Source organism: Leisingera sp. ABM4_103, from assembly GCF_056158685.1.
The window spans coordinates 1-57,671 of the sequence record NZ_JBSWTU010000006.1 but is presented as its reverse complement, the minus strand read 5'-3'; the positions used below and the strand labels follow the sequence as shown (position 1 = coordinate 57,671).

The 57,671-nt window shown below is 57.0% G+C and carries 45 protein-coding genes and 2 pseudogenes; 16 read left to right on the top strand and 31 right to left on the bottom strand.

Features of this window, described 5'->3' with window-relative positions; translation table 11 throughout:
- Window positions 1-109: 109 nt before the first annotated feature.
- Window positions 110-556, bottom strand: coding sequence for a pentapeptide repeat-containing protein (locus tag ACXAED_RS21055; protein ID WP_475053250.1), 447 nt, complete (start codon window positions 554-556; stop codon window positions 110-112).
- 274 nt (window positions 557-830) lie between these two features.
- Here ACXAED_RS21055 and ACXAED_RS21050 point away from each other — a divergent pair, with 274 nt between their 5' ends.
- Window positions 831-2,132, top strand: a complete 1,302-nt coding sequence (locus ACXAED_RS21050; protein ID WP_475053249.1) for an MFS transporter — start codon at window positions 831-833, stop codon at window positions 2,130-2,132.
- Between the two features lie 385 nt (window positions 2,133-2,517).
- Here the strand turns inward: ACXAED_RS21050 and ACXAED_RS21045 are convergent, their stop codons facing one another.
- Window positions 2,518-2,841 (bottom strand): H-NS histone family protein, encoded by a 324-nt coding sequence (locus tag ACXAED_RS21045; protein ID WP_174149235.1) that lies wholly within the window; start codon window positions 2,839-2,841, stop codon window positions 2,518-2,520.
- 191 nt (window positions 2,842-3,032) lie between these two features.
- Between ACXAED_RS21045 and ACXAED_RS21040 the strand changes: the two genes are divergently transcribed.
- Window positions 3,033-3,419: a metallopeptidase family protein gene (locus ACXAED_RS21040; RefSeq protein WP_259943551.1), complete on the top strand. Its 387-nt coding sequence runs from the start codon at window positions 3,033-3,035 to the stop codon at window positions 3,417-3,419.
- Window positions 3,420-3,591: 172 nt separating this feature from the next.
- Window positions 3,592-4,275: a UPF0149 family protein gene (locus ACXAED_RS21035; protein WP_264214304.1), complete on the top strand. Its 684-nt coding sequence runs from the start codon at window positions 3,592-3,594 to the stop codon at window positions 4,273-4,275.
- Between the two features lie 49 nt (window positions 4,276-4,324).
- Here ACXAED_RS21035 and ACXAED_RS21030 read toward each other — a convergent pair whose 3' ends face one another.
- From ACXAED_RS21030 to ACXAED_RS21015, 4 genes are all read right to left on the bottom strand, one after another.
- Window positions 4,325-4,456 (bottom strand): hypothetical protein, encoded by a 132-nt coding sequence (locus ACXAED_RS21030; protein ID WP_475053247.1) that lies wholly within the window; start codon window positions 4,454-4,456, stop codon window positions 4,325-4,327.
- A 384-nt stretch (window positions 4,457-4,840) separates the two neighbouring features.
- On the bottom strand, window positions 4,841-5,533 hold the full coding sequence (locus ACXAED_RS21025; protein ID WP_475053245.1) for a hypothetical protein: 693 nt from the start codon (window positions 5,531-5,533) through the stop codon (window positions 4,841-4,843).
- A 58-nt stretch (window positions 5,534-5,591) separates the two neighbouring features.
- Complete coding sequence (locus ACXAED_RS21020) at window positions 5,592-8,813, bottom strand: NACHT domain-containing protein (protein ID WP_475053244.1); 3,222 nt, start codon at window positions 8,811-8,813, stop codon at window positions 5,592-5,594.
- Between the two features lie 265 nt (window positions 8,814-9,078).
- Window positions 9,079-9,711 (bottom strand): tyrosine-type recombinase/integrase, encoded by a 633-nt coding sequence (locus tag ACXAED_RS21015; protein WP_475053243.1) that lies wholly within the window; start codon window positions 9,709-9,711, stop codon window positions 9,079-9,081.
- 583 nt (window positions 9,712-10,294) lie between these two features.
- On the opposite strand from ACXAED_RS21015, the gene ACXAED_RS21010 reads away from it, so the two are divergent.
- The 4 genes from ACXAED_RS21010 (at window position 10,295) to ACXAED_RS20995 (ending at window position 12,212) form a co-directional block, all read left to right on the top strand.
- The gene (locus ACXAED_RS21010; protein ID WP_475053729.1) at window positions 10,295-10,867 is read left to right on the top strand and encodes a tyrosine-type recombinase/integrase; all 573 of its coding nucleotides are present in this window, start codon (window positions 10,295-10,297) and stop codon (window positions 10,865-10,867) included.
- Between the two features lie 434 nt (window positions 10,868-11,301).
- Entirely contained in the window at window positions 11,302-11,508 is a 207-nt protein-coding gene (locus tag ACXAED_RS21005) for a cold-shock protein (RefSeq protein ID WP_475033220.1), read from the top strand.
- Between the two features lie 41 nt (window positions 11,509-11,549).
- Window positions 11,550-11,879 (top strand): DUF982 domain-containing protein, encoded by a 330-nt coding sequence (locus ACXAED_RS21000; RefSeq protein ID WP_475053242.1) that lies wholly within the window; start codon window positions 11,550-11,552, stop codon window positions 11,877-11,879.
- A 156-nt stretch (window positions 11,880-12,035) separates the two neighbouring features.
- Window positions 12,036-12,212, top strand: a complete 177-nt coding sequence (locus ACXAED_RS20995; RefSeq protein WP_475053241.1) for a hypothetical protein — start codon at window positions 12,036-12,038, stop codon at window positions 12,210-12,212.
- Window positions 12,213-12,735: 523 nt separating this feature from the next.
- Here ACXAED_RS20995 and ACXAED_RS20990 read toward each other — a convergent pair.
- The 7 genes from ACXAED_RS20990 to ACXAED_RS20960 all read right to left on the bottom strand — a co-directional run bounded on the left by ACXAED_RS20990 (window position 12,736) and on the right by ACXAED_RS20960 (window position 19,121).
- Window positions 12,736-13,293, bottom strand: a complete 558-nt coding sequence (locus ACXAED_RS20990) for a hypothetical protein (protein WP_475053239.1) — start codon at window positions 13,291-13,293, stop codon at window positions 12,736-12,738.
- A gap of 398 nt (window positions 13,294-13,691) precedes the next feature.
- The gene (locus tag ACXAED_RS20985) at window positions 13,692-14,813 is read right to left on the bottom strand and encodes an alanine/ornithine racemase family PLP-dependent enzyme (protein WP_475053237.1); all 1,122 of its coding nucleotides are present in this window, start codon (window positions 14,811-14,813) and stop codon (window positions 13,692-13,694) included.
- Window positions 14,810-16,009 (bottom strand): N-acetyltransferase DgcN family protein, encoded by a 1,200-nt coding sequence (locus tag ACXAED_RS20980; RefSeq protein ID WP_475053235.1) that lies wholly within the window; start codon window positions 16,007-16,009, stop codon window positions 14,810-14,812. The genes ACXAED_RS20985 and ACXAED_RS20980 overlap by 4 nt, the downstream gene beginning before the upstream one ends.
- Before the next feature lie 93 nt (window positions 16,010-16,102).
- The gene (locus ACXAED_RS20975) at window positions 16,103-16,957 is read right to left on the bottom strand and encodes a hypothetical protein (protein ID WP_475053233.1); all 855 of its coding nucleotides are present in this window, start codon (window positions 16,955-16,957) and stop codon (window positions 16,103-16,105) included.
- Window positions 16,947-17,300: a hypothetical protein gene (locus tag ACXAED_RS20970; protein ID WP_475053232.1), complete on the bottom strand. Its 354-nt coding sequence runs from the start codon at window positions 17,298-17,300 to the stop codon at window positions 16,947-16,949. Before ACXAED_RS20970 ends, ACXAED_RS20975 begins: the two co-directional genes overlap by 11 nt.
- Window positions 17,301-17,333: 33 nt before the next feature.
- On the bottom strand, window positions 17,334-17,612 hold the full coding sequence (locus ACXAED_RS20965) for a hypothetical protein (RefSeq protein WP_475053229.1): 279 nt from the start codon (window positions 17,610-17,612) through the stop codon (window positions 17,334-17,336).
- Between the two features lie 774 nt (window positions 17,613-18,386).
- Complete coding sequence (locus tag ACXAED_RS20960) at window positions 18,387-19,121, bottom strand: Crp/Fnr family transcriptional regulator (RefSeq protein ID WP_475053228.1); 735 nt, start codon at window positions 19,119-19,121, stop codon at window positions 18,387-18,389.
- 153 nt (window positions 19,122-19,274) lie between these two features.
- Between ACXAED_RS20960 and ACXAED_RS20955 the strand changes: the two genes are divergently transcribed.
- Window positions 19,275-19,511 (top strand): hypothetical protein, encoded by a 237-nt coding sequence (locus ACXAED_RS20955; RefSeq protein ID WP_271906689.1) that lies wholly within the window; start codon window positions 19,275-19,277, stop codon window positions 19,509-19,511.
- 583 nt (window positions 19,512-20,094) lie between these two features.
- On the opposite strand, the gene ACXAED_RS20950 is transcribed toward ACXAED_RS20955, so the two are convergent.
- Window positions 20,095-20,529 carry a hypothetical protein gene (locus ACXAED_RS20950; RefSeq protein ID WP_475053227.1) on the bottom strand — a complete coding sequence of 145 codons (435 nt, stop codon included), beginning with the start codon at window positions 20,527-20,529 and terminating at the stop codon, window positions 20,095-20,097.
- A 660-nt stretch (window positions 20,530-21,189) separates the two neighbouring features.
- Between ACXAED_RS20950 and ACXAED_RS20945 the strand changes: the two genes are divergently transcribed.
- The gene (locus tag ACXAED_RS20945; RefSeq protein ID WP_475053225.1) at window positions 21,190-21,759 is read left to right on the top strand and encodes an integrase core domain-containing protein; all 570 of its coding nucleotides are present in this window, start codon (window positions 21,190-21,192) and stop codon (window positions 21,757-21,759) included.
- A gap of 82 nt (window positions 21,760-21,841) precedes the next feature.
- On the opposite strand, the gene ACXAED_RS20940 is transcribed toward ACXAED_RS20945, so the two are convergent.
- Window positions 21,842-34,114, bottom strand: coding sequence for a cadherin-like domain-containing protein (locus ACXAED_RS20940; protein WP_475053223.1), 12,273 nt, complete (start codon window positions 34,112-34,114; stop codon window positions 21,842-21,844).
- 324 nt (window positions 34,115-34,438) lie between these two features.
- On the opposite strand from ACXAED_RS20940, the pseudogene ACXAED_RS20935 reads away from it, so the two are divergent.
- The 3 genes and pseudogenes from ACXAED_RS20935 to ACXAED_RS20925 all read left to right on the top strand — a co-directional run bounded on the left by ACXAED_RS20935 (window position 34,439) and on the right by ACXAED_RS20925 (window position 37,339).
- A pseudogene (locus ACXAED_RS20935) lies at window positions 34,439-35,195 on the top strand (IS5 family transposase).
- An 88-nt stretch (window positions 35,196-35,283) separates the two neighbouring features.
- Window positions 35,284-36,327, top strand: a complete 1,044-nt coding sequence (locus tag ACXAED_RS20930) for an IS110 family RNA-guided transposase (RefSeq protein ID WP_475053222.1) — start codon at window positions 35,284-35,286, stop codon at window positions 36,325-36,327.
- Window positions 36,328-36,406: 79 nt separating this feature from the next.
- The gene (locus ACXAED_RS20925; RefSeq protein WP_475053221.1) at window positions 36,407-37,339 is read left to right on the top strand and encodes an IS5 family transposase; all 933 of its coding nucleotides are present in this window, start codon (window positions 36,407-36,409) and stop codon (window positions 37,337-37,339) included.
- Window positions 37,340-37,715: 376 nt separating this feature from the next.
- Here ACXAED_RS20925 and ACXAED_RS20920 read toward each other — a convergent pair whose 3' ends face one another.
- On the bottom strand, window positions 37,716-38,600 hold the full coding sequence (locus ACXAED_RS20920) for an ankyrin repeat domain-containing protein (protein WP_475053220.1): 885 nt from the start codon (window positions 38,598-38,600) through the stop codon (window positions 37,716-37,718).
- A gap of 240 nt (window positions 38,601-38,840) precedes the next feature.
- Between ACXAED_RS20920 and ACXAED_RS20915 the strand changes: the two genes are divergently transcribed.
- The 3 genes from ACXAED_RS20915 to ACXAED_RS20905 all read left to right on the top strand — a co-directional run bounded on the left by ACXAED_RS20915 (window position 38,841) and on the right by ACXAED_RS20905 (window position 42,959).
- On the top strand, window positions 38,841-39,413 hold the full coding sequence (locus ACXAED_RS20915) for a hypothetical protein (protein WP_475053219.1): 573 nt from the start codon (window positions 38,841-38,843) through the stop codon (window positions 39,411-39,413).
- Window positions 39,414-41,149: 1,736 nt separating this feature from the next.
- Window positions 41,150-41,578 (top strand): hypothetical protein, encoded by a 429-nt coding sequence (locus ACXAED_RS20910; protein ID WP_475053218.1) that lies wholly within the window; start codon window positions 41,150-41,152, stop codon window positions 41,576-41,578.
- Between the two features lie 991 nt (window positions 41,579-42,569).
- Window positions 42,570-42,959: a 2'-5' RNA ligase family protein gene (locus ACXAED_RS20905; protein WP_475053216.1), complete on the top strand. Its 390-nt coding sequence runs from the start codon at window positions 42,570-42,572 to the stop codon at window positions 42,957-42,959.
- Between the two features lie 184 nt (window positions 42,960-43,143).
- Here the strand turns inward: ACXAED_RS20905 and ACXAED_RS20900 are convergent, their stop codons facing one another.
- From ACXAED_RS20900 to tnpA, 5 genes are all read right to left on the bottom strand, one after another.
- Complete coding sequence (locus ACXAED_RS20900; protein WP_475053214.1) at window positions 43,144-44,070, bottom strand: DMT family transporter; 927 nt, start codon at window positions 44,068-44,070, stop codon at window positions 43,144-43,146.
- Between the two features lie 503 nt (window positions 44,071-44,573).
- Entirely contained in the window at window positions 44,574-44,870 is a 297-nt protein-coding gene (locus ACXAED_RS20895) for a hypothetical protein (RefSeq protein ID WP_141889230.1), read from the bottom strand.
- Window positions 44,870-46,498 (bottom strand): IS66 family transposase, encoded by a 1,629-nt coding sequence (gene tnpC / locus ACXAED_RS20890; protein WP_141889295.1) that lies wholly within the window; start codon window positions 46,496-46,498, stop codon window positions 44,870-44,872. The genes ACXAED_RS20895 and tnpC overlap by 1 nt, the downstream gene beginning before the upstream one ends.
- A gap of 62 nt (window positions 46,499-46,560) precedes the next feature.
- Window positions 46,561-46,908 (bottom strand): IS66 family insertion sequence element accessory protein TnpB, encoded by a 348-nt coding sequence (gene tnpB / locus ACXAED_RS20885; RefSeq protein ID WP_141889229.1) that lies wholly within the window; start codon window positions 46,906-46,908, stop codon window positions 46,561-46,563.
- Complete coding sequence (gene tnpA, locus ACXAED_RS20880) at window positions 46,905-47,306, bottom strand: IS66-like element accessory protein TnpA (RefSeq protein WP_167510219.1); 402 nt, start codon at window positions 47,304-47,306, stop codon at window positions 46,905-46,907. Before tnpA ends, tnpB begins: the two co-directional genes overlap by 4 nt.
- Before the next feature lie 205 nt (window positions 47,307-47,511).
- Between tnpA and ACXAED_RS20875 the strand changes: the two are divergent.
- Window positions 47,512-47,994 (top strand): annotated as a pseudogene (locus ACXAED_RS20875) (IS3 family transposase); the annotation flags it as partial.
- Window positions 47,995-48,422: 428 nt separating this feature from the next.
- Here the strand turns inward: ACXAED_RS20875 and ACXAED_RS20870 are convergent.
- The 10 genes from ACXAED_RS20870 to ACXAED_RS20825 form a co-directional block, all read right to left on the bottom strand.
- Window positions 48,423-50,606, bottom strand: coding sequence for an HD domain-containing protein (locus ACXAED_RS20870; RefSeq protein WP_475053213.1), 2,184 nt, complete (start codon window positions 50,604-50,606; stop codon window positions 48,423-48,425).
- Window positions 50,607-51,376: 770 nt separating this feature from the next.
- Window positions 51,377-52,503 (bottom strand): IS3 family transposase gene (locus tag ACXAED_RS20865; protein WP_475053212.1). Its coding sequence is split into 2 segments (ribosomal slippage): window positions 51,377-52,239 and window positions 52,239-52,503, totalling 1,128 coding nucleotides; the frame shifts between segments, so codons are not numbered across the junction.
- Entirely contained in the window at window positions 52,478-53,824 is a 1,347-nt protein-coding gene (locus ACXAED_RS20860; RefSeq protein ID WP_475053210.1) for a TraC family protein, read from the bottom strand. The genes ACXAED_RS20865 and ACXAED_RS20860 overlap by 26 nt, the downstream gene beginning before the upstream one ends.
- Entirely contained in the window at window positions 53,821-54,045 is a 225-nt protein-coding gene (locus ACXAED_RS20855; protein ID WP_475053209.1) for a hypothetical protein, read from the bottom strand. Before ACXAED_RS20855 ends, ACXAED_RS20860 begins: the two co-directional genes overlap by 4 nt.
- A complete protein-coding gene (locus tag ACXAED_RS20850; protein WP_174148918.1) occupies window positions 54,045-54,434 on the bottom strand; it encodes a TraV family lipoprotein in 390 nt (129 codons plus the stop codon). Before ACXAED_RS20850 ends, ACXAED_RS20855 begins: the two co-directional genes overlap by 1 nt.
- Complete coding sequence (locus ACXAED_RS20845) at window positions 54,431-55,711, bottom strand: TraB/VirB10 family protein (RefSeq protein WP_475053207.1); 1,281 nt, start codon at window positions 55,709-55,711, stop codon at window positions 54,431-54,433. Before ACXAED_RS20845 ends, ACXAED_RS20850 begins: the two co-directional genes overlap by 4 nt.
- Entirely contained in the window at window positions 55,711-56,424 is a 714-nt protein-coding gene (locus tag ACXAED_RS20840) for a TraK domain-containing protein (protein ID WP_475053205.1), read from the bottom strand. Before ACXAED_RS20840 ends, ACXAED_RS20845 begins: the two co-directional genes overlap by 1 nt.
- Before the next feature lie 8 nt (window positions 56,425-56,432).
- A complete protein-coding gene (locus ACXAED_RS20835; RefSeq protein ID WP_475053204.1) occupies window positions 56,433-56,987 on the bottom strand; it encodes a TraE/TraK family type IV conjugative transfer system protein in 555 nt (184 codons plus the stop codon).
- Window positions 56,987-57,274, bottom strand: a complete 288-nt coding sequence (traL, locus tag ACXAED_RS20830) for a type IV conjugative transfer system protein TraL (protein WP_035919424.1) — start codon at window positions 57,272-57,274, stop codon at window positions 56,987-56,989. Before traL ends, ACXAED_RS20835 begins: the two co-directional genes overlap by 1 nt.
- Before the next feature lie 56 nt (window positions 57,275-57,330).
- On the bottom strand, window positions 57,331-57,671 hold a 341-nt coding region (locus ACXAED_RS20825; RefSeq protein WP_475053202.1), incomplete at its 5' end, for a hypothetical protein.

Sequence of the window (57,671 nt, the reverse complement as noted above, 5' to 3'; positions counted from 1 at the left end):
TCGCATGGGAGAAATGGATATGGGGCGAGACTCATTCAAGGAGCTCGTGAAATGATTTTCGCATCGGCGCACGCAGTGCAAGCGCGACAGTTTGACTGCTGCGATTTGCTCAATTGCACCCATCATTCGCCATCATGTCGTCGGGCAACTGAGTATTGCACAAGCGGCCTGTTGAAAGGTCCGTCTGGTCAAGGACGGCACCTTCAAAAACGGCCCCCATAAGGTCAGCGCCATCGAAGCTGACATTTACCAGAACCGCGCCCACAAAGCTCGCACCACGAAGATTGGCACCATTAAAGTTCACATTTGTGAGCCGCGCTCCGTCAAAAATGGCAAGTGACAAGGTCGCTTCATTGAAGGAGACCTCGGTGATTTCAGAGCCCTCCAGTTCTACACTCGTAAGACGGGCCTCACGGAAGTCGCCATCTCGGAGGATACATCCCGCGCATTGGCCCATCATGCGTATTTCTGTGGGGGCGTTCTCTTGCGCTGCGCCCGCATGGGCGAAGACAGCCAGCACCATAGAGGCTATGATCGCACGCAAGTTGTGAAACATTTTAGTGAAATTCCAGACAGGTAGGCTTGGTTTCTTAGCCCGCACTTGCTGGCATCGTCCGAGAATTATTTAGGATGTCACGATCAAGCATTCAAGATGTCGGTCGCCGTCCAAGGGATGCATCTAACGATGTATGTGGCCACCTCTCTCGGAACGGATGGCAAACCCTGCTGTTTCTGCCTAATGTCGGGTACCATTTCGGCAAGAAGGTTTGACGTATTTTGAGATCGACGCCTGAAGCCTTTCGGTGCCTTCAGGAGATTGGATCGCTCTCATGCTCAAAAGCCTGCTTTCGCTCACCGCGCTTCTTATGGGGTCTGCCTTCCTGCTGTTTGCAGGCGGCATAAATGCGCTGATCCTGCCTGTGCGTGGTGAGGCAGAAGGTTTTACTGCCGCATCGCTCGGTCTCTTGGGTACCGGATGGGCGATTGGCTATGTGGCAGGCTGTTTGCGCACACCGACGCTGGTCGCTCGGGTCGGCCACATCCGGGCCTTCGGAGCTATGTGCGCCATCGCAGCCATTGCAGTTCTTCTATCACTGGTTTTCATCACGCCCTGGGTGTGGATCCCCGTGCGCGCGCTTTCTGGGTTTTGCTTCGCCGGTGCGGCAATGATTGTGGAAAGCTGGCTGAACGAACGCGCCGACGCGTCGTCGCGCGGGCGCGTCTTCGGTATCTATACGATGGTGAACCTGGCCGCGACGACGGCAGGCCAGATGGTGCTGACGCTTGGCGATGCTACTGGATATTTTTTCTTTGTGCTGGCGGCGATGGTCTATTGCTTGGCGCTCCTACCAACGGCAATCAGTGCGACGACGACGCCCCGACCGCTCACGCAAGTATCGCTCAATCTGCGGGGGCTTTGGAAAAACTCACCAATTGCCTTCTTCGCGGTCCTGATGGTCGGGGTCTCAAACGCGTCCTTCGGAACCTTGGCTGCCGTCTATGGCGCAAGGGTAGGACTGTCCCTCGCTGAAATCGCGCTCTTCGCCAGCATCCCGATCCTGGCTGGTGCGGCCATCCAGATCCCCGTAGGCTTCGCTTCGGATCGCCTGGACCGGCGTAAAGTCCTCATTGGCGTTACAGCCTTTGCCTTGCTGGCCGATGGAATGTTTCTATTCGTTGGAACAAGTAACCCGGCAATCATTCTGAGCCTTGCGGCCCTCTTTGGCGCATCCGTCTTCTCGATGTATCCCGTAATCGTGGCTCATGCGAACGACCATGCGGGACCCGGCACATACATCCAAGTCAGCGGCGGCTTGCTTTTGGTCTTCGGGCTCGGCTCAATCGTCGGGCCGACCTTCGCCGGTTTCGCCATGACATCTTTTGGTGCTGTCAGCCTCTTCGCAGTCACAGGCGCAGCTCATGTTTTACTTTTTCTTTTTGCGATCTGGCGTCTGCGTCATGCCCCTGCAGTTGCAGAGGAAAATAAAGTCGCCTTCAAAGCCAACCCCTTGGCCCGCGCTTCTACGCCAGAAACAGCCGCCCTCGGGGCAGATCAGGCGGAGCTGGACGCCGAACAAGCAGTGCAAACACCACTAGAAGCAAGTACCGCAAACAAATATCCAAGGGAATGAGTGCTATCTGTCGTGCAATCCGTCGAAGGTGTTCGAAAGGAGCTGACGTTAGACGGCAAACCCTATGCGACAGGCCTGATTGCGAAAGGGATCTTGCAATAGCTGCGGCGAAACCGAGCTTTCTCCGAGACCTGTAGGTTGACGGTCCCAAGTTCGCTCCAACATTCGCCAATGGCCAGTTTTCGCGCTGCTATACAGCATGGCATTTGCAGCATTTTTTGTGCTGCGTGCACGTGCAGAGTAAATCTAAGACTTCCGCTGTGGGCTCCGACCGGGCGTTCGCCGCGCCAGGCGTGAATGACGGCAGGCAGCCCATGTTGCCAATTGCGCCCCGCGCAACTGTACGTGGTGCCGCCTGCGATAGCCCAACAAATGAATTGCTGCTTCAGATCTCAAGATCCTCGAGGGGCTTCCCAGCTTCCAAAGCTTCGTGGACCCAAGCAGGTTTACGCCCGCGGCCGCTCCAGGTTTGGGATCGGTCAGCTGGATTGGCGTATTTAGCAGGTGCCTTTGCGCTTGACTTACGCCCTTTTCCGCCATGCAGAGCAATAGCCTCTTCAAAGGCCACGCCATGTTTTTCCGCAATGGCCAGCATTTCGGCATAAGCGCTTTTCTTTGCCTCGTCCTCTACTTCCACTTTGCGGACTTCGATTTCCTTGGCCAGCGCTTCCAATTCAGCGGCACTCAGCCCCTTTAGATCAATTGCCATATTTCACCTGTGTTTTCAGTTGTTCTCGGTCAAAGCAGATATACCCTTCTGAGGCAAGTAGCTGGCCACAGCGGTGCGGTATCCGTCGCAGTCCGATTTGGGGCCGGAGGCTGCTGATCGCACCTGGCGTTTGAACTGCCCCCTCCGGCTTGGCGGTTCACTACACCGCTCCGAGAAACCATATACAACGCATGCACCACGACCTTGACCATTTCGAGAAGATCGCTCGCGCCACTATAGCTTCCCTGCCGAGGGCCTTCAGGCCAGCTGCAGATAACGTCATTCTGCGCATTGCCGAATGGCCTGCGCCGGCCATGCTGGACGAACTTGGTTTTGCAGATCCATATGAACTGACGGGGCTCTACGAGGGAATACCTATGACCGAGAAATCGGTTCTCGATATGGCGCCACCTCCGGATGTTGTCTGGCTCTTCCGACAGCCGATTTTGGCGGAATGGCGTGACCGCGGTGATGTCGAACTGAACCAGTTGATCGCGCATGTTGTTATTCACGAGTTCGCCCATCATTTCGGATGGACTGACGAGGAGATCGCAGCCATCGACCAATGGTGGGTCTGAACCGCTCTTCAATGCCCAGGGGAAGTTGGCATTCGAGCTTACAGGTGATGTTGCCAAGACGATGGGGTGCCGCGAGTGCAGTCGACGGTTCGCAGCCCGCATCCGACATTGCGATAGTTGCGATTTATCAATCCCGCAGCTAAAAATTCCCGACATCGCCGGGAGAAGTCTCATGGGCCAATCACATCAAGAGCTTGATCGCCTCAACGCGCTGCTGCATGCGCTGCCCGTCGAAAACATGCCTATGTCGCTTAGCGAACTTGATGGCTACGTGACCGGCATTCTTTCTTGTAGTGACATGATCCCGCCCTCGGAATGGCTGCCCCATGTCTGGGGCGAGACCGGCGAAGCACATTTTCCTGACCAGAAAGCCGCAGAAGAAACGATCGGTGCTGTCATGGCGCATTACAATTCGGTGGCCGACGCGATGTCCCGCTCGTTTTGGATCGAGCCTGTCTACGAGGTTGATCCCAACAGCGACGAGACGATGTGGGAGCCTTGGGTCGATGGCTTCACCCGCGCCATGGGCTTGCGGCCGGAAGCTTGGGAACGCCTGCTCGATCAGACCGACGAAGAGACGCGGGCCACGATGATCTTTTTGATGGCGTTACAAGACATCTACACTGGCCAAAGCAAGTTCACGGACGACGAAATTGACCAGATCGACCTTGAAGCCCCCGATCTGATCCCGAATTGCGTAGCGACAATTCTGCACCAGTCACGTCCTGAACTTTCCCGCCCTGAGCCTGAAATTCTTTCCGGCATGCCTTTCAAGGCTGGTCCTCGACCAGGTCGAAACGAACCGTGCTCCTGCGGGTCGGGCCGCAAATACAAACAGTGTTGTGGTCGGAACTGACTGATCTCCAAAAATTTCATAGCAACCACCCGCAGAGCGAGGCACCGATCTAATCGGGGAGGATCTCGCAAACCGACCTGTCATCGGATCGGACCGCATGGGGCGGATCGGCTGCACCCAGCCCGGAGCAGACATAGACATGGTGGCGAGTGCCAAAGATGCTGTCGGTGCAAAATTCCATGGTGATTTTCCCGAAAACGGACCTTCGGCAGGGCCCAGCTACCTCATGTGATGCTGCGGGGTGAACCAGGGGCAGCGAAGCCGCAGGAAGCTGCCGGAGCAAAGTTGCGACCTGTGATCGCCCTTCAAGACGTGACCGGCCCTTTGCGGTCACTCATCTCTGAGATCGTTGCTGCAACGCGGCGTGCGCTTAGCTGCCGTTGATGATGGTCAACCTCGATAAGCCTCCGTCTCGACAGACCGGCCACCGGTGCTCGATTTAGCCCAGCTTGAAGGCTGGTCCGGTTACACATGCTAATCTGACTTTGCCAGAGTTTGGGTATTTTGACGTCAATGGAATTTGGGATGAAGGTCGCTGACTGTGAGTTGATCCTACTCGCCTGTTTCAAGCACTCTTTCGTCGTTTGTTGACGGCCTCGATCATCGGCTGAGGCCGAGATACGTCCAGAACCACAACCGAAAGCTTCTCCCTCAAGTGAAGCGGAAGATCATCTGCAAGCATCGCCTCAAGCGCCTCGGCACTCTCGGGACTGTCGGCGCCATCGCTTCGCTTCGGGGCCTTGAACTCGGTGCCGAACCAAAAGACGAGATAGATCCCGAAGCCGCAGGCGTCTGGATCCGCAGCATAACCCGCGAGCTGGGTCGAAGCGGCCGCCCAGAGTTCGACGTTGTAGTGCCGTTTGGCCTCAATTGGCAGATTCTTGCCGGCATGGCTCAGCATTAGGACGTCGACCCTAGTGTTTTCGCCGCGGCGGGCCTCGGGAAGGCCCGCTGCAATGCCGTATCCTTCGAATTGCGGACGAAGCAGTTCCAGGAGGCGGTCCCTGTCCTCGTTCTCGATCTGTGGTTCGGTTGCCGCTCCGTACTCATCGGTATTCCAGTACCGCTTCCAGGGCGTCTCGCTTCCGGTCCTGAGCGTGCTCTTGTACCTGTCGACCTCTTCTAGAACGATGGCCGCAAGGTCCGACGGAGTTGCCGGAGAGCCGTTTGCGAGCGCGCTAATCAGATGGCTCACTGAAGTAGCAGCGAATTGCTCATCGCGCAGCTTGCGGGCGTGCTCCGCTGCTGCATGAGCCATATGGGGCGCCCAGCTCAATTCGACCTCGGTAGCGAGTTTCTTCAGGTGTTCGCCTGCTTCAACCGAATCTGAAGTCTCCAAGACGCCGGATCGCGGCCCTGACAATCCCGCTGACTCCACCTGAGTGCCGCCAATCATCGTCGCGTGCCGGGTGTTTTTTTCCAAGAACGCCAATCCTGATTTTGTCCAGCAGGTCGATGTCCGAACATAACTCGTTGAATGTCTTGGCGAGGTCTCCGTTTGGAGCCAACAGAGCCGCTTCAAGGTCTTCCTCCGAAAGCCGATCGGCAAATTCCTCTGGCATCAGTGCTAGGCCGACGAATGACCAGATACTTCGTTGCGTCTGCTCGAGGTCATCACGTTCCAACGTGCGGCGTGCGAGTTCGACCAATTCATCGATACTCGAACTGCCTGCGCATGCCCCGATCGCCTGCCTTAGGGCGGGATCCGGCAGCCCCGGCCTCTCGCCAAGCAGGCCGAGCATGCACAGGGAGACCAGCGCCGGTTGACCTGCATTCGTAAGATGATGGATTGCATCAAGGTCATCATCGCCGGCATCGAGAGCGGCATTCCAGTACCGCAACATTATGTCAGCGCCTTGCTCAGGATCGCTGGCCAGGCGGTCGACTGCCCAAACGGCAATCGAGGGATCGTCGCCGGCGCTGAAATAAGCTTCCCGAAGCCCGACCAAGGCGATGATCAACGGAGATGCTTCGATGTCGTTTTCACGGCCATGCAATAGCGCCTGGTGCAACCCCGCCGCTACGACATACTCTTGCGGGTAGGTCCCAAGCTTAGCTTGGGCCTTGCCGAGATCTTCGACACCAACCTTGATGTCGGTATGGATCGCAAATTGGACGAAGCCTTCTGCGATCGCCGCGGCGATCTCCTCATTTGTGTATTTGACGATGTCTTCGAACGGCGATTTGTCTTTGCTGACCCGGGCATAGCGGTAGTGCCCGGCAGCCCAATTCAAGACGCCATATTGATCCGGGGCGCCACTCGATATTATGTCAATGACCGGAGTTAGCTCGGCGATGTTCGCTTTCCGCGAGTTTGCCGTTTTCTTTTCCAAGTTAGCCTTTCGCTTAGCCTCCTTCCTTTTCCAACTTGCGTTCGGGTCGGAGAGGAGAGACTTGATGAACCCCTTGAAACCCCGTTCCTGCTCCAGCAGCGACACGATCGGCTCTTGCCATTTCGGCCAGTGTGTTTCGCTGCGGGCCGCATACGCGGCGATCTGAAGTATTCGTTTTCTGGCTTTGCGCTCATTCGTCGCTTGAGCGATGTCCAACAACCCCCGGATCAATGCGTCGGAGGGTAGCCTTCTTGCGGTCGAGATATATTCGTTGCACACCACCCAGGGGCCTTCGTCGGAGGAGCTTTGGTCCTCGACGGCGAGGAACAACTCCAATTGCCGACGATCCGAATCGTGGTCAATCCACCTTCCAATGGCCTCAGCAACGTCGCTGTCGAGCATATCCCATCGATGTTCTCGGAGATTGCCGAGCCACGATAGAAGTCGGACGGCGGTTATATCCGGGTTGGCATCAACTGTGGCGACAAACGCGCGATTGAGGACCGACTGGACCTGCGATTTGTGCCGGCGCGCAACATCGCTTCTTCCAATACCCTTATCAAAGAAATCTGGCCGCGGAGAGCGCGCAATCGCTATGCTCAGAGAGACCAGCGAACCAGTGTCGTCGTTGTCCTCCCCATCACGGGTTTTCGCAGGCAAGCTGTCGAAATCCTCGAGCAGCGCGTGGAGATCGGAAAACTGAACATCCTGCGTTGATCTGTTCGACAGGACACGCGCACGGATCGCCAATTGGCCTCTGTCCACCGACATGCTGGCTAGATCGTCCAGCAGGCCACGTTGCAGTGTATCCGTGTCGGTGGCTTTCGAAACGAGTATTTCCGCCGCTCTCTCCCGCATCCAAAGAGGGCGGGTAGCGTTGAGGACGATCTCCCGCAGCTTCTCTGACATACGCTCAACAGGCGGACCGTCGGCAAGTGCCTGAAGGACGGTGACCTGCAGATGACTGCGGACCTCGCCGTCGAGAACCGCTTTGAAATCGTCAACGAGATCATCGCCAGCGAGCCCTCCAACGACAGTCGCGTCATCCTGCGAGGAGAGAAAAAACGGGTCATCACGATCCAGGTGATAGAGGATATGTCGCCGTCCGGCCGTGTCGAACGCCGCCGCGTCGCCATATGCCAGCACCGTCGCTGCATCATGCTGAATGAGCCGCCTTGCGCCGACGGGATCTCCCGCCGATTGCAGGTGGGCGGCAAACCACGCATAAAGTCCTCTGAGCTCGCTCGGGGCCTTCTGGTCGTTTCCGGTGATGAGAGCGATTGCCCGCCGCAACGGAAAAGCGGGCGTTTCTCCAGCGCCGATCACCCTTCTTGCCAAAAAACGTCCTGCCAAGAACTCAGCGACGGTTCGGTGAAACGGCGCGAAGGCATGTCCTTCGCCCCTGAACAGAGCGGTATCCAGTGCTCCTTCGAGGACTCGCGCCTCGAGTCCCAGGGCATGCGTGGCGACATACTCGTTGTCTTTTGCTCCGGGCGGCAACGCATTTGAGCGCCAGAGCGCTTTCGCCCCGGCGGCAAGAAGGTAGAAGCTCATGGCGGAAGCAGCGGCGAGGATTTCTTCCGCCCCCGGTCGTGGATCTGTTTCGCGCTCCGGGTCATGTTCATGGGCAAGCGCCAATGTGGCCCTCGCGAACAAATCAAAGCGAGAGGTTGGCCACACGCCGTTCGAAACGACAACCGAATGAAGCAATCTCAGACTGAGCGGATTTTCCAGAAATGCACCGGCACCTCGGTTCCGCGCTTCACCGACAAACCGCTCTGGATCGGGTTCTCCCAGAGAGACCAAGACCAATTGCGCCTCTTCGTCACTCAGCGGTAGGAGATGCACCACAACGATGGGCTCGTTGTTTGCCGCACGCCGCATCGCGTTAATGTCGGCGGTCGCGCGCCAGTCCTCAGCGCGGCAGGTGAGTCGCCATCTGCGAATGTTCCTCCTCGATATCGCGTTGGCGAGGCGCAGAAGTTTGTCTTTGCCGCCGTCACCTGAACGATATTCATCGAGGGCATCAAGATAGGCGGTTCCAGACACGCCAATCGGAGAGCCGTTCATCACTTCCCTGCAAGTTGCGACCTCTCCACCCTCGGCACGAGCCTCCAGTTCCAGAGCCGTCGATTTTCCCACGCCGGGCTCGCCGAGCAAAACAACATATGGCTGGCCGCGCAAATGGCTCAGCGGTTGAACCACACTCTCACCTTGAACTTGGACGGCGACTCGCCTGTCTAAGGATGCATTTTCCATTTCGGGAAGATACTGACCCGGGAGTGCTTTGAAAACATGAAGCAGAGCTAATTCACAGAGCGAGGCCAATGTCGGCTTTTTCTCAGAACAGCATGCAATTTGAGGACGCAGCGAATGATCGGTTTCCGCCCGACCTGCATGCGAACCCGTCGCGGCTATGCGACAGGCCGGAGGTCCGCTTCGGGCCGCCTTTGCAAGCGGCCCAAATTCTTCAAATTTCCACGCTTTCGGAGATCGCAAGAGCATCCTCCAGCTCGACGCCGAGATAGCGGACGGTGCTGTCCATCTTGGTATGTCCTAGCAGGAGCTGAACGGCCCGCAGGTTGCCAGTCTTTCTGTAGATATGCGCCACCTTTGTCCGGCGCATGGAATGCGTTCCATAGGATGTGGAATCCAGCCCGATGGACCTCACCCAGTCCCGCACGAGACGGGCGTACTGCCGCGTTGAGATGTGCAGACGATCGTGAAACCGGCCGGGCCAGAGGTATTCTGAGCCGACCATCATCGGTTCCTCCATCCATCGCGAGAGCGACTTGCGCGTGCCCTCCGTTATCTCGAAGCGCACTGGCCGCTGTGTCTTACTCTGGACAATTGAGGCGCGTTCCTTGACCTGGCCTGAAGCATAGACATCCGCGACCTTCAGTTTCACCAGGTCACAGCCACGCAGCTTGCTGTCGATAGCCAGATTGAACAGGGCGAGATCCCTGTGGTTCCCGGCGATTTTCAGGCGGACGCGAATGGCCCAGACGTGTTTTGGCAGGAGCGGCCGCTTCTGACCGACAACGCGCCCCTTATTCCAGGCCGGGCGGCACGCGCGAATGGCGGGTAAATTGGCAATAGGCATGATAAGCCCTCCAATCCGCCACGCCCTGCCACGACACCAACCCGACGTTGGTGAATAATTCTAACATGCTGATCCAGCAGCGCGGCTAGTTGCGGTTAGATCAACCGAGCGATGAGCTGGGGAATTCTCGGACCGAGAGCGAAGCTTCGAAGGTAATACCCTAGCCTGTGTCAGGATGAACGTCCGCAATTGATGGATTGGCTGGCAAGCCTCGCACTTGCAACATCCATCACCGCGTGTCTCATTCGCATGTCCGGTTCGGGCTGCCTGGCGTCGTCTGGCAGAAGCGTCCTGGTGAAGTTTCGCTGCAACGCTGCCGCCGCATCGCCGCAAGTCGGCAGCGAGCCCAACCTGTGAGTTCGAGTTTTTCGCTGCATGCGCACGCAGCACGCCTCCCTGCTGCACTGCCGAATTTCACTCGCTGCATAGCAGAGAAGAATGCAGGCATTCAGACCGCCTGTAAAATTCAGGTGTCAGCACGGTGCTGATGTCTGGGCTTGGCGGGAGGATTGGAGAGCTTACTATGCCAAGAGTCCAACTTCCCGCTGTCACCCCGAAACGAAGAGCCTGAAACAAGGGCCGGATCATCGGCCAGAAACGACCATTGTTGCCGAAACAGGTCTGGGCGATCCGCGTGCGGTTGGAACTGGCGGGCAACCTGCGCGATCTTTCGCTGTTCAACGTGGCAATTGATAGCAAGCTTCGCGGATGCGATTTGGTCAAACTGGCCGTCACTGACCTGGTGAGGGATGATCGCGTTCGTGAAAGAGTGTCCGTGACCCAGAGCAAAACCAAGCGGCCCGTTCAGTTCCAACTCTCTGAAAACACGCGGGACACTATTGCCGCGTGGATCAAGTCGCCGGAAATGAACGGCTGCCGTTTCATGTTCCCCAGCCGGTTTCATGACCGCCCACATATCTCAACTCGCCAATATGGCCGGCTTGTGCGCGATTGGGTGACGGCAATTGGGCTGAAACCCAGCGGATACGGCACCCATTCACTGCGCCGGACCAAGGCACCGGAGATATACCGCAAAACCGGGAACTTGCGTGCGGTGCAACTGCTTCTTGGCCATGCAAAAGTCGACAGCACTGTCAGATATCTTGGTGTCGAACTTAAAGATGCGCTGAGCATCGCCGAGCAAATCGACATTTGAACCACGTTGGCGGGCGGCGCGTGCCGTTCGCCAATTACGACCGGACCGGCCTTCGCGGCGAAGCAGAGGTTCGGGTCGAACCTGAAGCGGCCGTCGCCAATAAAGTTGGTCGCTGAGTGAGCACAAGGCGGGTCACAGCCATTAGTGGATTTGAGCTGGAGCTGAAAAAACCAGCGATCTCGAAAATTGCCCTTCAGAACAATATGTTGAGAAAAGCGTACTCGGCAGGTCCAGCCGGCACGCTAAGCAAGTTTGCAAAAATTTCACGTGGTCTCGAAGCTAGCCTCTTGTAATTACGGATCGCATACCCCATCTCGGTTGGGCAAAGCTTCTTCCTACGACCTTCTGTTTCCTAACGGCCCCAGTTGTTCCTATGTTGACACTGGGCCGGGCTATCGCATGTTGCGGATGGCAACTTTCAAGGAGACGACACGATGGCCAATGGCACCGTGAAATGGTTCAACTCTCAAAAAGGTTTTGGTTTCATCGCTCCCGAGCAGGGATCAAAGGACATCTTTGTCCATATTTCCGCTCTGGAACGCGCTGGCATCCAGCAGCTTAACGATGGCCAAGCCGTGACTTTCGACATCGAAAGCGGGCGCGACGGGCGCGAGTTTGCCAGCAATCTCGCACTTGCCTAAGCCTCTGCAGGCTTGAAACATTCAGCGGGAGCATACTTGCAATGCTCTCGCTTTCCGCATTTGCTGTGACCAACAGTCTGATGCGGCTTTCAAAAACCACCGAAAGAACAATCTTGATAGAAATCTCCTGGGGAACCCCCATGACCATTTTTCTGCCCTTCGAGGGGCGGACACGAAAAATCTCGACAATCGAACAAGCCCAATTCTGGCTGCAGAGAGCCTGGCCTGTTTCTGATCACAATAGAGATGTTGCGCTTGAGAAAATCGATGCAGCGATGGACTGTCTCGCACCTGTTGGTGCCGCCCGCGCAGCTTTCCTCTCGGCAGTCGGCTCTGCTGGATTTCACGCGGACGTCCCCGCCGCTGCGTAGAACACTGCAACGAATTGGTGATGCCACGGTGTTGCCCCGTCCTTCCGCCCCATAACGGACCAGGCAGAAGGCCCAAAACGGACCAGGCAGAAGGCCCAATCAGAACTTTCACGCAAAAATAGCCCTGCCCACAATCAGCCTCGTAGGAGTTGGACGATGACCAAGTTTAATATTGAAGAATTGAAACTAGCCGGCCTGTCCCGCAAGGAAACCACGATGGAAAGGACCGCTCGGGCCGCGCGTGAAATCCTGGAAGACGAAAATGAAATCCGGCGCAGTAAAATCGAGCGCCTACGGCGCTCCCGGCTTCAGTACAAGCGCAGCGGCCAGTGAATTGTAAGCCGCCTGGCGCCTAAGCCATACGAGCTGCAGTTCATTTGGACTGGCCCTCAGAGGCAATTGGTCTCAGGGTGAGGCGGCTGGCAGAGCGGCCAAGGACCGCCTCCAGGTTCAACGCAGACGTAGCGTTCCGTTCGGGGAGAGATTCCGGGTGCATGACAACTGGCAATCCCTCCTTTACCTAACTCATTTCTTTTCTAATCTGTTGCGCCAGATCCGGCTCAGTCCTGCCAGCCTTTGTAGCCCAATGGGCTGCCAAAGAGTAGAAGCCAGCTGGGGTTTAGCGAAGTACAGATCCAGCAAAACGAAAGTTTCTCTGCCCGGAGGGATTCAACGGCGGCCGGGCGAGCCGGATCTTACTGGAACAGCGTTTCGCCAAGCATTTGAAGACTTGCAGCGCCGACAGACCCGTTCACCGAACCCTTCGCTCCAGAAAACAGAATTGCACCGCAAGCAACGGCGCTCTCGCGGCACGTCTCCGCGGGCAGGAGTCACAAAGGCATCTTGTTCGTTTCTATCAGTCATCATGTGGTTCCTTACCGCCCGGTACGTCCGGTGCAGGGCTGACAACATTATTGGCGCGATTGTCGGCCGGAGGTGCCAAGCCTTCGTTCTCTGCTGCTTGGATTGCAAATGCGCTTGAGGGGCTTGCTTCTTCAGCACTCTGGGCAGCCTGTTCGCGATCCTGGTCTGAAACGCACTCGCCAAGGTATAAATGGCAAATCTGGGCCTCAGACACGCCGTCTGCCTGCATGACCAAGCGCACCATTGGGTCGGCGAGCATTTCTTCGAGGAAAAACTGCGACAAGTCCTTGCCCGACAACTTGTCCTTAGCCTGGGCGCTCTCGAGGTCCGCCAGTGAAACCGTCAGGCTGCGAGCCAGCCCTGGATGTGACACGCGCGGGTGCAACTGTATCACAACAGAAGCTTTCCAGGCCTGGGGTTTCAGGTGGCCGGGAGGTGCGGACAGTTCGGTTTCGATGTCATATTCCCCAGATGGAAGCATCTCGTCGAATCCAGGCAAGGTGAAAGGGTGGGAGAATACTGCGACAGCCTTGCTTGTCAGCTGATCCATTTTCTAATTCTCCTTTGCTGCGGTGCTGTTCTTGCCGCTCTGGCAAAGCGGAGTTGCCGCGGATTAACGGCGTCAAGAGTCTTTAGAGGGCAATCGGGGCTGGTCTTGCACATGAAAGCAGAACTGAACCCCGCTCTTTCTTTCTCGCATTCGCACCAGCCGAATTGTTCGAAAAAGCCGCGTCACCGGTGCCCAGACCAATGCCGGCGCTCAGGCCATTGAAAGAGATGCTGCGGTCGAGCGATTGCGAGCCTCAGTTTTCAGCCTCTTTGTGAGGCGAAGAAAGCACCAGCAGTCATATCCGATATAGGTATTCCCGGCTCAAATTACTACGGCACGCCGCAGACTTGAGGCCGCTGGAAGAGGCTTGGAGCTGCATTGCCAAGAGACCGCCGGTCTCACAAGAGTACCGGGTGCCGTCCATTGCGGCTGGCTGCACCACCTTCCGCAGCAGGTCTGCCGTTGCAAAAAACTTTTGCAACATCTGGCGCGGCCATGGCGTGGAAAAGGGCGCTGTAGTTCAAACGCAGTGTTATCTCGCTCCCGATGCGCAGCGGGCAATTGGTCGTTTCGACGACGATATGATCGCTGGTTGCTCCGATGTAGGAAACCGCTGCCGGAAAGGTCAGCCCGGCCGGATCTGTGTCTTGCAGCCCAACAGCCAGGATTGACCGTGTTTTCCAATGATTGCCTGGCACCAGGCTTAGCGCTGACAATGCGGGGTCGGACAGCTTCAAAGGTGCCAGCTTTGACTTTACCTTTGTCTCGATCACCTCTGCCTGCAAGACGAAAGCATCCGTATGAAGCCCGCTTATCGGGTTTCCGGATACCGGATCGGTGCCGAGCAGGATGGCCTCCCCCAGGCGCATACTGTTCACCCTTCCCGCCGGTCCCGTATCAAGCGCCCACCGCAGATTTGCAGAACTGCCTCCGGACACCACGTCAACAAAGGGACCGCATTCCGCTTCCGTGGCGTCCGCGAGTGATGAGAGTGACGCCATATCCTCAGCAGTGGGAGCCGGGCCTGCCAGGCAAGCAAAGTTTGCACCGATACCTCTGAGGAGCACGCCCGGCGTTCTGGTGACCTGAAGCGCGATGTCGGTCAGATCCTCAGGCATTATGCCTTCGCGAAGATCCCCCATTTCCACCATCAGGATGATCTCGTGATTGGTGCCTTGGCGCAGGGCAGCGGCGGCGAGGCTGGCGATGATCCCGGTTTCGGTGTTGCAGCTGGCGTCGCAGGACGAAACGATTTGCTCCACCTGGCTCAGCATGGGGCTTCGGATCATCAAGACCGGGCATGTTATCCCTGCCTGGCGCAATCGCTCAACATTTGCCATCCGCGCATCAGCCAGCCCCATAGCACCGCCTGCAAGCATCGCTTTTGCAATACCCGGATGGCCGCACACAGCTTTGGTTACACCCGTTACCGTGATCCCGCGTGGCTTCAGGCGGTCGACAAGAACCCGCGTATTCTGACGGATTTTGCTCAGATCAATTTCCAAGCGCGGGGCAGTCATAACGCGGCCTTCCCCGGCACCGGCCGCAACTGAGGATAGGCAGACAGAACCAGTTCAGCCAGATGTGCAGGAGGGCAGCTAAGGGCATCGCTGACCGGCAAGTCCAGTTTCCGTGCATGGTCCCTGATAGCGGCATTGATCCCCGCATCAGTCAGCCCTTCATGGTTGAGGGTTACGCCGATTACCTTTGTGTCCGAAAACGCTTCGATCAGGGCAATCTCGTCACCGGGGTCCGGCATTGCCATCTCTGGAAAGTCGCAGCGGTGCGCCCGCGCTGGCGCATGCTGAAGGATTACCGCGTCGGGCTGGCAGCCGCGCAGAATGAAGGCAGATGTGCAGAACGCCGGATGGCTGAGTGCGCCCTGACCTTCGACCAGAATAACATCCGGCCGTTCGTTCTCGTATGCCGCAATCACAGCCCCTTCCAGTTCCCCGCAGCAGAATTGGGGCGGCATCGCGTCCATTGCGACGCCATATCTGGTGCCCTGCATCAACCCTGTTTGGCCTGTGCCGACCAGTACCGTTTTGATGCCTAGCGCATTCAGTGCCCTGGCGAGGAGGGTTGCCGTGGTTCGTTTTCCAATTGCGCAGTCGGTTCCCAAAATGGCGATGCGGATCGCCTTTACACGCGCAATACTGCCGTCGAACAGGCGCATGTCCTTGCTGAGCCGGGGCTTGCGGATATCCCGGACAGTAACGTTCCAGGATTTTGCAGCAGCAATGATCTCCAGGTCTTCACTTAGGTATTCATGCAAGCCGGCTACGATGTTCATTCCTCGCGAAATCGCCTCCAGAACAACCTTCCGGTCCTCGCAAGAGAGTTTCCCGTTAGACGGTGCCATCCCGTAAATCAGTGTATCGGGAACTGTGCTTTGGTCGGCAACGGCTGCTTCAAGGCTGCCGAAAACCGGAATCCGGTTGAATTTGCCATCCAGAACTTGCCCGCTGTCACACCCATGGTGCCCGCTATCAATCACTGAGAGTATCCGGTAGGCCTTTGAATGGCGCACCAGTCCGTTCGCAGTTTTTCCATCATTTTTGGCGAAGTTTCCTTCGCAGTACACTATTGCACTGGGAACGGGGAGGTTGGGCAGCTCGCCTGTGTTCCCTGGTTCCTCAGAGTGGAACGGCGAAAGCAAACACCCATTGCTTGCTTTTTGCCGTGCTGAGAGGTCGGCTTTGGCTGCGGGGTCCATTTTTTGTCCTTTGGATTGAAACAAGCGCTTGGCATTGATGTGCCCGCCGCAAGTTTATGACGCCGCCAAGCAAGGCAGCAGAAGTTGCAAAGCCTAATTATTCAGAACGCAGCGGCCTCTCGTCCGCTGAAAATACCTGTCGCACTCCCATCGGTTGCCAGACCTGTCGAGATGAGCATTTTCGGGGATTTCTATGAGAATGCAGCGGTCGCCAGATACCGCGAAACCGCGTTCGCACTTCCAACCTATTCCGTATGATGCATCGTCAAAGTAGGCATTTTCAGGGACGAACACGGCTTTGCATGACCCATCCTGTTCAAAGAACCCGCGCTCGCATGTCCAAGGCCGCCCATAGCTTGAGCCGTTCAGGTAGGCGTGTTTCGGCACATCAATGGCAATGCACTTCTCACCCTTGGCTTCATACCCTCGATTGCAACGCCAAGCTGGCCCGCTGGAGTTGTTCGTCAGATAGGAATTATCCGGCAGTTCAATTTTCTGGCAGATATCGTCGATCTTCCTGAAACCGCGCAGACAATTCCATCGCTTGCCCGAAGGATCGAGATACCCGCCTTCTGGTACAAAGACTTTATCACAAGATGTGCCTTCGACCTCAATAAACCCATGCACGCACTCCCATCCGGTACCATAAGGTTTGTTCGTCGGGTACGCGTTTTGCGGCACGACAATTTTTACACATGTATCACCGGCTGGGCGGTAGGACAGGTTGCATTCCCACCCGTCGCTGTAACTTTTGGCATGGGCGTTTTCAGGTATTGAGGAGGTGCTCGACTGCGAAAAGACAGGCGCTGCAAATACCAGCAAAAACCCGAACAAAGCCGTAAAACGTCTGATCAAGGTTCTCAGGAAAGCCCAGAAGACCATTTTTTTGTCTAGCAACGCTGTGCTGGATTTGGAAGAAAGCGATAGTTCTGCAAAATCACGAGGCATCAAGATCCAGCCCGGAAAGGCATGCCTGTGCAAGATCACGGTTTGGCTGCTCTGAGCCAGGAACCGTTGCCCAGCCTGCCGCCATAACTGCATCCCGGCGCTTGTAAGACATTGCTTCCTGGATCGATGCCAGCTTGGCAGTCCGGTCGGAATCTGTTTGTGCCAGGTTGATGCAAACCGGCACCAAAGCAGCGATCAACTCGGAATGGGATCTGGAATTGGCCATTGCATCTGCTTGGCTTCCAGTCACCCAACCGCCCCAGGAAAAACCTGCGATGGTTATGGCGACCGCGCCAACCAAAGCGCCGTAGACACCGGGCCTGAGCCATTTGGGATAAGTCATATCTGGTCCTCCTGCGGAAAAAGCGCCGCGTCGCTATGGTTTCTGTTTCGTGTCAAATCCGCTGGCGCGGCTTTGCGCAGTTTCTAAGTCATTCTGGGTGATCAGGCGCAACTCGGTCCGGCCTGCACGGCCGCCCCTGCCATGGACCAGCAGATAGGTTGCTGCGGTCCGGTAGGCCACGAAGTTGAGCCCTTGAATCAGCTCCTCTTCCACGATGACTTCGTAGGCTCCGGCAGGAAGTTCGTCTGCATAGCCTGCCAAGACAAACGGATGGGAAAACGTCACCGTCAATCTGGACGACCGCGTGTTCATCCTGTTTCTCATTGAATTCCTGTTTGGCTTTTTTTGGCTGCCTCTGCCGCAAAGAGGGTTCCTGGGATCTTCAGGGCGTGATCCCGGCAAAGCTGAGTGTCATCAAAGACCTTAAGGTGAGCGCGAAATTCACGCACTGATCGATGTTAGCGCCTTACAGGTTTTTAAATTTTGCCGGTACCAAGCGGGAATGCGGTCGCCTGCAGCGGCTGGTGCCACCCCGCTGCCGATCCGCGTCGGCTCAATGCAGTCACTGACGCGCACGCGGGTAGGCATATCCCTTATCGACATTTTTTCCTTAGGTGAGTGCAACTAGCCTTTGCAGAGCGCCCGACCGGGAAGCCGCTAGCTAACCTGTATCAGTACCTGCAGATCCAATCCCGGATAGGGGTACTAAACCGGCGCAGCATTTTGCCGGTGTGTGATTGTTTACGAGTGCCAAAGAAGCGCGGGGTATGTGCCGGTCCAAATCGATTCGGCACATAGTTCGCGCTTCTTATTCTCGAAACCCACTGAAAGGACAAAGGAATGACCCCCGAAACAAGAAGACTATCCGTGAAATTGGCGTCCATAAGAGCTGCCTGCGAAAGAGCTCCAGCCGGACCGAAGAAAGAAGCGGCTTGGAAGCATTACAGGCTTGCGGAGAAGGCGCACAGCGATGAAAACCATACCGAAATGTACAGAGAGCTCGAGGCGGCAAAACAAGTCCTCGCGTAACCTCCTCGTTCTGGACCCGTAGCCTGGCTGTCCGGGCTTTTCATATGGGTGGCCGTTTCATTTCAGAAGCGGTCCAGTTTGGTCTAAGTACGACGGATCGAAATCCGCCAGCGTCATTAGCCGGTCAATATCTCCGAACTTCACGAAGCCCTCCCGGAAGGTGACCAGTTCCCGTTCCCGAAGTTGACGCAGAACACGATTTACATGGACAGCGGTCAATCCCAGAGCGTCGGCAAGATGGTACTGGGTCAAAGGGCATGCATAGCCCTCCTTGCTTCCCAGTCCGACGAACGCCAGCCTCGCACCCAGTTCCAGCAGAAAATGTGCCATTCGCGCATCTGCATCGCGGCGGCCTAGCCCGACAAGATGCTCGACAACCATCGCTTCATCCCGGGACGCGGCCCAAAGTATGGCTGCCGCCAGCCTTGGGGTATCGGCAAATGCTCCCAGCAGGTCGCTTGCAATTACCTCAGCTGCTTCGATCTCCCCAACAGGCTCGATGCTATGGTCCGAAGTGCGCAGTAAAACGCTGCGCAATCCCAGGAAATCACCCGGTATTTGAAAGTCGACAATCTGACGCGATCCCTCCGGCTGGATTTTGTAAGAGCAGGCCCAGCCTGAAGCCAGAATGTAGGCAGCTTGCCCGGGCTGCCCCTGATGCACGAGGTCACAACCTGCCGCAAAGGTTTTCCGCCGCTGAAGCAGCTGAGTCAGCACGGCCAGCTCATCTTTTGAAAGAACGGCAAATGCCGATAACTTCCTTGCAAGCGGGCTGTGTTCGATGGAGTTCATATCCCCTCCTGAGTTGGCACGACTGTATTGAACACCGCCGGTCCACGGGACTGCTTTGGATCAGTTTAGCCTGCTTCGTTTCCTGCGAAGGTACTGAATATAACTTCTCTGTCAGCCTATCATGGCACGCAATGCAAGAAAGGAAGGCCTAAAATGTCCGAGCGGACCGAATGTGCAGGAATGGCCGCGTTATCGATCTGCGAGGCGTTGCTGCTGGCTATGAAAGATCTTCAGGTGCTGCCTGAACATGAAGTCATTGGCGTTCTTCGTGATGCAGCGGCATTTCATGAGAATGCGGATGGAACGGGAACTGATACCGAAAGGCACCACGCTGCTGCCGCTCTGATCCATCAGATTATTGCCAACGGAAACCCTGTTCGGCAGCCTTGATGGAAGCTGACGAAGCCAAATCCAAACTGGGTTCCTTCATCATCAGGAAGACAGCTCAAAAAACGCTTGAGCATCAGAAGCCTAGCGGAGCCAAACACCCTATCCGCGTGAAGAAAGCCTAGTCCTGCTCCCTGCTTCTCGGTCCTGGTTGCAGCAAAGGGGCGGTTCGAATTTCGCGCTTCCAACTGACTTTGAATGACCGGTCTGGCGACATCGGCTGCAGCGCAGCGATGAGCGTGCCGCGCCTGCGAGCGGATGCTCCGTCAGCAAACGCCGGGAAGGGCAATGGCAGCGAAGTCCGGCACTGTGTAATTTCACCGGTTCCAGAACCTCGCGGCCGCAGCGAACGGCAGAAACGGCGGGCTGCGCCGCAGCAGAAACCCTCGGCTGGTTGCGTCAAACGGCCGAGTTTGCAAGGGGCGCTTCCTGCGCGAAGCGGCCTCAGGTTGATGTGCAGGGTGCTCCTGCAGCGAATGTCTGGGAGCCGCGGCCCGGATGCCTCCTGGGCCGCGCTGTGAGCGCTATTAGACTATAATCATGCTTATGTTAAATAAGTCAGCCTATCTGACCTGAATTGAGCCTGCTAAGCGTGCGGCTGACTGATGCAGTATTGCCGGTACGCATCGTGCTCCACGCCTTTGACCAGCGCCGGTTCCCAGCCTTTTGCAGGGTCATAGACGCGCATGGTCATCAGGGCGTTTTGCGGCGGCTCGTATGTGCCGAAACGGTTTTTGGCGGTGAACCGGGCGCAGACGAAGAAATCCTTTTCCGGGAACGGCCACAGGACGGCCGCATAGCGGACCGGTCCCACGCTCACATCTTTGGCGGTGTCGCCTTCCGGGATATTTGCAACCAGCCACTGCCGCAAGGCTGCCATGCTCTGGGACTTGGACGGGCCGCCAGCCGGAACAGGTTTCTCGAAGGTGATTGCGTGCTTGTCCGGCACGGAGCCGTCATTCAGGCAGCCGGAAAGTGCCGTTGCGGCGGAGATAGCGGGGATAAAGTACTTGAGTTTCATGCTCGTGGTTTCCTCTTTTCCGGGAGGTTTTTGCGGGTACTTCAGCAGCCATTGGCAAGTTGCACGCGCTCGAGTCCTGCCGTTTTTTCCGGATGCACAGGCGATTTCCCTGCGGGCAGAAAGTTCTGGTCTCCGGCTCAAGGAGACCAGAGCTCGGACCGGGAAAAATGAAACCGTGGAGATGCGGCTGGGCGCTGTCTTGCCCTGCCCCCCTACCCCGGCATTTGGGCGAGCGATTGTCTTCAGAGCGAAGCCGGAGTGATCCAAGATACGGCTTTGAGATCCCATTGCCTGTACAATTATCGCGGCAGTTAGCAGTTGGTGAGTTCTGGTTTGAACTGCTTAGATTATTCGGAAGCTCTGCGAAATCTGCCAATCTGACCCCGGTCAAAACGGCAGTGAAATGATCTGAGTTCAATGGATTTAGAGGGTTGAATAGTTCGCCCTCGCCATTTTTGTCCAGGCCGGATCGGTAGCTTCAAATCTTGCTACGTGAGCATTGACCAGAGGCGGTACCTTCCATCTGTTCTCGGAGCTCTATTGCGTCATCTCCTCTTCAGTCCTCCCGCTGCTGTTATCGGGCGTTTTCCTTGTGATCGTTCGACTGAATGGTGGCCGTTACCAGCAGCGGACCTTCAGACATCGTGCGGCGAACGAGCCGTGAGAGCCCTTCGCGACTATGGCCAGGAAGAACAACTTCGCGAGTGCAGCGGGACACGCATCGCCTCGACCGGCCCTTTGCAGCCATTCGTCACAACCCGCCGCCGCACTGCAGCGGTCTCCAGAGCGGCCATTGGCAACCGGGTGCAGCATTCCGAAATGTCTGACATCAGAACCTGTTCGTCGGCCACGGTCGAGTACAAGCCCAGGCTGCTGAGCGATAACGGCTCCGGTTACATCTCCAACGACCTGGGCAAATGGCTCGATAACCAAAGCATCGAACACATCGGTGGCGCTCCGAACCTTCCCCAGATACAGGGCAAGATTGAACGTTGGCATCAGACACTCGAGAAACGCATCTTGCTGGAAAACTCCTATTTGCATTGTGCGCTTGAAGAAGCCGTTGAAACCCTTGTCGAGCACTACAACGACTGCCACGAGAGCCTCGGCAATTTTACACCGGTCAATGTCTATTTCGTTCGAGATCACGCCATTCTCAGTGAAAGGAGAAAAACCAAGGGCATAACACTGAAACAGCCCCGCTTGCTCAATCTCGGGAGGGCCGCTTAGGATCAAGCCCATGAGCCAGATCTTCCTGATCGCGTTCAGATCAACTGGCCCACTTCACTTGATGACGGACATCCCGGGCAGGTTAGAGGTCAAACGAGGATTGTTCAGCGAGCGACAGGATTTGCGCGTCATCGAGCCTGTCCGAATAAATTTCCATATCGGCGATGCGGCCGTCGAAGGGATTGGAGAAAGCTCCTCCACCTGTTTCACTTCCCCAGCCAAGACCACCGATTTGCAGGTATTCCTGATTTTGGTTCCAGTCCGTAGCGAAGCCGGCATTTTCACCAATCTTGCTGCCGTTGATCCATAGCTCCACACCGGTCCCGAAGACCGCCGCGACCTCATATTCCTCGCCGGCCTCAAGGTTCCGGAAAACAAAGCTGTCGCTGTCAGTGCCATCCTGGAACCGGGCAATCAGGTCACCTCCACTGATGTAGATCGCCAGATGATTGCCGCCTCCGGCAAAGCCCGATGCGTCTTTGACAAAAATCCCCTGACGCCCGCTGGTCGCATCGGCAATGAATGAAAAGGTGACAGTACCTTCTCCGATTTCGAACTGCCTGTCGTGCGCAATGTTCTCAACAGACCTTCGCGTTCCATCGAATTCGGTGATGCCTGCGCGACTGAAGAAGGGAATTGGCGCAGGCGGATCAACTGTAACCTCCACCGCAACAGTGGCAGTTGACGTGGTTCCGCTGCCGTCAGAAAGAATGTATTCAAAGTCGTCAACGCCGAGGAAATCCGGGTCCGGCGTGTAGGTGATGGTGCCGTCCGGATTGACGGCAGCGCTGCCTTGCGAAGGTCCGTTCGCGCCGTCAAGCGACACCTGCAACGTGTCCCCGTCGGCGTCTGCGTCATTGCTCAGCACATCAATGGTGACCGGCGCCGCTTGCTGGGTTGCAGAGAAGTCATCCACGGCGACAGGATCATCATTGACCGGCAGAACAGTCACATCGACGGTTGACTGTTCAAAGCTTCCGTTTCCATCCGTCACGATGACTTCGAAGGTGTCGGAACCAAAGAAATCCGGATCAGGCGTGTAGGTAACGGACCCATCAGGATTTAGAACCGCGGCGCCATGGGCGGCTGCGCTGGCAATTGCAACCGCGGTGACAATATCACCGTCGATGTCAATGTCATTTGCTCCCGGGAACACAGTGCCGCTGCTGTCTTCGTCAATAACGATTGAATCAGGCAACGGGGAAGGGCTGCTGTTGTTTGTTTCAGTTCTGCGCAACTCGGCAACCTGATCCGGCGACAGTACAAGATCGAACAGCTTCACCTGGGAAATCACCCCCTCGAGAGGCGCATCAAATCCTGGTTCCCCGCTTTGGCTGGCCCAGCCCCGGCCGCCCCACTGGGTGTATTCAGCACTGTTTGACCAGTCCATCGCAACCGAAGTGCCTGCCACGGCTTCCGCGTCCAAAAACAGTGTGGCACCCTGCGGTCCGAAGGCAATCGCAAAGGAATAGTCTGTTCCTGAACTGATGCCGGGAATTGAAATTATCTCCTGGTCGCTCTCGCCCTGAATCCGAACGACCAGCTCGGTCCCGTCCAGATACACGGCCAGGTGGTTTCCGCCGCCTGAGAACCCGGTTGCATCCTTTGCGAAGAGACCTTGCTGGCCGTTGGTATTGCTGGCGTTAAAGGTAAAGGAGAGCGTGGCGTCCGAGAGAGCGTAGACAGCCGAATGAGGAGTTTCGACAACGGAGCCCCTAGTGCCGTCAAAGAACAGCTCTTGCGGTTCGTCCACCACAGGCACAGGCAGATTTATCACGGAAACCGTTACTGTTGCTTCCGCGGTTTCGGTCCCGTCAGACACTGTGTAGCGGAAGCTTTCTTCTCCAAAGAAACCGTTGTCCGGGGAATAGGTCACGGTGCCGTTCTGATTGTTCACCACGGTACCGTTTGCAGGGTCTTCCGCAAACAGAATGCTAAGGGTATCGCCGTCAACATCGGTATCGTTGCCAAGCAGATCTATGACCAGCGGTTTGGAAGCTGAAGTAAGCGCGCGGTCGTCCGCGGCGACTGGCGTGTCGTTCACTGGGGACACTGTGACATTGACGGTTGAAACACTCACATTGACACCATCCGTGATACCGACGTCGAAACTGTCGGATCCGTTGAAATCCGGGTCAGGCGTATAAGTTACGGATCCATCGGCGTTGACAACTGCCGCACCGTCGTTTGGTGCTCTGGTTATTCCCGCCACCGACAAAGCAGCATTTTCAGGATCGGTGTCATTGCCAACCGGATCGATATCACCAGAGCTGTCTTCTCTGACCGTCAGGTCATCATCAGATACGACCGGGGCATTGTTGGAGCTGCTTGAATTCGCTGCCAGCACTGCAATTTCAGCCTCCGAAAGAACCCTGTTGTAAATCTGCCGGTCGGAAATCGTGCCATTGAACGGCGCGTCAAATCCGGGGGCACCGCTGGCGCTGGCCCACCCTCGACCTCCCCATTGGCTGACTTCGACGTTCTGTGTCCAGTCCATGTAAAGCGGGCTGCCAGCCGTCAAGGAGCCGTTGACCCAAAGACCGCTTCCGTCCGGACCGAATGTGACTGCAATTTCGTACTCCCGGTCCGGCTGAATACCAGGTGAAGTGAGGATCACCTGGTTGCTGCCTTCCTGCAGGCGCGCGGTAAGCGTGCTTCCGACGAGATAGACGGCAACATGATTTCCGCCGCCTGCAAACCCTGCCGCATCTTTGGTGAACAGCCCTTGCGAGCCGGAAACATCGGCCGGTTCAAACGAAAAGGCGATCGTGCCTTGGGGGATTTCGAAATCCGGGTCGTGCGGAACTTCTATGACATCACCGTCCGTTCCCCTGAAAACCGATACCCCCACTTCATCGTAGACCAAAGAGGTTTGGGAATCCGGCGTCACAGAAATTGCAAAGCTCTGGCCGGAAACTGCCGCAAGACCATCTGAGACGCTGAAGCCGAAACTGTCGGGAACATTCCCAGACCCATCGTGATCATAACGGATTAACCCGGCGTCTATATCGGACTGTGTGAAACCGTCTCCATCTGCAAGCGCTGAGCCATCCCTGAACAGCGTGCCGTTCACTGGCGCGGAATTGATTGTGTAGTTCAGCTCCGCTGCAGTGTTGTCTGCATCGCTTGCTGCCAGCAAGCCCTGCCCGATGATATTGTCGGCAGAGCCTTGAGCTACCGACAGCCCCGCGTTCGCCGCAACCTCAGGCGCATCGTTGGCGCCCTCGACACGAAATGTCAGCGTCGCCCGGTTGGAACGGGCACCAGCGGCATCTATGGCCTCCACGCCGAAGGCGACATCTTCGGTTTCGCCTTCACCGAGGTACTGAAAATCCGCGCCTGGCGTGAACATCAGGCTGGCGGGTGTTTCCACAACCGTGCCTACCGACGGCAAGTCGACGAACTCATACGTAAGAGTACCCGCATCCTCGTTACTGTCAGGGTCGGAAGCACGCCCGTTCAGCTGGAAGTATACCGGGACCCCGATACCGGCATTGCCGTCTTCTCCTACTTCGGTCACGAATATCTCATCCAGAAGGACCGGCGCGTCGTTTGTGCCTTGCAGCTGGATTGCGACCGTCTGGATGCCAATGCCCCCAAAAGGATCATCAATGAAGACATCAAAGTTCTGGGTTAGCTCCTCTCCCTCGGCGAGCATTTCCAGCTCTGCGTCGTTAACTGAGAATAACCAGGATTGAGCGCCTGCTGTAGTCGAATCCGTGCTGGACGGCCCGCCAACCAAAGTGAAGCTTCCGATGTAGCCGACCGATTGGGGCGTGAACCTAGTCGTGTGGGTGTCCGTCAAATCGGCGTCATTGAACAGCAAATCTCCGGACACGGAGTGTACCGCGGAGTTTTCACTTGCGTCAGTGTCGCTGAACTCGGTGATCAAGGCGCTGGTCTGACTGCCTGTTTCATCAATCTTCGGCGCGTCATTGGCACCGGTCAGCAGGAACTGACTGGGAACGTTTGTGTCAATACCGACGCCATCGCCGACGCTGTTTCCGTAACTTACAAAAACTTCTTCGCCTTCAGCCAGGAAATCCAGGCTGCTGTCGCGAATGCGGAATTCATACGAAACCACCCCCCCGGAACCCGTTCCGGTCGTGTCCGTCGTAACCGAAGACACATAGGTGCTGCCAAACACAGGTGTCAAAGCAGGGGAAGAGACGCTGTGAACATCAAGAATGTCGGGATCCCTGAAGGACAAGGTTCCGTTCAGGATTGTTTCCGCATCGCTGGCCTCTTCTGCGGAATTGTCCGGGGCTTCCAGCACCCTGACTATTCCAACACCGCCTGAGACGCTGATATTATCGTTGCTGCCGGTCAGCATTACGACAACCTGCTCAGTGTCTGTTCCGCCATTTCCGTCGTTCACGGTCACGTCGTAAAATTGCTCAACTTCTTGCCCTTCTGACAGGAAATCAAGCGCGCTGTCGTCGGCGCTGAAGGACCACTGAATCACGCCCTCTGCAGTTCCCGGGGTGGTTGTTGGCTGTGCAATGCTGAACGTGCCCACGTAGCCGCTGGCGGCCGGCAGAACAGTGGCGGTGTGCGTATCTGCCAGATCAAAGTCGCGTACCGTTATGCTGCCGTCCACAGTCAGCGTTATCCGGCCTTCGTCAGGGTCTGTTTCGTCGAGTTCGGCAACCATTCCCGCAAGGTCCGAACCACCTGCAAAGTCGAGGACCGGATCGTCGTTTGCAGGCAGAACGGTTATTGCAAATCCAGCGGCAAGAGTTGTGGTTCCATCCGTAAGTTCGAATGACAGTGTGTCATTGACCGTTTCAGAGCCGTCATGGCTGTAGGTCAGCCTGCCGCTGTCGATGTCGGATTGCGTGAAACTGCCGCCGGCCGCGAGTGCGCTGCCGTCCAAGGCCAGAAAGCCGAATGAGGGAGCGGTCTGCAAAGTAAAAGTCAGCGCATCAGCTAAAGTGTCCGGGTCAGTGGCCGCCAGCTGTGCAGCACCGATGGCTGCGCCTTCGCCCTCGATTACGACCAGCCCTGTGTTCGCCGTGAGACTTGGTGCATCGTCAACGGGAATGATATTGAAGCTCAGTGTTGCAGCGGGCAGGGCGGTTGTTCCGTCAGTTACGGAGAATTCCACGCTGTCACTGGATGTTTCGCCGCCATCATGGCGGTAGACCACAAGATTGGTATCAATATCAGTCTGGGTGAACATGCCCCCTGTAACAAGCTGGATGTTGTCCAGCAGTAGAATACCGTTGGCGGGAAGCGATTGAAGGGTATAGGCGATCTGCCCGGCTGGCGTATCGGGGTCTGTTGTTTCAAGAAACGCTGGCGTAACAAAGGATCCCAGCCCCTCAACCACCGCAACCGGCGAGTTCTGTGTCAGTATGGGGGGAGCATCGTCGACCGCGACGGTAATTTCAAATGTCAGGCCGGTGATTTCCTCAGTCCCGTCGGAGATATCAAATCCAAAGCTGTCAGCCCCGGTAGGCGAACCGTCATGGCTATAGCTGAACTGCCGGGAGTCAACATTTGCTTGCGTAAAGCTGTCGCCGGACCCAAGTGCCAGAGCGCCAAGGAACAGTGTGCCATTCACTGGCGCGGAAGTGAGCGTGTAAGACAGTTCAGAAGCCGTGTTGTCGGTATCTGCAGCCTCAAGAAGACTCTGGCCGATCACTGCGCCGGTTTGCCCTGCGCTTACGGCGAGGCCAGTATTGACCACGAGTTCCGGCGCATCGTTGACCGGAGTAATTGTGAGTGCGAAATCAATCACGGGCAGAACGGCGTCACCATCGCTCAGGGTGAAGCCAAAGCTGTCGGTGCCTGTTTCGCTACCGTCGTGAATGTAAACCACCTGGTTTGCAGTCAGGTCGGATTGCAAGAAGCTCTCTCCTGCAAGCAAATCCGCCCCATTGAGCTGCAAAACGCCGTTAACAGGCAGCCGTATAACCGTAAAGACAAGCGTTTCGTCGGCACCGTCGGGGTCGGTCGCTGACAGCAGCGGAGCGCCAATTGTCAGGCTTGCCCCTTCGTTCAGCCCGCCTCCGGAATTCACTGTAATCGCCGGTGGCACGTTGCCAGCTGGAAGAGTAACGGTCAGCGCCGCAGCCGGACCGGTGTTAACCCCGTCAGAGAGAGACACCGTGATATGACGGTCGCCAAGCGTGGCGGCAGCTGAGCTGTTTTCATAGGTCAGACTACGGAGTACCTGCTCAAACTCCTCGATGCTGGCTGGGCCTGTCAGGCGCAAGATTGTGTCGGCGCCGTCAGTTTCAATCGCCGAGGATACAGGCGTTCCGCTGGTTTCCACGGCCAGCAGTTCCATGGCTCCGTCCGGAGGGGTGAAGCGGATCACAGCTTCACTGAGCGGTCCGGTGCCGCCTAGATCGGGATCGCTTATTACAGCTTCGCTCAGCAGCGGCAGCACCCCTCCCTGGTATGTTGCCGAGGCATCGGTTCCGGCCTCGCCGCCGTTCAGATCCGCCTGCGGGGCAGTATCGTTCAGGTCATTCAGATCAATGCTGATGGTTGCCGTATCGGACAGCGAAGGGGTGCCGAGGTCAAAGGCTTCGACGTTTAAAGAGAACGCCTGCCTTGCCTCGAAATCAAGGAATGACGGATCCGCAACGGAAATACTGCCTGTCTGCGCATCTATGGCGAATGCGTTGTCTTCGTTGCCGGCCAGTATCCGGTAGTTGAGAATATTGTTCGGTGCCTGGGTGTCAGGATCTGCGGCGGCGGCTACTGACAACGGCGTTCCCGCTGCGCTGTTCTCGTCAAGAGCGAAGGATTGATCAGCGAACACAGGGCTTTCGTTAACATCGGAAACCCGCACTGTAACAACTGCTGTATCGGTCTCGCCAAGGCCATTCTGGTCGCGGACCTCAATATCCAGAAAGAAAAGCGGATTGGCCTCAAAATCCAGGAGAGACGGGTTTTGAACAAGTATCTCACCGCTGGTGCTCACGATGTCAAAAGCGTTGCCGGTGTTTCCGCCAATGATGGAATAGCGCAGATCGGTTCCGCCGTTTGCATCGGTGGCCTCTGCAATGCCGACCACTGTGTTGGCGGCCGCATTCTCGTCGACGGCAAATTCGGTATCGCGGAATACCGGTGTAATGTTCTGCTCACTGCTGCGGATTACAAAGGTGGCGGCAGCTGTGGCGTTCTTCGGATCTTCGATGTCATCGTCTGTGATCCGGTACCAGACAGTCGCGGTTGCGCTTTCACCAATCCCCAGGCTGTCATAGGCGCCGTCTGGATCAAATGTGAAAAACCCGTCAGGACCCACTGTCAGCTTACCCTTCGGATCTGAAACGCTCCCGAGTTCAATGGTCATTGCCCCGTTTATTGCTATTCCGGTATCGCCGGGGCTGTCTGTCAGAAATACACGGTCGATGCGGGGCTGATTGCCTTCCGGGTCAAAGTCTATTCCGCTGCCCCAGTCACGCCGAAGGTTTTCGGAATACGCATTCGATGCTGCAATCTGAATGGTGTCGTCCCGGGCAAAGGGCGCAACATTGGTCAGCCCGTCGAAGTCCTGCCGCCTCAAAGGCTCTTCAAGACCGCCAGTGAACAGAATGGCAAAGTCGTCCGCGTCGGCGGAATGGTTGTTGTTGATGTCGCCGATCAGCCAGGTTTTGGTCAGGCTTTCCGTCCAGGTGAACAATTCAATGATGTTGTCACCCAGATCAGGCTGCCCGAACCCGCTGCCCAATCCTTCAAACCCCTGCCCGACCTCGCCACGGAACTGGATGCTCCACAGCGGGTTGCTGATCGCGCTGAAAAGGGCCAGTTCATCACCCTGGCTGCGGCTGAAATCCGTAATGATGTCCGGGTTGCCAAAGGTGGAGCTCTGACTGGGAGCGCCGAAACCAAGAATGCCGACTGAGTAGGTATCAGCACCGGTGCCGAGAGTTACTATGTCGGTTCCCGGCCCGCCGTGAACCGTATCGGTCCCGGCTCCGCCAAGCACAGCGTCGTCGCCGCCTTCGCCAAACAAGCGGTCGGCTCCGTCCTCCCCCTCCAGGCTGTCGTTTCCGGCACCGCCGCGCAGATCATCGTCATCACTGCCGCCGTTCAGGACATCATTGCCTTCACCGCCAAACATCTGGTCGACGCCGAACCCGCCGATCAGCGTGTCGTTGCCACCAAGCCCGCTGATGACATCCGCATCAAGACCGCCGTCGATGCTGTCGTTGCCCTCCCCTCCGGTGATGCTGTCATTGCCAGAGGCTCCCAGCAGGGTATCGTCGCCGGCGTCGCCCTCTATGCGGTCGCCGCTGCCCCCCCCATCGATTGAATCATTGCCTTCGCCGCCGATCAGAGAGTTTGTGCCGCCAAGACCCTCCAGCGTGTCATCGCCTCCCACGCCGTAGATCGTGTCATTTGCACTGCCGCCGGCAATCAGCTCCCCATCGGGGGTCCCAACCATCACCGCAAAGTCTCCCGGCCCGAAGTCGGTCGCATTCAGGTCCTGGAAATTCCCAGAAAGCTTGATCGTGAAGTCGGTTGCATCAAGAATCCGGTTGTCGTTGGTGTCGCCGATCAGCCAAGTGCCCGTGCCGTCGAAATGCTTGAAGAACTGGGTGAACCCGGCCCCAAGGTCGCTGCCGCCCAAAGTGTCGCCAACCGTGTTGGTGAAACCAGCCGCCAGGGCTTCGCGCAGCACAAATGGCGGCCTTAGAACGCCCACCGAATTTGTGAGGTCTATAATGTCGCCGTCACTGCGGGAGTAATCGGTAATCAGCGTCGGTGCTTCATGGGTAGGCTGGAAGCCGACGACGCTGCTGAACTGCACAGTGAAAGCAAAACTGTCGATGCCGCTGCCGCCCGTTATCGTGTCGATGCCCTTGGAACCGTTCAGCGTGTCATCCCCGCCGCCGCCGTCCAGGCTGTCATTCTCTGTGCCTCCTGACAGCCGGTCGTTTCCCAGCCCCCCCAGCAGGGTGTCATCACCACTGCCTCCGTCAATAAAATCGTTACCGTCTCGCCCTTCCAGGCGATCCATGCCGTTGTCGCCCCTGATATCGTCGGCCAAAGTGCCGCCGATGATCAGGTCATCATCGTTGCCGCCGTATAATCCATTGTTCGCACCACCGACGCCCAGGATGGTGTCGTTGCCATCGCCTCCAAATAAGATTTCAAAATCGTCACTGCCGATCAGTGAGTCATCTCCGGCGTCACCGTTTACGGAATCAAACCCAGGACCAGCATGGATCGTGTCGTTACCCGCGCCCCCGAACAGCCGGTCGGAACCAGCTAGGCCGTCAATGGAATCGTCCCCGCCAACGCCGTAAATCGTGTCGCTTCCGCTGCTGCCGGTCAGAGTATCAGCATTTGGGCTGCCGACTTCGACTGTGAATGTTCCGGCAACAAACGCTTCCTTGGCGATGCTTGGGGTCGCCTCAAACAGCATCGTGAAATCGGTGCTGTCGAGCACCAGGTTATCGTTCGTATCCGCAAAGAGCCAAGTGTCGCCGTTGGAAGCCCAGGTAAAGAACTGGGTGAACCCCGTTCCCAGCCCTGCATCCGGCAGCGCTTCGCCGGCAGTGCCCGTGAAGCCTGCGTCAGAAATCGGTCCGGTGAAAACAAAGGGCCTTGTCGGGTTCCCAACTGAATTAAAAAATTCGAGAACGTCGCCTTCTGCAACGTTGAAGTCCGTTACTCTGGTGAAGGCTGCAAGCTGCGGTTGTGTGGCAAACTCTGAACTGGATTGAAGTCCGCCGGATATTGAATCGGCACCGGCACCCCCGGTGATTGTGTCGGAACCGCTGCCGAAGTTCACGCGGTCATTGCCTTCGCCACCGTCGGCAGAATCATTTCCGGCGCCCAGTGTCAGCGAGTCATTCCCGCCACCGCCAAAGATGCTATCGTCGCCGCTGGCGCCATTGAGAAAATCGTTGCCGCCGTTCCCTTGCAGCGTGTCGTTTCCACCACCGCCGAAGAAATTGTCTGACAACAACCCGCCGATCATCAGATCATTGCCTTCACCGCCGTCGCCGGAGCCCGAACCGCCCGTCACGTCGATTGAGTTGTCTCCGGAACCGCCGTTGACAAAGTCAATTCCACCGTTGCCGATCAGCGTATCGTTGCCCGCATTGCCGTTCAGCCAATCATTTTCCGCACCGCCGGAAACAGAGTCATTGCCGTCGCCGCCGTTCAGGCTGTCCGCTCCGCCGTTGCCGATGATTGTGTCATTGCCGCCAACACCAAAAATGGTGTCGGACACGCTGCTGCCGGCAATCACTTCACCCGCAGGGCTGCCAACCCGGACTGTGAAGTCGTCGGCGGCGAAATAGCTTTCGTTGATGCTGCTGGCCGTTATGCCCTCGAGCAGAAAGGCCGGATCTGTGCCGTCGAGCTGACGGTTGTCATTGTTGTCGACATAAACCCAAGTATCTGGGCCTGACTGCCAGGTGAACACCTGCCAGAAACCTGTGCCAAGGTCGCTACCGCCCAGCGTGTCTCCGACAGTGCCGGAAAACGCCGAATCTGTAATCGGGCCGCGAAGCACAAGCGGTATGACACTGAACAGACCGGTGAAATCGATCCGGTCCCCTTCACTCTGCGAAAAGTCAGTGATCACACTGGATACGCTGGCCGTGGAGGTGAAAAAACCGCTGGCGCTGACGGAAAAGAAATCCGCCCCTGTGCCGCCCGTCAAAGTGTTCTGACCTGATTCCACGACGAGCGTGTCGTTGCCGGCATTCCCAAAGAGTGAATCGTCTCCTGCGCCGCCATACAGCCAGTCGGACGCATCGCCGCCATCCAGCGTGTCATCGCCATCGCCGCCGCGCAAGGTATCGTTCGCACCGCCGCCGAATAAGCTGTCGTTATCGGCTCCGCCGGAAATATCCTCAGTTCCGGTGCCTCCGACTATGCTGTCATCCCCCGCATCACCTTGAAGAATCTTGAAGCTTCCCGGTCCGCCAAGGATCGTGTCGTTACCGTTGCCGCCTGAAACAAAATCGGAATCTCCCGCCCCGGAACTGAGGCCGTCGGCACCGTCATCGCCGTAAACCGTATCCCTGCCGTCGCCTCCATCCACGGTATCCATCCCGCCGCCGGCCCGCACCTCGTCGTTGGAGGCACCTGCTGCAATGCTGTCGTTTCCCCCCAAAGCAAAGACCGTGTCCGGTCCGGCATTCCCGCCGGCCACCGCAGGAAACACATCTGGCCCCTGGGTGAGGCGCACAACCGGAAACAAATTTGCGAAATCGCTGACGGAAATGGGGGCTGCGCCTTCTCCGTTCGCATCCAAGTGGATCAGGATGTCTGCTTCGGAAAACTGCCCGTCGTCATCCGCGTCAACCCAAATCTGATGGCCCGACGGGACTCTGCGCCAACTTACATCGGCGAAACCGTCGCCAATCAATTCAGGCGGCAGCTGTTCGCCGGACGGAGCACCCGGCACAAAAGTGAACAATAACTCCTGACCATTGAATACAAGCGGTATTGAATTGGAAAACTGCGGCAGTTCAATCAGATCCCCCCCGGCCGCACCGCGCCCCGTGAAGTCCGTTATTTTGTCTGCGACGTTGGGTGAGCTTTCACTCCTGGGGGTGGCAAAACTGAAGGTAAACAGGTCGTCGCCTGCTCCGCCGGTCAGTGTGTCCTCTCCAAGTCCCCCCCTGAGCGTATCCGCACCTGCGCCCCCTGCCAGGCTGTCGGCACCGTCATTGCCGGAAAGAGAGTCATCCTGCCCGCCGCCGATCAGCGTGTCGTCACCTGCGCCGCCTGTCAGCGTCAAGCTTTTTGAAAGCACCGCGCTGCCATCAACATGGCTGAGATCGCCTTGGGTCTGACTTGCAGCGGTGTAGGTAAAGAACGTGCTGGCCAGGCTGCTCACCGTTGCATCAGCCAGCCCAATTCTGACCTGGCTGCCAACGGCTGCCTCGAAGGTTTCGACATTGGTGACTGTCGTCGCACCTAAGGCGACGAACTCTCCCATAACGCCCTCAAACACCAACCGGTCACTGCCGCCCCCCCCGTCAATGGCATCATCCGCCGTAAGCCCGCTTCCGGCAAAGATTATGTCCGCCCCGAAATCGGCTAGAACAGAATCCGCCCCTCCAGCCTTCAGATTATCGAACACATCACTTGAAACTCCGCCCGTGAAATTGTCATCGTCCGGGCTGCCCACAAAGTAAAAGGTTCCATTGCTGAAGCGCAGCTTCGGTTCGGCACCGGGAGTATGGATGAAGTCCTCAAGAGTGGCGCCTAGAAAAGTTGTAATGACACTTCCACGCCGCAATTCGACGCCTGTCTGAGTTTCCGACAACCGAAACTCAAACGCTGAAAAACTGAAGTCGAAAGTGATGAAATCTGCCTGCCTGAAACCATCCACGGTTTGTCCGGCAATAGCCGAATAGACCAGTGTCACAACTGCCCCCACTCACCATTTAAACCACTAACACCTGCCCGCAGTATTGCAAAGATTGTAAAAAAGTCAAATTTATTACGCTTTGCAGTAAGGTGATTAGGTCATAGACTGCGCAGCGATTGAAAATTCGAAGAGAGGTTTCCTTCTGCCCGCAAAGTGTTTAGTTGCATTTCTAGTTGAACTTATTCACTATTTAGGCGGTATTGACAGCAGGGTTTCAGACGGTACGCTGATCGTGTTTCAAGCTGTTTTCTGCTATAGGCTCAGGACCCATTGATTTCCTTCTGTCAGCGTGATTCACGGTTCGAAAAACGAGCGGTGAGCATGTCTGATCTCTTCTGGCTTACGGACGCGCAGATGGCGCGCTTAGAGCCCTATTTCCCGAAATCCCACGGCAAGCCGCGTGCCGATGACCGTCGCGTGTTGAGCGGGATTATCTTCATCAATCGTAATGGGTTGCGATGGCGCGACGCTCCTGCTGAATACGCCCCCCACAAGACGTTCTATAATCGGTGGAAGCGGTGGAGCGACAAAGGCATCTTCGCACAGATGATGGCTGGATTGGCTGCCGGGCATGGCGAAGAGAAGACCGTGATGATCGACGCGACCTACCTCAAGGCGCACCGGACAGCGACCAGCATGGGCGTGAAAAAGGGGGGCGCGGTCGCCTGATTGGCCGGACTAAGGGTGGCATGAACACGAAGCTGCACGCGATCTGCGACGCCATGGCCGACCACTCAGCTTGTTCGTCACTGCCGGGCAGGTCAGCGACTACATAGGCGCGCGGGCTCTGCTCAGCAGCCTTCCGGATGTCGAGTGGCTTCTCGGGGACCGCGGCTACGACGCTGACTGGTTCAGAGAGGCGTTGAAAGACAAAGGGATACGCGCCTATATCCCTGGCCGGAAGCAGCGCAAGATAACCGTGCGATATGACAAGCGGCGCTACAAACGCCGAAACCGCATCGAGATCATGTTTGGCAGGCTGAAGGATTGGCGACGTGTCGCCACTCGATACGACCGGTGTCCAAAGATCTTCCTCTCAGCCATAGCTCTCGCCGCTCTTGTCATCTACTGGCTATGAGATGCTGTAACGGGGCCTGCGTTGCACACAGCCCGTTACCGCTTGCATGCTGACAGGTCAGCTGCCGACGCTCCCGTATTGGATCCACATGGAGGACTACGGGACGAGACTGTTTGTCGGACTGGACGTGTCATTGGCCAAGACCGCAATCTGCGTGATCAGCGAGCATGGCAAGATCATCAAAGAGGCAGAAGCTGAGAGCGAACCCGAGATTCTGACGCGCTGGCTGGGCGATCTGGACGGCAGCATTGCCGCGATTGGCCTGGAGGCTGGGCCACTGTCGCAATGGCTGCACCGAGGGCTTACCGACGCTGGCCTCGACGCTGTGCTCATGGAAACGCGCCAGGTGAAAGGCGCGCTGAAGGCCATGCCGATCAAGACGGACCGCCGGGATGCCGAGGGGATTGCGCGCCTGCTTCACCTCGGCTGGTTTCGTCCGGTCCACTGCAAATCAGTTTCGGCACAGGAGGTCCGCGCTGTTCTCGGTGCCCGGAAAGCCATTCAACATGGCATGATCGCCTTGGAAATGTCGCTGCGCGGGCTGCTGAGGAACTTTGGCCTTAAGGTCGGCGCAATTTCTCGCGGCAGGTTTGAAAGCCGCGTTCGGGAACTGGCAGACGGCAACCCCATGCTGGAAACCGCGGCAGGGCCGATGCTGCGCGCCAGAGCGTCCCTGCGCAAGGAGCTCGCCACCCTCGAAAAGCAAGTTCGCCAGCTCGCCCAGGATGATCCTGTCTGCTACCGCTTGATGACGATGCCTGGGATCGGGGCTGTCGTGGCGCTCACTTTCTGCTCCGCAGTGGACGATCCGGCGCGCTTCTCCTCTTCGAAGAGAGTTGGTCCATGGGCCGGTCTGACGCCTTCGCGCAACCAATCCGGCGAACGTGATGTATCGGGTGGCATCACCAAGGCGGGGGATGCCAATCTCAGGCGGGCGCTGTGCCAGGCCGCAACGGTCATGATGAACCGTGGCAAATCGACGTGGCTGAGAAAATGGGGAGCCCAGCTCGCACAACGCCGTGGACGCAAGTGCGCGATGGTTGCCTTGGCTCGCCGTATTGCGGTGATACTCCATCGGATCTGGGTCGATGGCACAGTATTCCAGCCGGATACCGCGCCGAACATGGGCTGACCGAATGCTCCTCCACGGCTCTGTTGCACAAATCGAGTGAGGGATTCATCTCGTGAATCCAGCGTGGTAGCTGGGATGCATGAGCAGACCGACGCCCCCGACCTACAGGACCAGGAACTGGCCAGCCTACAATGAAGCGCTCAAGCGCCGTGGCTCGCTGACGATCTGGTTCGATCCCGAGATGTGCTGGGATGCCGCGCCGACAGGCAGGCGTGGTCGACAGCAAACCTACAGCGATGCCGCCATCCAGACATGCCTTTCCATGAAAGTGCTGTTCGGCATGGCCTTGCGGCAGACGACGGGCTTCGTCGAGAGCCTGTTGCGCCTGGTCGGCCTCGACTGGACGGTGCCCGACTTCAGCACGCTGAGCCGCCGCCAGAAGACGCTGGCCGTGAACATCCCGTATCGTGGCTCGAAGGGGCCGCTGCACCTGTTGATCGACAGCACAGGGATGAAGGTCGAGGGTGAAGGCGAGTGGCACGCCCGCAAGCACGGGGGGCCGAAACGGCGCGTCTGGCGCAAGATCCATCTCGGGATTGATGAGGAAACACTGGAGGTCCGCGCTGTCGAGATCACCGGAAGCCACATCGGCGACGCACCTGTTCTGCCCGACCTGCTCAGCCAGATCCCGATGAACGAAGAGATCGGGAGCATCACCGCCGACGGCGCCTACGACACTCGAAAATGCCATGACGCCATCGCCGACCGCGGCGCTCATGCCGTCATCCCGCCCCGCAAGAACGCCAAGCCATGGAAGACCGTCACCGCTGGAGCCGTGGCTCGCAACGAGGCCCTGCGAGCATCGAAGTATCTGGGCCGCGCTCTGTGGCGACGTTGGAGTGGATACCACCGCCGGAGCCGCGTCGAGACAAAGATGCATTGCGTGAAACTGCTGGGCCAGCGGCTAATGGCACGGGACTTCGACCGCCAGGTCGCAGAACTCCAGGTCCGGATCGCCGTTCTGAACGGCTACACCGCGCTCGGCATTCCAATCACAGAACCTGCGGGATAAGTCTGTCCGGGGAAAGGGGAACCTTGGCAATCACCTGTTTTGTGCAACAGACCCCTTCACCGGCGTCCCCCTCAGCATCACAAGTTGTGACAACGAATTTCCGAGCGTCCGCTTTCAGTAGGGTGGTCACGCAAATTCGTACCTTCAGAGGAGCGGGCGCTGCGCCAGGTTCGCAGGTCCGAGAAGGGCTGTGACTGGCTTGGTGCGCCAGCGAGGAACGCACCCTGAGCAATGACGGCTGAGGGCTCGTTGCTACCCTTCGCTGACTTCCGCAGGCAGGAGTCCAGAAACCGCCTGGTACGAGCGACCGCAAAGCGGGACGAAGTTTCCGTTGACTGGTGAGCACGCCCCTTGCAACTTGGCGAAGAAAAAAGCGTCACTTGAGGGTTGTGAGATAGGCAATTAAAGACCAGCGGATTTCCTGATCCGCGATTTCGACACGATCATTGCTGGTTGCCATCATGTTACCTGGCAAAGCCATCTTTGGATCTGCAAGGAATGCATCAAGCTTTGCGATATCCCAAACTCCGCCGTCCTGGCGCAGGGCGTTGGAATACCGGTAGTTTTCAGAACCGGCAACAGGCCTTCCAACAATGTTCCACAAGGTCGGCCCTTTGGAGACTTCACCCGCTTCAAGCGGGTGGCATATCTTGCACATATCAACGGCGACCCGGCCTTTTTCCTCGCCTGCCGCCTGAAGGTCGCCTTCGGTTGGCGGTTGGGGCGGCTCCCAAATTGTTACTTCGCGCAGAATTTCAGCAACTGCCGTGTGGTTCTTCTGAGCGGCCAGATGCAACGGCGGGTCGCCGAACTTTGCGCGCGCCAGCGGGTTGGCACCGGACTTGAGGAGTACCCGGACTGCTTCCACCGCACCTGAAGCGGCAGCTGTGTGAAGCGGCGTGCGCTCTTCACGCCCTCCGGTGGCTTCAAGGTCGGCACCGTAGTCAAGCAGCAGCTCAATAAGCTCCGTCCGATCCCGCCCTGCTGCCACCATCAGCGGGGTGCCAAGCGCGGTATCGGCGTTGGGATCGGCACCGTATTCCAGCAAAATGCGCGCCGCTTCTACGTGGCCCGCCATGAGCGCGAAGTGAAGCGGGTTGGCTACCCCCGGCTCGTCTGACGGCGCGCCGTTCGCAAGAAGACCGGTCAACGCGGCGACATCCCCCGAACGCGCTGCATTTGCTACTTCCCCGGCATGGGATCCGAGCGCAGGCAGAACACAAAGTGCCGTCGCAGAAAGGCTTGCGAAAAGAGGTTTCATTGGTCTCTCTCCTTTCTTGGCGAACATATGTACCGGGATATTAGCACGTTTCCTGTGCCAAATCTCCGGTCCGCAAAGGCCTGCTCCGGGCTCGAAGCTGCCCTGCGCCAACCTCCGCAGCCAAGAGTCCAGAAACCGCCCGAGCCAAGAGATGCACTCAACCTTAAGACATAAACTGCCGTATTCGCCGTGAGCCATTTGTGATATAATCCGGTTGTAGTGATGACTGGAGGACTTGAGATGATTGGAGCCAACAGTTTAGAACAACTCAAGCAATTCGAAGAGGATCATGTCCTCTACGCGATCTACCTGGATGCGGGTTTTCAGCCAGATATGTTCGATGCTGTTGCAAGGCTAAGGGACGGTTTCAACAGGCTTGCAGGCAGCAAATTCCACATGCTGTTTCCAAGCGACGAGATTTCTTTGAACGGTGAGTTCGACCCATACCATCATAACTACAGAATAGATATCGCTGAGAAAGTTATCGACGAGTTTTCGATTGCTGAAGATCAGCTCCCAATTCTTCTCTTTCCTTCCGTAAGAAACCAGGAAGCACTCCTTGCATTGAATTTAAGCCATGGTGACACGCAAAAAGCGGCCAAGGAAATTCATCGAATTACCCAGATCGCTGTAAAGCAAGAGCCGCTTGAGGATATGACGCCTGAGGAATTCCGCAAGAACACTCTGAAATTGTTTGCTGACGAACAACTTGCCATGAAGGCAAAGGGAGTTGGGCTTGCTGGAGGGGCAATAATTTTTGTGGCGTATGCGCCTGAGTACTTCGAGAAGGCAATGCAGATTATTTTTGGGTGAAAAGGTTTCTTTCACACTGACCTGCTGGCCCAAGCCAATGCTCTGTTGGGTTGGGCCATATTTCTCCGCCAACCGCTTAACCTCCCGGACGCGCGGGACGTATTTACGTCTCTGAGCGTCTGCGGGCGCCGCAAGTGCAAGAGCCAAAACCGTGAGCATAGCAAGCCATCTCATAGAATAAGCTCCGGCAAATCCGGCGCGGTTCATTTTGGTAACAATCCTTAACTGAAGTAATCCAACAAAGCCCGCGAGACGAGGCTGACGCACGGAAATCGCGTAAGGCGCAATACTATCTCTGGATGTTTGCGGCGGGCGTAATATCTCCCTAAGAATGCCCGCCAGGAACTTGGCGGGAGCAGCGGCCCACTAGAGCAGTTCTGGATCAAGCCTGCTTGCGTGGGCCGCGCCGAATCCATTAACCGTCCGGAGGAACCTGTGGGAAACCCCACGCTAGAGCTGCGCTGACGATACTCGCGGCAGAACGGCAAGCCGGTCACCATCATCGCCATTGGCCCATTCAACGCCGTTGGCAAGACCGACTGCGGGAAGTTCCTGCTGTTCGGTCTCGATGGCCACGGCGCCGGGGCCACGGGGGACCTTGATACCAAACTCGCCGAAACCGAGTCCTAAAACCGCCGCCCGGAGTAACCATGAAGAAAGGTCATCCTACCTGGCCGACGATGGCCGAGTTTATCCCGACCGCGCCAGTGCTGCGATGGCCTCAATTATCCACCTCAGCATAATTTCCAAGAAGGAGCGCGGCGCTTATGGAATTGGCCCGGCGGCAGTGGCACTCAAAATCGAGCACCGGGGGAAAATCATGGAGATCCTTTCCGAGGTCGACGAGCCGGAAGCCAAAACCCTATAATCCAACAATCCCCGGGAACGAACGACTGCAATGCGGGACAAAGCCGCCGCTTCCGTCGCTGGGGGCAATGGCTGCAGGCCGCCGTATTGCGAACCTTCGTCCTTATAGCAGATCACCGGGGTCGCTCATGCTCGCCGGGCGGAAAGTAAAAGTTCTGTGCAGCCAACCAGCCACAAACTTGCGTGTCTGACATCAGCACCTTTATCCACAGACCGTCAGAAACTACCAACTCATGCTTCAAGCGGAAGCCCCATCGACATTGGGATCGGAGCAGCCGTTGCGCCGTGCGCCAGATTGTAAACGTCAATCAGTGTAGGGGCAGAGCAAGCCGCAATACTTAACAAAAGACACTGATTAACCGCGGGTTGCTCTTCCCTGCATGAGGAAACCAACAGGGTTCCCCAGGGCAAGCTGGCAGGGTGTCACTGTTGACGGCGGTATTCATGACTTGGATTTTGCGGTGACTTGACTAGCATTCGCTCTTGCCTGATTGGCGGAGCAAGCCGGTGGGCGCTCGTTAAAAGCGCCCACAGGAGTCATCTGCCTAGATGGTGAGGGAGAACGAAATCTCTCTTGCTCCCTTTTTGCGCGAGTCTAGTAAATGAAGCGTTAAGGTCTCGCTTGCTATCAACCTAGTAGCGGTTGGATGCAGCCTGTTCACAGTGGCTAAGATTTTAGACACGCAATATTTGTGACGCTGTTTCGCGACAGATACCCTTCTGGGAGAGCTCGAGCCGAATCTCTCACCTGCACTTCAATGGCCTTGATCAGCCAGCCTTATGAGTGCTGCGCTATCCAGGGCCAATTGACATTCAAAAGCAGCTTTGCGTGCTCCATCACGCGGAGCGAATGGGTGTAGGAGATTTGGATGCAGGCAAAACTTTTACTGGCCGCTGTGGCCGCGTTCCTTTCCACTTCCGGGATCCCAGGCAATGCGGCTGCGGTTGAGACTCTTTCCTGCGACGTGATGCCGATTTCAAACAAAGGCCATCTGCCATCCGAGATTTCAATCCAGATGCTTGCGGATCAGAGACTGGCTGCGGTCAACAACAGCTGGATCGAGACGGCCTACGGGCAGCCGGTTCTGGCTAGTCTGAAGCGGAAAAGCCAGGCTTCTTTCGTCCTGCGCTGGGAGGTTGAGCATCCGGGCGACCTCGGCGGACCTGCGCCGACCACGGTACATTTCCGCGCTATTTTGAATATACAGAACCTGAAAATCACCGTGCTGGCCTCTGAGGCGGGCGGGAGCCGGGCGCAACAGCGCGGAACAGGCAGCTGTGCCTCTGCTGACAACTAGCGGCCTTGCGCGGGCTAGCAGCCACGCAAAGTCGTCTCGCTGTAGACTTGGATTTTCGGAAAGGCTGGCGTGTTTGCCGTGAAGCCCAGCGGGTTCGCTCCATCACCGCATGCGTGACCCAGGTTTGTCCTTTGGATAAAATGCCATACTTACACCTTTATTGAAATTTCAATCTGAAAGTGTTATGAGCTGCAATCACACGCTTTTTGGGTTTATCGGTGTTTTGGGGTGGGTAATGCTGGAGCTTTATGTCATGTGTGCAGGACTCGGGTACTTTGCAGGATTTGGTGCTTGCTTCTGGAACTTGAGCCCAGAGTAGGTCACGGCAAGTGTTCCGGTTTCATGAAGCTGATGGTGCCTGCTCGGCAAATTTCGAGTGCCCGGTGTGCCAGATCAAAATGGACATAGCTTTTGACGCAGTGCCTGCGAAAGGGGACGAATTCGATTGCCCGAATTGTCAGGCCCAGTTGATCGCGCACTATGCGCAGGACGAGCACAGTTAGGGGCTGCGGGATGGATAGCGGCAGACTACCGGTCAGATTGGCAAAGGCGGATGAGATCGCCGAGGTCCGGCGAAATGAGCGACGCGTCATCGGCTCCTACGAAGGGTTGACAGTTGTCGTCTACCACGATGAGGAGCGGAACCTGGTTGCGGTTTCCCACGTTCTGCAAGTAGTCGCTTCTGACTAGAGTGCTAAGCGCTCATAAAGGGAAGCCCCAAGGTCACAGGAGCTACAGCTTGCTAGGGAAGAATAAGAAATTGTTAGGCGTCTGCACCACATAGCGCTCTACATTCCAGGGCCGGGAGCCGGAACTCCTGCAATTGAAGTGTTCGCCCCAACGTTCCAATGTTGTCCGAAGACTTATGTATTGGCATACTCTGAATTTGAACCGCGCTCGGCCTGCCAAATTGATCGCTTTCGTTCTTCTCACGAACCGGAAAGAGCAAAGCTGGTTCCTCCGCACATAACGCTGGTGTTTGGATTGAGACATGCGGACCCAAAGGGCGTTCTCACGCACTGCGAAAGCGTGTCCGGCAAGATACCCGAGCTTGCAGTTGAGTTTTCGAACAGAAAAGTCGTGTATGACCCCTTTGAAGAGACACACAAACTTTTTTCTGCTTTGTGGCAAAGGCAAAGACCTGCTGACAGAACTGCACAATCAGCTGTATGAGGGGCTGCACCGCGCTGAATTGAAATCTGAATTTCCTTATCAACCCCACATGAGGGTCGCCACGCATGCTGATCGGCGGGTCATTGAGCAACTGGACGTAGCTGACATTGGGACACTTCCGATAACCGGAACGATAAGTGCGTTGGAGTTGGTCGAGCTGGTCGCTGGCAAGCTAAATTCCCTTAAAACTGTACCGCTTAGGAAGTAGGTTTGGCTCAGAGCCGCCCAATGCCATTGCGGCGTGATCGAGGTTGAGGGCAGGATTGGAACCTGCCGTTGGCCTCGAAGGCTATGTACCTGAGACTCTGCGACTTCATCCGATGCGCCGACATTGGCGCTTCCATAGCTAGCGTTCGGGTAAAACACTGCGAAAGCGGGCGCAGAGCCCGAACTTACTTTTTGGGCTTTCTCGCAATAACTGTTGTTACAGTACGCGTCTTCCGGCTTCTGGTAATCGCTATCGCACCCAAAACCAGGGCGCAGGCTACGGCTTGGTGCATTGTGATGACTTCATCAAATGCAATAACTCCAACCGCAAACATCGTCGGTAATTCGATGCTTCCGACGACCGCAGTTTGGGAAGCGCCTATCAGGGGCGAACAGATCGTGTATACGAGCTGCGGCACAAGTGCCGTGATCAAACCAATTCCGACAATTAATACCCAGTCGGACTGCCCCGCCGGGAGCAACTCTGCGATGTTCGCACCCGCCATCAGCGGCAAAAGCCCAAGAACCGATCCCAAGGAAACGGAGGCAATGCGTGCAAGCGGCGGGATCCGGGACAGCCTGTGGACCAAAACACAAATACCGAAGCCAAAGCCGAAGGGGGCTGCCAACGACAACAAAAGCATTGGAATGTGCTGCAGGGGCACCGATGCAGGCGAGCCTGCTATAATGGCCGCTACCGTAATGAGGCCTGAGGCGAGCAAAGCGCGCTTCGTAGGTGCGTCGGAGAAGAAAGCCCAGGCAATGACCAGCGTGAAAACCGGGTAGGTCATGTAAAGCACGCCCACTGTCGATGCGGGCAGTGTCTCCAGAGCCATCACATAGCCAATCCACCCCAGCCCCATCACCGCCCCAGCTGAAAGACCCCAACTAATTTCGCGCCACGCTTGACGATGCTTAAAGAGAACAGGCAGCAGCAGAATTGCAGCTACGATGTAGCGATAGAATGCGACGGCATATGGTGCGACGCCCTGCTCGGTCAGCCCCCGGCTGAAGTAGGGAACCAATCCAAAACAAACTGATGCGAACAGAACACCGGCAATCGCTAGCGCGTACGGTATTGCTGGTCTGCTTTGTGTTGATGCCGTTGCCATGCGCAAGAGTTAACACGGGTTTGCGTTTCTTGCAGCGGAGATTCATTGATCGGTCGTTTTGTCCCGCTCCTCGTTAGCAGGTCCTGGCTGCAGCGAAAGGGCGGTTTGAATTCCGCGCCTCAGAGTGGATTTGAATGGCCGGTTTCGCGACATCGGCTACAACGCAGCGATGAGCGTGCCGCAACTGCAAGCGAATGCTGCGTCAGCAATCACCTGGAAGGGCAGCGGCGGCAAAGTCCGGCCTCACTGCTGGTCCAAGCCCGACCAGGCGAACGGCCGCTGTCTCGGAGACCAGCCATTCACGCAAGGCGCGGCGAACTAGCGGCATGAGCCCAAAGTCACTCATGCTGCAAAGTACACGAACTGACGCGAACCACGGAAAGCCGATCTTGGATTGGGCGATGGCGGACCAATCCGACCACTCACGGACGTCTTAGGAAGCCGCATCCCGAAATCCATGAAGAACCTTGTTTGGTCAGCCATTCTTCGTAAGCGCCCGATTTTTACCGCAGCGGTTGATTGTTGACGCGGGCGATGATGCCGGGCTCAGCGACGAAGTCTTCGAGGAAGCTGTGCCAAGCCTCAACGGACACTCGTGCTGATGCCAGCATGTCGCGCAATTCGTCGATGCCCTCGTCGGTCAGCGCCGTAATGTAGTCGTCCCGTCCGATGTGGACGCTGACGATGTTGCCGTAGGAGAGGTTGTCGTCGTTGCTGACGATGGCCTCGAGAAGTCCAGGATCCTCGCCCAGCAGGCTGGCGACATGGGCGATGGAGCAGACGTAGGTCGTCGCTGCCATCACGCAGCCTCGCTGCGGCTCTGATCTGCCGGCTTCCAGTTCCAAGGGAGCAATTCGGCCAGCCGGTTGACCATGTGATCGTGGATACGGTCCAAGACATCTGCGAGGTAGGCCTGCGGATCGAGGCCGTTCATCTTTGCCGTCTCGATGACGGTCATGGCGCGGGCGAGCGTTTCACCGCCGGTATCCGAACCCGCGAATAGCCAGTTCCGCCTGCCAACGCCAATGGGCCGCAGCGCGCGCTCGGCGGGATTGTTGTCGATGGCCACGCGCCCGTCCTCCAGAAACAGCGTGAATGAAGCCCAACGGCTCAGCCCGTAGCGGAACGCCTTGGCCAGATCACTCTTACCGGGAATACGGGTGAGCTGCCTTTCGGCCCAGTCCCGGAACGCATCAACCTTGGGCTTGCTTTCCTTTTGGCGCACGGCCAGCCGCAGTTCGGCAGGCTTGCCGCTGATTTCTCGTTCGATGTCGTAGAGCTTGCCGATACGGTCGAGCGCCTCGCGCGCGATTGCGGATTTCGTCGCGGTCCAGACATCGTGAAAGTCGCGGCGAAGATGCGCCCAGCACGCGGCCTCCCGGAACTGGCTCTTGCCGTCCAGGTCCGCGGCATAGAGCTTGGCATACCCCTTGTAGCCATCAGCCTGGAGAATGCCGCTGGTCTCGCCAAGATGGGCGAGGACATGCTCTTCCTTCCAGTCCGGGGCAAAGTGATAGACCGCACCGGGCGGGGCCGTGCCCGCCCATGGGCGCTGATCCCGGACATAGGCCCAGATCCGGCCTTTCTTGACGCCCTTTCCGAGCCCCTTGTCGCGGCGGCCGCGATCGAGAACCCGGATGGGCGTGTCATCTGCGTGCAGAAGATTGCTGGCCATGATCTCGGCCTCGATCTTCTCGATCAGCGGCGCCAGCGCCTTCATTGCCCCGCCGCACCAGTCGACCAGGGTCGTGTCCGGGATGTCTGCCCCCATGCGGGCGAAGATCTCGTTCTGACGATACAACGGCACGTGGTCGTCGAACTTCGAGGTCAGCACATAAGCCAGAAGGTTCGGGCCCGCCATGCTCCGTGGGATCGGACGGCTGGGTGCCGGGCTTTGAACCATACGCTCGCAGCGCCGGCAGGATTTCTTGATACGCGCGATCTCGATGACCTTCAGCTGGGCTGCAATCATGTCGATCAGCTCGCTGACATCCTCCCCGACCACACGCAGATCGCCCCCGCAATCCGGGCAACTGTCGCCGGGGTCAAGCTCGCGGCGTTCGCGCGGCGTGTCCTGCGACACCTTCGGACGGCGGCGCCTCGACTCCCGCGGTTCGGCTGGTTCCGGGGTCTGGTTGTCCGTCTCCGGCTCATCGTCGCCCTCCGGCGGCAGTTCATCCGCCTCGGCGAGCGCAACCTGCAGGTCCTCCAGCGCCAGTTCCAGTTGCTCGATCTCCCGCTCGATCTTTTCCGAACTGGAGCCGAATTTCTGCTTCTGCAATCTGGCAATCCGGACGCGCAGCGCCTGAACCAGCAGATCATGCGCCCGCAAACTGGCGGACATCTTCTGGTTTTCCGCCTGCAACGCGGCGATCATCGCCTTCAGAACGGCGGGATCATTGGGGAGAGGCGTGGCTTCTACGGACATGGTGGTGGATACCATTCTCCAAGGTCGGACGCCATAAAAACAAACGATTCCAGGGAGATAAATCAGCCCGTCCGGGCTGGTGGCGCGCCCCAATCCGGCCTGCGCCAGTCGATCCCCTCCCAGAGCATGGCCAATTGAGCGGCGGTCAGACGCACGCTGCCATCCGTCGCCGCAGGCCATGGGAAACGACCCTTCTCCAGGACTTTGTAATACAGGCAAAAGCCCTGGCCATCCCAATACAGAAGCTTCACCCTGTCGCCGCGGCGCCCTCGAAACGCGAACACGGCACCGTTCGATGGCCGCTGCCTCAAGACATCCTGCGCGATCGCTGAAAGCCCCGCGATACCTTTGCGCATATCAGTGTGACCGCAGGCCAGGTAAACGCGAATGCCGGTTCCCGGGCCGATCATGCCGCCTCCACCGCCTGGATCAAACGGGTCAGCACCGCCGCATCCACATGGGCATCGACCCGCAAGCTGCGACCATTGCGTAGAACCACCTCAATCAACGCCAAGCTCGCTTCAGGGGCGCACGCTTCCTGCGGTTCCGGCGGCGACGTAATATCGACGGGCAGGAATAGCGTCGCGTCGTCTGGCGTCAGAAGCCCCTTCCTCCTCAGCTCGTATCGCCAGGCATAGATCTGCTGCCGCCTGATCTCGTGGCGCTGTGCGACCTGCGACACGGTCGCGCCGTTCACCCCGACCGAAAGCACAATCGCCAACTTCTCGTCGTCACTCCAGCGGCGCCGACGCTCCAAGCCAAGAATTTCGCCCCGCACAGCTGCCTCCCTCCCTGTAGGAGACGTCATTAAAGACGTCTTTATGGACGTTTCTTACCAATCTCCAGGACACACGAGCAGGCGGTTCAAATCGGGCGGTTACCATTCTTCGACGAGAAGGAGATCAGAGATGTCGAAACGGAAGAACAATTCGCCTGAGTTCAAGGCCAAGGTCGCGCTTGAGGCTTTGAAGGGCGAGCGGACTGTTGCTGAGCTGGCAAGCCAATTTGGCGTTTACCTGCCCATGCGGCGCGGGTTCTTCTACCTGGTAGCGATCATGGACTGGCATACCCGCAAGGTTCTGGCCTGGCGCATCCCGAACACCCTAGAAGCCGACTTCTGTGTCGAGGCTCTGAATGAGGCCATCCACCGCTTCGGCCCGCCGGAGATCATGAACACCGACCAGGGGAGCCAATTCACGTCCTTTGCCTGGACAGATCGTCTGCGCCGCTCCGGCGTGCGCATCTCGATGGATGGCAAGGGCCGGTGCCTCGATAACATCTTCGTCGAGCGGCTCTGGCGGAGCCTGAAATACGAATGCGTCTACCTGCACGCCTGGGAGACTGGATCAGAGGCAAAGGCGGGCGTCGGAAAATGGATCGACTTCTACAACCGCAAACGCCCTCATTCCGCACTTTGCGGCAGACCGCCAGCCGTGGTCAATTGGCCGCGAAAAGAAGAAATCCAACCCGATCAGCAGGAGCAGAGAGTAGCTTAAATTACGCCAAAACCTGTCCAAACAGAGGGGAGTAGCTCATTAGCGGAGAATGTTCCGTTTCAAGCTGGACAAGCTGCTCTTCGCAGTTTGCTGTTGATGTCTTCTGAAATGTAACGGGTGGAGATTTTCTCAACGTACGCCAGAGCTTCGCTGCTGGCAACCCATCTGGCGGGCGCAACTCTGCGAACGCGCCCAAATTGCTCTTGCAGCCTGCACAACTCTTTTATTGGTTTAGGGGTGTTGTGGAGATAGCTACCCCATTGGGCCACGTCAGCAAGTCGCCTCATTTCTCTCGCCAAGTCGGACTCAGATAGATCAATTTCAGTTCCGGACAAAGCCCTGAGAAACAAAATTTCCTGCTTGGTCGAATCTGTGCACATTGCGAACTCCCCTTCACCCATTCTAAACATAGCCCTCTCCGTCCCTTCTCAATTTTTTTTTGCCGCAGCGGGCGCTCTATACTTACTCAATTCAGCTTCCAAAGCTTTAAGAACGAGGTTTTCAAGGTGAAAAACTACATCGCTTTTTAGCTTTAAGTTGTACGAGGTGGCGTAGAGGCGAATCTGCCCCCCATTGGTTCTGGATGTTGCCATCCTAGCGAGCTGCGGTGAAACATCTAAGCTATCCAATCGTATCGGTCCCTTTGATGGATCGGATACCCAGACCAACTCTTCCACGTAACTTGCCTCCTCCTTTCTGCTGACGAAGCACTTGGGGCGCACGACTTCATAAAACAAGGAGACAGGCGGAATCTCGCCATCGCAAGCCATCACAGTCACTTTCTCACGAAGCCCCGACATGAACTCAACCATATCTCCTTCTCGGTCGGAAAGAAACGCAGCTCTCTCTTCGGCATCATCCATTCCTAAGCGATCACGTAGGATGCTATCACCGGTCTCATCTTTGAAGAGGGTGACTGTATGTTGCAACTCTCGATACAACACGACTTTGCAAAGTGTGCTGATTTCCGCCTCAAGGATGGTCGTACGGCTATGTGACTTACCTTCTGAGCTGCCTTCAGAGGGCTCGCTGTCCGGTTTCTCTTCGTCATCTAGCGTCTGTTGTCTCAGAATTTCGTGGAGCAGTGTTCGAAGCGCGGCATCGTCTAGCCTCTCAGTATTGTCCGTTAACGCAGGAAGAATGTTCGAGACTTTTGGTTTCGCCCCTCGGTACTCGATTCCGAGAAAACCGAACCGCTCTAGGCTCTTGGCGGATTCTGCACCTGGGTTCAGGAACGCGTAGGCAAACAATCGTTCAAGAACTGCCTCAACTGCCTTGTTCGAACGGCTAGCCGTTCTGTGATGAACTAGGTATTTGTAGCTCTGGTAGCGGGCTTCAAAAAATTGCTCAATCCCTGAAACTGCGCGTGGACCAAACCCAAAGGAGAATAGCACCTCCGACTTTCTCATCTTCGAGACTAGAAGTGAGTTTCTCACGATACCTTCGCAATCGAATTCCCCAAATCTAGCGCCCGCTGCATGGCAGTCTCGGAGTGTATAATCAAGACGATCTCCATCGACCTCTCCATCTACGAGTTGCCTTATGGCCAACAGAAATGAATGCTTGGCTGGAGGTTTTGAAATTGGCCTCTCACGAAAGCTGTGGGAGTAAATTATACAAAGTGCCAGATTATTAATAAGGCAGCTGTATTTCGATATTGCTTCCCTTGTTTTCTTTTTTTGCCCCTTCAAGCAGCCGTCAAAAGACTGAGCTTTGATCAAGTAGTTGTTCAAGATTCCGTACGATCGCGTCTCATGTAGGGCTTTGTTTTGTATTGTTTCCCTGACCTCTTCCTGAGAGATGTCCAGCATCTCTTCTAGCAAGGTGTAAAAGTCATCTTCAGCATTATTTTCAGTGTCGTCATTTTCAGACGAAAATTGTGACATTTCTGACCTTGCTTGCGCAATTAAATTGCTTGGATCCTCAAAGTCACCGCCATCGCCAGCTTGGTACGGAGGAATTATGTCTTTAAAATGTATCACGGATTCTTCAAAAGCGTAACTCATTGGCAAGTGACCGATATCGTGTGATAACGAATAAATTCTAATGGCCTGCCAATAGGTGTCGATTATGAAGCCAGCTGGTAATTTTTCCTTGCTGTCTACAAGTTCACTTGGATCTACTCGAGATCCCTCTTTGATCGCGGTCGCCCCGTCACCTCGCATTAGAGGAGCGTGTAGAAAGCTGCTGCAGCCGGATATGGTGTCCTTGTGCGCTTGCAGCAACTCTTCTATCTGTTTGTCCCCCTTTGATCTTTTCCCGGATCTAGCTTGGACCCCGCGTTGGCTTGGCCAAATGTGAAAAATCAATTGCGAAAGGAAATCGCCAGCGCGTTCAAGAAATTCGCGCAAATCAGTCGCGCTAGCGTTTGAAAGACCCGCTGAAAACAAGCGACCTGAAAGATGCGCAGTTCCAATCGAGTGAGGGAATCTCGAGTTCTTGTTTGCTGGAAAGGAGACGTAGTTTACACTTTGCTGCAGGACAAAATGCAAACGCTGGAAAGAACGCGTGTCCACAAGATCTCGATCAAAGAGGGTAAGCTCTACAACACCGTGTATCGGATCTGGTATTCTCGTAATGGCGCGGGGGTGTGAGAGTCCTAGCAGTGTCACGTCAATCTTTCAGTTACCCAAATTCTCCTTTTGAATGATGTCGATTGCAACCCGTCAGTCAAGACACAACTTTTAGGTATGCTGGTTTGGGAAGTTGTTCGTTTTGGCTAGGTGTGGATGAACACCTGTGTCGTCAGGGGCGTTGGCTCCAGAAGGCGATCCCTCTTGAACGGCTGGAGGCCAACGGGTTAAAATGTGCTGTGGTTGGATAAGTTGGGAAGGCTGTGCGGCGCACGCTGTGATCAAGCGAACTTTGGCCGGGATAGGTTATCAATGTCAGGGAGCAAGTTTTTGCACTTGCAGCGAATGTCGACACAGTCCCAAGGAGGCATTGCTTGGGATGAAATGCTGCAGCCGGTTGCCAATGCCCGCTCTGGCGACCGCTGCAGTGCGGCGCCGGGTTGTGAGTAATGTCCGCAAAGGGCCGTCCTCAACGCCTAGCCGGAACCTAATCGGCTGGATGCTGCGCTGCTTACGATGACCGTGAAGAGCCCAATTTGTCGATTGCTGCGGTAAGTACAAAAGGCGGCCAAGCGCGGGAAGCAAGCTTTGCAAACGGTGTAATAACGCAACGCTTGAGCACTTGCCTTAAAACACCGATCAATTGTTTCTCAACAACCACTTGATTTCGCTTCGTTTTTTTGGATACTTCCCACCTGGATTGCCTGAATCTATGGGTGCAACTTAAAGAAGTTTTTATCAATGATTACCAAACATCTTCCCAGAATCCTCTCTATGAGTAGCCCCACTTGAGTGGTCCAAATTGAAAGTTAGTGCATGGTTGGCCTTTGGTCCATCAGGACGATGGCCTCTGGCGCAGGTGGGCGGTAGCCCAGAGCACTGTGGGGCCGTTTAGTGTTGTAGTGTTTTCTCCAGCTTTCGATAATGATCTGGGCCTCGCGTAGCGAATAGAAGATTTCACCGTTCAGCAATTCATCCCGCATCCGCCCATTGAAGCTCTCGCAGTATCCGTTCTCCCAGGGTGATCCAGGCTCAATGTATGCGGTCTTGGCCCCGACGGCTTTGATCCAGCCTCTGACGGCCTCAGCAATGAACTCAGGGCCATTGTCCGACCGAATGTATGCTGGCACGCCACGTAGGATAAACAGATCCGTCAGTGCATCGATGACCTCGTTTGCATTCAGCTTCCGCTTCACTCGGACCGCAAGGCATTCCCGGCTATACTCGTCCAGAATGTTCAATGTTCTGAAAGCCCTGCCATCATCCGTTCGGTGATGCACAAAGTCGTACGACCAGACATGGTTGCGATATGCGGGACGCAGCCGGACACAGGATCCGTCGTTGAGCCAGAGCCGTCCCCTCCTGGGCTGCTTCATTGGAACCTTCAGCCCCTCCCGCCGCCATAGACGTTCGACACGTTTGTCATTCACCTGCCAGCCAGCGTCCCGCAGAAGGGCCGCAACCCGGCGGTAGCCGTATCGGCCGTATTGACGTGTCAGCTCGATCATGTCGGCGACCAGGCGTTCCTCGTCAGCACGCCCCTGAGGCAGTCGCCGCTGTGTGGACCGGTACTGGCCCAGAACGCGGCAAACGCGACGCTCGGAAACCTTCATCTGGCTGCGCACATGATCAATGCAGGCCCGGCGGCGGGAGGGGCTCAGAAGTTTCCCTTTGCGGCCTCGGACAGGATCAATTTGTCCAGTGTCAGGTCCGAAACCGCCCGGCGAAGCCGCTCGTTTTCCTTCTGCAGCCGCTTTAGTTCTTTAAGCTGTTCCGTGCCCATTCCGCCGTACTTCTTTTTCCAGCGATAGTAGGTCTGTTCCGTAACGCCGATCTGACGGATCGCATCTATGCGGGGCATGCCTTGCCCCATCAAGACTTCAACCTGCCGTAACTTCACGACAATCTCTTCAGGCTTGGGCCTCTTGGTCGCCATCTATGGTCCTCCGTTTCCTAATCATAGGGGCGGACCACTTCTTTGGGGGAGCCTCAAGGAAGGCCATTGCCGCTGTCGATTTCATAAGCCGCATACGCATCTGCCGCCCGAAGTCGGACATCATCCGGCCCGAGCAGCCAAACGGCAGGCTGGCAAGGAACAAGGGAAGCTGCAGGAAAGTGTCTTTGGAGAGTTTGATCCGCTGGCGCCGGTAGATGGATTCCACCTCGCCTGCCGCCATCTGCGCCTCTGTTGCACCGCCCCTGGCGTAGGCAACGATAGTATAGAGTGTTTCAAAGAGGCGTTCGCCCGCTTGGATTTCAGCCGCCAGCCCGTCCAGCTCTGCCTTTTTCTCCGCGAAATTCGGGACAAACTTGCCAAAGGAACTGTTGGCAGCGTGTTCCGCCATGCCCCGTTTCTTCAGAATGAACGCACCAGCTTTCTGCCCTGGCATCGCCTTCAGCGTGAAGGATGTCAGAACCGGGCCGAGCGGCCGGTCCATCAGCCGGGCGGGATCGCCGTTGAGGGCCATGCCAAGGCCAAAGACCCATTCCCCCGGGTAAGCATTCACCGAAGAGACAGTAGCCGCCAGCTCTGGGCTTCCGGAGAGTTGAAGGGCCTGGCTGCCAACCCGCAGGGACGCGCCGGGCAGCTGATAGTTGAGCGGCATGTTGTCGTCATAGGCTTCCTGGTCCCAGTCTTCACCGCTCCCTTCCGGGCGGGCAGCGTGGAACAGCTCCCTCAAAAGGGCGAGGAACCGCGGCGGTTCCACATCCATCGACCAGCTGGCTGTGCTGAACACATTCCTGAGGGCCGAGCGCATGGACTTGAGGCGCTTTTCGTCCTCGATGCCCAACTCTTCCCCTTCCTGCCAGACCGCGACGAAGATGTGCCTGTCGAAGGGGATTGCACGGGCACCGTCTTCTTCAATGCCGAACCGCATATTCTGAAGGTGAGACACCCTCTGATTGACCATTTCGTCAATCAGAGCCGACCGGCCAAGGCGCGCCGATTTCCAGCGCCCGGCAACCGGTTCAATGGCGGGAGAGGTCCAATTCAGCACCTGAAAAGTGGCGCCGGACGGCAGGTTGGCGGCAATGACACCGCCGATGTTCTCCGCCAAATCGTTTTGACCGATCGACGCCCCCACTTCCATGAGGAAGCCGCTGCCGTGGGTAAAGTGGTAGAGCTTGTGTTCCGGATCATAGACCCGCCACGGCAGAATGTCGGAGAGCACATCACCCTCCATCAGGTCAGGCTCTTCCTCTGTCCACGGGACATCCCCAAACAGACCGTCCATTATGTCACGAACAATTTTCATTTCCTGCCCCTCTGACGGCGTTTTTGGCCCAATAGGGTATTGCGTGGAAAAGAGCGGCTTACGGCTTCAACTACTTGCCAAGCCTGGTCACGGAAGTGGCGAACTTCCTCTACAGGGAGCCACACCGTCACTTCGACAAAACCGGCATTGCGGCGCTCTTGCCTGATCGAAACCATGCGGGCTGCTTTGCCGCTCAGGCTTGTTGAGTTGGTTTTGCTCATCACTGGCGCCACTGCCCTTCCTGGATCACGAAATGAACAAAACGCGCCTCATGCATGATCCCGCCTTCATCAAGGATCGGCGCAATCCAGAGCGTTCCGACGACTTCCGGAGAGCGGTAGGCCGCAGCGTTGTAGGGAAAACCGCCGTCTGGCAGGCCGGTGAAAGCCCCTTTGCCGGAGAACAGCGGATTTTGTGCCAGGCTCTTCACCGCAGTGTCTTCGGGACGTTCCTGAACAGAGGTCACAGCGGCGGTTCCAGTGCCGTCTACCGCACCGATAGTTGTACAGGGCGACCCTTGCTGCGCTTCACACAGAAAGTCTTTTTCCGTGTTCGGATTGGCACAGCCAGCGGCCAGCGCGATCAAAATCAGGCTTGCGAGTTTCTTCATTGGCCCAGCTCCACCCCTTCGAGAAACACGAGCTCGACCTTGGTTCCGCCATAGAGGGAGACCACCGGCTGATACTGTTCGGCCCGTTTGATGTAGTAATCTGCCAGCGTGCTGGCCGCTTCTTCCGCTCCGCCGGCCAGTGTGCCTGCGCCTGCACTCTGCAGGATCTGGCTGACTGAGGCGTTTTCCTGGCTAAGAGACGCGGTAGCCCCGGCGCTCAGCCCTTTGCCCAGGCCGCCCAAAGCCCCTGCAATGGCTGCATTCCGGACGTTGGCACCTTCACGGCTCACGACGTGCCCGCGCACGCCCTCCTTGCCGGAGCCGGCCATGTAGCCCGCAACTTTGGTTTCCAGGACTTCCCCCTGCCGGTTTACGCAGGTCATGGAAATCAGGCGCACCTTGACCCGCTCCGACGACAGATCGCCGGTCGCAGACCCCTGCACAGTGCAGCCCTTCAGGTTCACCCGCGCGGGCTGACGGTTTCCAAGCGCTGCGGTCACTGCGGAGCCGGTAATCCGGAACAGAACCGGAATAGGATTGTCCCGGTTAGAGACGTTGGTGGCCGCATCGGCGCCCGAAAGGACAACTGCTGGTGCATAGCTGCCTGCAGGGAGGTAGCTGCCCAGACGTCGGATCTCGCGTTTTTCCGTTTGCGGCTGCTCGATGGCGGCGAGTGTGAAACTCTGCCCGAAGTTGCTGCGTACCGAGGCCCCTTCCTCATCACCGGCTGTTTGCCCCGTCCGGCGGGGTGTGGTGCGCGTAGGGGTGCGGCGCTCAATGAAGTCATTTCCCGGCCCGATTTCCGCAGGATCCCGGGTCAACTGCTCTTTGCCGGGCAATTGCGCCGCGGCATTGAACGATTGCTCCGGCCCGCTTGAAGCAGGGCGGCTCTTGGCTTCAGCCAGTTGTGTTTCCAGCGTCGAGATTTTCTCGATCAGCTGCAGGATCGGTTCGTCATACTCCTGACGGATTGCCTCAGCCTGCTGTTCGGCTTCCCGACGGGACTGCTCGACCAGCTTGCGCTGCTCTTCCAGTTCCTTTTGCAACTGCTCCATTTGGATCCGCCCGGAGGTGATCCAGGACATTTCCGGTGAGGCCGCAGCCGTGCGGTCAGAAATAATCGTTTCGTCAACCGTGGGATTGGAGCGTTTTGGCAGACCCGCGCCCCCTGCTCCGCCGTTCATCATCGACCCAAGGACAATAAAGCCACCAACCACGACGGCGCCAACAACACCAATGGCAATGATCTGGTTCTTTTTGCGGTCTTTCTGCGCCATCACTTCGCCCTCACAACAACAACCCAGGACCGTTCACCGGCAGCGAGGCTCTTTTTCTGAACCCAAACCGACAGCACGCCGGACCGGTAAAACTCCTGTTCCCGAACCTGCCGAGGCGACTTGCCAGCCGCAGCCACACGAACCTCGCCAACCAGCTCACCGGTGCGGTGCGAGGTGATCAGCGCACCATGGCGAGCGCTGCCCGGGCGCGGGCTGCGGATCTTAGACCTAATGGTGTCGCGGGTTGCGGCCGTCAGCTGAGCTGCAAGGCCGTCGCCGCCGCCAAGTGAGGTGTCGGCGAAGCCGCCGCTGCCCGCAGCAGCCACCGGTTCCGGGTTCTTGCTTCTGACCGTGATCAGCGCGGTTTGCGTGCTCGCGCGGATCGGCAGGATTTCATAGGCGACTGTCAGGCCCTTTTCCGTGACCAGATACCCGCCTTCCTTTTCCGGCATTCCCTCCGGGCCTGCGTATTTGAGGAACAGATCCCCGGTCTTTTCGTCATTGCGGACCTGATAGACCGAAGCCTCATTGTCGTTGACAATCGACGTGATCCGGTCGCCCACGACACTGACGCGGGTAATGCCGATTACAGATGCCTTGAAGCGGACAAGGCCGTCCTCTGAGACGGTAAAACGCTGATCTGCCGCATTCACCGGGCAAGCCGCCGCCAGCCCGGCCGCGAAGACCGCAGCCAGTTTCAAAGTCTTCATCATGGTCAGCTTCACTCCTCCGCTGAGATTTTCCCGATAGCGACGAGCCGGACTGAACCGGCCTGCGGCTTGAACCGGATCAAAATCCGGCGGTCTTCGCGGGTGACTTGAGTTGTTTCCAGGTAGGTGGCGAGGTCGCCTTCAACCACCACTTCATAGGTGGCAAAGTTGTGCTCGATCTTCCGGGGAAAGAAGACGGTCGAGATCTTGCGTTCGGTGATGTCCTTGGCAATCCGGTCGTAAGTTTCCAGGATGCCGGCCCGCTCAGCCGGGCCGCTCAGCCGTTCCAGGACGCCGCGCCCGTAATGAAGGGTTCGGGGCGAGCTGTTGTACATCGCATAGACTGCATCCAGCGCCAGTGCCTCAACATAGCCTTTGTCCACCGTGCCGCGCGCCACCATCCCGTCGCGGACGGTGGTAGGCACAAGAACCACCTGATTGGACTGCGAATAGAGCTTGGCCGACAGCATCACGACGGCACCAACCAGTCCAGCCGATACAACGCCCAGAGTTAGTACCGCTTTCCGGGAGCGGTTCAGTGCTTTGTTCATGTTCTGAAAGTTCATCACGCCCTCCAGGCGCTGACAGCGCTATCCGGGAAGGACCGATAGATGGTGATCTCTTTCGGAGTGATCCAATAGAGAAGAGCCAGGAGCCCATGCAATCCACGCTCGCCCTTCACACGTTTCCAGATGAAATAAAACGCAAGCCCGGCTGCGAAGCCAAAGAACGCCTGACGGCCCAAGAGGCCCAGTACAATAGGAAACATTCCGGCCACCGCTTCATCGGCAGGCAGGAAAAAGAACTGCGGCGGGTCTTGCAGCCTCTGTTCCACTTTAACGACCTTGTCCATGCCTCTTCCTTTCAGGAATTGCTTCCCGCACCAGAAAACACGGGAAGCAGTCCAGATCACTGAGTGACGGTTTCCGAAACGGGGGCCTCCACGGCCGACAGCTCCAAAAGATCGGTGCTTGCAGTAACACCGCCGAGGCTGGTGGCGGTTTGGACGCCGTAGCCCAGGAAAACCGCAACACCGATGGCAATGAAAACATGGCCCCAGCGGCCGGTAACTGCCAGAGTTGCGCCACCGATGATCACAGACAGGATCAGGATGACGTAACCACCTGCGCCATCGAGAATGGTGTTCAGGTCCTGGCCGAGCGCATAGAAACCGGCTTCAACACCGGTGTCCGAACCGGCCGCCATTGCGCTGGTGCCTGCCACAGCCACTACCGCAGCCATCGCGGCAG

What these genes read in the sequence shown, in the direction of transcription:
- ACXAED_RS21055 (WP_475053250.1), bottom strand. Translation starts at nt 556, where the DNA reads ATGTTTCACAACTTGCGTGCGATCATAGCCTCTATGGTGCTGGCTGTC.
- ACXAED_RS21050 (WP_475053249.1), top strand. Translation starts at nt 831, where the DNA reads ATGCTCAAAAGCCTGCTTTCGCTCACCGCGCTTCTTATGGGGTCTGCC.
- ACXAED_RS21045 (WP_174149235.1), bottom strand. Translation starts at nt 2,841, where the DNA reads ATGGCAATTGATCTAAAGGGGCTGAGTGCCGCTGAATTGGAAGCGCTG.
- ACXAED_RS21040 (WP_259943551.1), top strand. Translation starts at nt 3,033, where the DNA reads ATGCACCACGACCTTGACCATTTCGAGAAGATCGCTCGCGCCACTATA.
- ACXAED_RS21035 (WP_264214304.1), top strand. Translation starts at nt 3,592, where the DNA reads ATGGGCCAATCACATCAAGAGCTTGATCGCCTCAACGCGCTGCTGCAT.
- ACXAED_RS21030 (WP_475053247.1), bottom strand. Translation starts at nt 4,456, where the DNA reads ATGGAATTTTGCACCGACAGCATCTTTGGCACTCGCCACCATGTCTAT.
- ACXAED_RS21025 (WP_475053245.1), bottom strand. Translation starts at nt 5,533, where the DNA reads ATGGCTCATGCAGCAGCGGAGCACGCCCGCAAGCTGCGCGATGAGCAA.
- ACXAED_RS21015 (WP_475053243.1), bottom strand. Translation starts at nt 9,711, where the DNA reads ATGCCTATTGCCAATTTACCCGCCATTCGCGCGTGCCGCCCGGCCTGG.
- ACXAED_RS21005 (WP_475033220.1), top strand. Translation starts at nt 11,302, where the DNA reads ATGGCCAATGGCACCGTGAAATGGTTCAACTCTCAAAAAGGTTTTGGT.
- ACXAED_RS21000 (WP_475053242.1), top strand. Translation starts at nt 11,550, where the DNA reads ATGCTCTCGCTTTCCGCATTTGCTGTGACCAACAGTCTGATGCGGCTT.
- ACXAED_RS20995 (WP_475053241.1), top strand. Translation starts at nt 12,036, where the DNA reads ATGACCAAGTTTAATATTGAAGAATTGAAACTAGCCGGCCTGTCCCGC.
- ACXAED_RS20990 (WP_475053239.1), bottom strand. Translation starts at nt 13,293, where the DNA reads ATGGATCAGCTGACAAGCAAGGCTGTCGCAGTATTCTCCCACCCTTTC.
- ACXAED_RS20985 (WP_475053237.1), bottom strand. Translation starts at nt 14,813, where the DNA reads ATGACTGCCCCGCGCTTGGAAATTGATCTGAGCAAAATCCGTCAGAAT.
- ACXAED_RS20980 (WP_475053235.1), bottom strand. Translation starts at nt 16,009, where the DNA reads ATGGACCCCGCAGCCAAAGCCGACCTCTCAGCACGGCAAAAAGCAAGC.
- ACXAED_RS20975 (WP_475053233.1), bottom strand. Translation starts at nt 16,957, where the DNA reads ATGCCTCGTGATTTTGCAGAACTATCGCTTTCTTCCAAATCCAGCACA.
- ACXAED_RS20970 (WP_475053232.1), bottom strand. Translation starts at nt 17,300, where the DNA reads ATGACTTATCCCAAATGGCTCAGGCCCGGTGTCTACGGCGCTTTGGTT.
- ACXAED_RS20965 (WP_475053229.1), bottom strand. Translation starts at nt 17,612, where the DNA reads ATGAACACGCGGTCGTCCAGATTGACGGTGACGTTTTCCCATCCGTTT.
- ACXAED_RS20960 (WP_475053228.1), bottom strand. Translation starts at nt 19,121, where the DNA reads ATGAACTCCATCGAACACAGCCCGCTTGCAAGGAAGTTATCGGCATTT.
- ACXAED_RS20955 (WP_271906689.1), top strand. Translation starts at nt 19,275, where the DNA reads ATGTCCGAGCGGACCGAATGTGCAGGAATGGCCGCGTTATCGATCTGC.
- ACXAED_RS20950 (WP_475053227.1), bottom strand. Translation starts at nt 20,529, where the DNA reads ATGAAACTCAAGTACTTTATCCCCGCTATCTCCGCCGCAACGGCACTT.
- ACXAED_RS20930 (WP_475053222.1), top strand. Translation starts at nt 35,284, where the DNA reads ATGGAGGACTACGGGACGAGACTGTTTGTCGGACTGGACGTGTCATTG.
- ACXAED_RS20925 (WP_475053221.1), top strand. Translation starts at nt 36,407, where the DNA reads ATGAGCAGACCGACGCCCCCGACCTACAGGACCAGGAACTGGCCAGCC.
- ACXAED_RS20920 (WP_475053220.1), bottom strand. Translation starts at nt 38,600, where the DNA reads ATGAAACCTCTTTTCGCAAGCCTTTCTGCGACGGCACTTTGTGTTCTG.
- ACXAED_RS20915 (WP_475053219.1), top strand. Translation starts at nt 38,841, where the DNA reads ATGATTGGAGCCAACAGTTTAGAACAACTCAAGCAATTCGAAGAGGAT.
- ACXAED_RS20910 (WP_475053218.1), top strand. Translation starts at nt 41,150, where the DNA reads ATGCAGGCAAAACTTTTACTGGCCGCTGTGGCCGCGTTCCTTTCCACT.
- ACXAED_RS20905 (WP_475053216.1), top strand. Translation starts at nt 42,570, where the DNA reads ATGCGGACCCAAAGGGCGTTCTCACGCACTGCGAAAGCGTGTCCGGCA.
- ACXAED_RS20900 (WP_475053214.1), bottom strand. Translation starts at nt 44,070, where the DNA reads ATGGCAACGGCATCAACACAAAGCAGACCAGCAATACCGTACGCGCTA.
- ACXAED_RS20895 (WP_141889230.1), bottom strand. Translation starts at nt 44,870, where the DNA reads ATGGCAGCGACGACCTACGTCTGCTCCATCGCCCATGTCGCCAGCCTG.
- tnpC (WP_141889295.1), bottom strand. Translation starts at nt 46,498, where the DNA reads ATGTCCGTAGAAGCCACGCCTCTCCCCAATGATCCCGCCGTTCTGAAG.
- tnpB (WP_141889229.1), bottom strand. Translation starts at nt 46,908, where the DNA reads ATGATCGGCCCGGGAACCGGCATTCGCGTTTACCTGGCCTGCGGTCAC.
- tnpA (WP_167510219.1), bottom strand. Translation starts at nt 47,306, where the DNA reads ATGACGTCTCCTACAGGGAGGGAGGCAGCTGTGCGGGGCGAAATTCTT.
- ACXAED_RS20860 (WP_475053210.1), bottom strand. Translation starts at nt 53,824, where the DNA reads ATGAAAATTGTTCGTGACATAATGGACGGTCTGTTTGGGGATGTCCCG.
- ACXAED_RS20855 (WP_475053209.1), bottom strand. Translation starts at nt 54,045, where the DNA reads ATGAGCAAAACCAACTCAACAAGCCTGAGCGGCAAAGCAGCCCGCATG.
- ACXAED_RS20850 (WP_174148918.1), bottom strand. Translation starts at nt 54,434, where the DNA reads ATGAAGAAACTCGCAAGCCTGATTTTGATCGCGCTGGCCGCTGGCTGT.
- ACXAED_RS20845 (WP_475053207.1), bottom strand. Translation starts at nt 55,711, where the DNA reads ATGGCGCAGAAAGACCGCAAAAAGAACCAGATCATTGCCATTGGTGTT.
- ACXAED_RS20840 (WP_475053205.1), bottom strand. Translation starts at nt 56,424, where the DNA reads ATGATGAAGACTTTGAAACTGGCTGCGGTCTTCGCGGCCGGGCTGGCG.
- ACXAED_RS20835 (WP_475053204.1), bottom strand. Translation starts at nt 56,987, where the DNA reads ATGAACTTTCAGAACATGAACAAAGCACTGAACCGCTCCCGGAAAGCG.
- traL (WP_035919424.1), bottom strand. Translation starts at nt 57,274, where the DNA reads ATGGACAAGGTCGTTAAAGTGGAACAGAGGCTGCAAGACCCGCCGCAG.